The sequence below is a fragment of the Streptococcus sp. oral taxon 061 genome (genome assembly GCF_964211575.1).
In the GTDB taxonomy this organism is placed as follows: domain Bacteria; phylum Bacillota; class Bacilli; order Lactobacillales; family Streptococcaceae; genus Streptococcus.
Window position 1 is genome coordinate 1 of record NZ_CAXOQQ010000008.1, and the last position, 57,671, is coordinate 57,671.

The 57,671-nt window shown below is 40.2% G+C and carries 55 protein-coding genes, 1 tRNA gene and 1 pseudogene (1 of these 57 running past the window's edge); 16 read left to right on the plus strand and 41 right to left on the minus strand.

Going from position 1 to position 57,671, the window contains the following annotated elements; all coding sequences use genetic code 11:
* The 24 genes from AB8E63_RS06820 to nrdR form a co-directional block, all read right to left on the minus strand.
* Positions 1-4,823, minus strand: a 4,823-nt coding sequence (locus AB8E63_RS06820) for an alpha-L-fucosidase (protein ID WP_368910495.1), incomplete at its 3' end; no start/stop codon positions are given.
* A 311-nt stretch (positions 4,824-5,134) separates the two neighbouring features.
* Positions 5,135-6,019 (minus strand): ROK family protein, encoded by an 885-nt coding sequence (locus tag AB8E63_RS06825; protein ID WP_368910496.1) that lies wholly within the window; start codon positions 6,017-6,019, stop codon positions 5,135-5,137.
* Positions 6,020-6,034: 15 nt separating this feature from the next.
* The gene (locus AB8E63_RS06830) at positions 6,035-6,952 is read right to left on the minus strand and encodes a dihydrodipicolinate synthase family protein (RefSeq protein ID WP_178894574.1); all 918 of its coding nucleotides are present in this window, start codon (positions 6,950-6,952) and stop codon (positions 6,035-6,037) included.
* A gap of 163 nt (positions 6,953-7,115) precedes the next feature.
* A complete protein-coding gene (locus tag AB8E63_RS06835) occupies positions 7,116-7,766 on the minus strand; it encodes a YesL family protein (protein ID WP_004250816.1) in 651 nt (216 codons plus the stop codon).
* Positions 7,767-7,786: 20 nt separating this feature from the next.
* Positions 7,787-8,239: a YhcH/YjgK/YiaL family protein gene (locus AB8E63_RS06840; protein ID WP_368910601.1), complete on the minus strand. Its 453-nt coding sequence runs from the start codon at positions 8,237-8,239 to the stop codon at positions 7,787-7,789.
* Between the two features lie 200 nt (positions 8,240-8,439).
* A complete protein-coding gene (locus AB8E63_RS06845; protein WP_006153157.1) occupies positions 8,440-9,279 on the minus strand; it encodes a carbohydrate ABC transporter permease in 840 nt (279 codons plus the stop codon).
* 16 nt (positions 9,280-9,295) lie between these two features.
* Positions 9,296-10,162: a carbohydrate ABC transporter permease gene (locus AB8E63_RS06850; RefSeq protein WP_368910603.1), complete on the minus strand. Its 867-nt coding sequence runs from the start codon at positions 10,160-10,162 to the stop codon at positions 9,296-9,298.
* A gap of 234 nt (positions 10,163-10,396) precedes the next feature.
* A complete protein-coding gene (locus AB8E63_RS06855; protein ID WP_368910497.1) occupies positions 10,397-11,716 on the minus strand; it encodes an ABC transporter substrate-binding protein in 1,320 nt (439 codons plus the stop codon).
* Positions 11,717-11,832: 116 nt separating this feature from the next.
* A complete protein-coding gene (locus tag AB8E63_RS06860) occupies positions 11,833-12,531 on the minus strand; it encodes an N-acetylmannosamine-6-phosphate 2-epimerase (protein WP_368910498.1) in 699 nt (232 codons plus the stop codon).
* Positions 12,532-12,823: 292 nt separating this feature from the next.
* On the minus strand, positions 12,824-16,528 hold the full coding sequence (locus AB8E63_RS06865; protein WP_368910500.1) for an SIALI-17 repeat-containing surface protein: 3,705 nt from the start codon (positions 16,526-16,528) through the stop codon (positions 12,824-12,826).
* A gap of 352 nt (positions 16,529-16,880) precedes the next feature.
* A complete protein-coding gene (locus tag AB8E63_RS06870) occupies positions 16,881-17,864 on the minus strand; it encodes an acetylxylan esterase (protein WP_368910502.1) in 984 nt (327 codons plus the stop codon).
* A 311-nt stretch (positions 17,865-18,175) separates the two neighbouring features.
* Positions 18,176-20,191: an ATP-dependent DNA helicase RecG gene (gene recG / locus AB8E63_RS06875; RefSeq protein WP_368910504.1), complete on the minus strand. Its 2,016-nt coding sequence runs from the start codon at positions 20,189-20,191 to the stop codon at positions 18,176-18,178.
* Positions 20,192-20,215: 24 nt separating this feature from the next.
* Positions 20,216-21,319, minus strand: a complete 1,104-nt coding sequence (gene alr, locus AB8E63_RS06880) for an alanine racemase (protein ID WP_368910506.1) — start codon at positions 21,317-21,319, stop codon at positions 20,216-20,218.
* Positions 21,309-21,671 (minus strand): holo-ACP synthase, encoded by a 363-nt coding sequence (gene acpS / locus AB8E63_RS06885; protein ID WP_247913247.1) that lies wholly within the window; start codon positions 21,669-21,671, stop codon positions 21,309-21,311. The genes alr and acpS overlap by 11 nt, the downstream gene beginning before the upstream one ends.
* 46 nt (positions 21,672-21,717) lie before the next feature.
* Entirely contained in the window at positions 21,718-22,749 is a 1,032-nt protein-coding gene (locus tag AB8E63_RS06890; RefSeq protein ID WP_368910508.1) for a 3-deoxy-7-phosphoheptulonate synthase, read from the minus strand.
* 1 nt (position 22,750) lies between these two features.
* A complete protein-coding gene (locus AB8E63_RS06895; protein WP_368910605.1) occupies positions 22,751-23,782 on the minus strand; it encodes a 3-deoxy-7-phosphoheptulonate synthase in 1,032 nt (343 codons plus the stop codon).
* Between the two features lie 80 nt (positions 23,783-23,862).
* On the minus strand, positions 23,863-26,376 hold the full coding sequence (gene secA / locus AB8E63_RS06900; RefSeq protein ID WP_368910510.1) for a preprotein translocase subunit SecA: 2,514 nt from the start codon (positions 26,374-26,376) through the stop codon (positions 23,863-23,865).
* 179 nt (positions 26,377-26,555) lie between these two features.
* Positions 26,556-27,149, minus strand: coding sequence for a LemA family protein (locus tag AB8E63_RS06905; RefSeq protein ID WP_368910512.1), 594 nt, complete (start codon positions 27,147-27,149; stop codon positions 26,556-26,558).
* Between the two features lie 38 nt (positions 27,150-27,187).
* Positions 27,188-28,027 carry a YgcG family protein gene (locus AB8E63_RS06910; protein WP_368910514.1) on the minus strand — a complete coding sequence of 280 codons (840 nt, stop codon included), beginning with the start codon at positions 28,025-28,027 and terminating at the stop codon, positions 27,188-27,190.
* A gap of 192 nt (positions 28,028-28,219) precedes the next feature.
* On the minus strand, positions 28,220-29,530 hold the full coding sequence (gene der, locus AB8E63_RS06915; RefSeq protein ID WP_004250788.1) for a ribosome biogenesis GTPase Der: 1,311 nt from the start codon (positions 29,528-29,530) through the stop codon (positions 28,220-28,222).
* 13 nt (positions 29,531-29,543) lie between these two features.
* Entirely contained in the window at positions 29,544-30,257 is a 714-nt protein-coding gene (locus AB8E63_RS06920) for a nitroreductase family protein (RefSeq protein WP_368910516.1), read from the minus strand.
* Entirely contained in the window at positions 30,254-31,150 is an 897-nt protein-coding gene (gene dnaI, locus AB8E63_RS06925) for a primosomal protein DnaI (RefSeq protein WP_006153038.1), read from the minus strand. The genes AB8E63_RS06920 and dnaI overlap by 4 nt, the downstream gene beginning before the upstream one ends.
* Positions 31,151-32,320: a DNA helicase gene (locus tag AB8E63_RS06930; RefSeq protein ID WP_368910518.1), complete on the minus strand. Its 1,170-nt coding sequence runs from the start codon at positions 32,318-32,320 to the stop codon at positions 31,151-31,153.
* Positions 32,321-32,794, minus strand: coding sequence for a transcriptional regulator NrdR (gene nrdR / locus AB8E63_RS06935; RefSeq protein ID WP_004250782.1), 474 nt, complete (start codon positions 32,792-32,794; stop codon positions 32,321-32,323).
* A 142-nt stretch (positions 32,795-32,936) separates the two neighbouring features.
* Here nrdR and AB8E63_RS06940 point away from each other — a divergent pair, with 142 nt between their 5' ends.
* Genes AB8E63_RS06940 through AB8E63_RS06950 form a run of 3 tightly spaced genes read left to right on the plus strand, consistent with a single transcriptional unit; the run spans position 32,937 to position 34,748 of the window.
* On the plus strand, positions 32,937-33,302 hold the full coding sequence (locus tag AB8E63_RS06940) for a GntR family transcriptional regulator (RefSeq protein ID WP_368910520.1): 366 nt from the start codon (positions 32,937-32,939) through the stop codon (positions 33,300-33,302).
* Between the two features lie 3 nt (positions 33,303-33,305).
* Complete coding sequence (locus AB8E63_RS06945; protein ID WP_368910522.1) at positions 33,306-34,001, plus strand: ABC transporter ATP-binding protein; 696 nt, start codon at positions 33,306-33,308, stop codon at positions 33,999-34,001.
* A gap of 15 nt (positions 34,002-34,016) precedes the next feature.
* Positions 34,017-34,748: a hypothetical protein gene (locus tag AB8E63_RS06950; RefSeq protein WP_368910524.1), complete on the plus strand. Its 732-nt coding sequence runs from the start codon at positions 34,017-34,019 to the stop codon at positions 34,746-34,748.
* Between the two features lie 69 nt (positions 34,749-34,817).
* Here the strand turns inward: AB8E63_RS06950 and AB8E63_RS06955 are convergent, their stop codons facing one another.
* Positions 34,818-35,513 (minus strand): LrgB family protein, encoded by a 696-nt coding sequence (locus AB8E63_RS06955; RefSeq protein WP_225750002.1) that lies wholly within the window; start codon positions 35,511-35,513, stop codon positions 34,818-34,820.
* Positions 35,510-35,884 (minus strand): CidA/LrgA family protein, encoded by a 375-nt coding sequence (locus AB8E63_RS06960; protein ID WP_004250774.1) that lies wholly within the window; start codon positions 35,882-35,884, stop codon positions 35,510-35,512. Before AB8E63_RS06960 ends, AB8E63_RS06955 begins: the two co-directional genes overlap by 4 nt.
* A 180-nt stretch (positions 35,885-36,064) precedes the next feature.
* On the opposite strand from AB8E63_RS06960, the gene AB8E63_RS06965 reads away from it, so the two are divergent.
* The 7 genes from AB8E63_RS06965 (at position 36,065) to queF (ending at position 39,609) form a co-directional block, all read left to right on the plus strand.
* Entirely contained in the window at positions 36,065-36,445 is a 381-nt protein-coding gene (locus tag AB8E63_RS06965) for a MarR family winged helix-turn-helix transcriptional regulator (protein ID WP_006149405.1), read from the plus strand.
* Positions 36,446-36,540: 95 nt separating this feature from the next.
* Entirely contained in the window at positions 36,541-36,762 is a 222-nt protein-coding gene (locus AB8E63_RS06970; RefSeq protein ID WP_004250771.1) for a DUF4649 family protein, read from the plus strand.
* A 14-nt stretch (positions 36,763-36,776) separates the two neighbouring features.
* Complete coding sequence (gene trxA / locus AB8E63_RS06975; RefSeq protein ID WP_001029581.1) at positions 36,777-37,091, plus strand: thioredoxin; 315 nt, start codon at positions 36,777-36,779, stop codon at positions 37,089-37,091.
* A gap of 202 nt (positions 37,092-37,293) precedes the next feature.
* Positions 37,294-37,947: a 7-cyano-7-deazaguanine synthase QueC gene (queC, locus tag AB8E63_RS06980; RefSeq protein ID WP_368910528.1), complete on the plus strand. Its 654-nt coding sequence runs from the start codon at positions 37,294-37,296 to the stop codon at positions 37,945-37,947.
* On the plus strand, positions 37,947-38,390 hold the full coding sequence (gene queD / locus AB8E63_RS06985) for a 6-carboxytetrahydropterin synthase QueD (protein ID WP_368910529.1): 444 nt from the start codon (positions 37,947-37,949) through the stop codon (positions 38,388-38,390). The genes queC and queD overlap by 1 nt, the downstream gene beginning before the upstream one ends.
* Entirely contained in the window at positions 38,383-39,099 is a 717-nt protein-coding gene (gene queE, locus AB8E63_RS06990; RefSeq protein ID WP_368910531.1) for a 7-carboxy-7-deazaguanine synthase QueE, read from the plus strand. The genes queD and queE overlap by 8 nt, the downstream gene beginning before the upstream one ends.
* 18 nt (positions 39,100-39,117) lie before the next feature.
* Positions 39,118-39,609, plus strand: a complete 492-nt coding sequence (gene queF / locus AB8E63_RS06995) for a preQ(1) synthase (RefSeq protein ID WP_247913212.1) — start codon at positions 39,118-39,120, stop codon at positions 39,607-39,609.
* Positions 39,610-39,825: 216 nt separating this feature from the next.
* Here the strand turns inward: queF and AB8E63_RS07000 are convergent, their stop codons facing one another.
* A complete protein-coding gene (locus AB8E63_RS07000; RefSeq protein WP_036758368.1) occupies positions 39,826-40,494 on the minus strand; it encodes an MIP/aquaporin family protein in 669 nt (222 codons plus the stop codon).
* Positions 40,495-40,827: 333 nt separating this feature from the next.
* Between AB8E63_RS07000 and AB8E63_RS07005 the strand changes: the two genes are divergently transcribed.
* Positions 40,828-41,592, plus strand: coding sequence for a (S)-acetoin forming diacetyl reductase (locus tag AB8E63_RS07005; RefSeq protein WP_004250763.1), 765 nt, complete (start codon positions 40,828-40,830; stop codon positions 41,590-41,592).
* Between the two features lie 314 nt (positions 41,593-41,906).
* Here AB8E63_RS07005 and AB8E63_RS07010 read toward each other — a convergent pair whose 3' ends face one another.
* The 9 genes and pseudogenes from AB8E63_RS07010 to AB8E63_RS07050 form a co-directional block, all read right to left on the minus strand.
* Complete coding sequence (locus AB8E63_RS07010) at positions 41,907-42,650, minus strand: 16S rRNA (uracil(1498)-N(3))-methyltransferase (RefSeq protein WP_368910533.1); 744 nt, start codon at positions 42,648-42,650, stop codon at positions 41,907-41,909.
* 1 nt (position 42,651) lies between these two features.
* Positions 42,652-43,602, minus strand: coding sequence for a 50S ribosomal protein L11 methyltransferase (gene prmA / locus AB8E63_RS07015; RefSeq protein WP_368910534.1), 951 nt, complete (start codon positions 43,600-43,602; stop codon positions 42,652-42,654).
* Complete coding sequence (locus tag AB8E63_RS07020) at positions 43,581-43,982, minus strand: hypothetical protein (protein WP_368910535.1); 402 nt, start codon at positions 43,980-43,982, stop codon at positions 43,581-43,583. Before AB8E63_RS07020 ends, prmA begins: the two co-directional genes overlap by 22 nt.
* A pseudogene (locus tag AB8E63_RS07025) lies at positions 43,979-44,401 on the minus strand (NUDIX hydrolase). Before AB8E63_RS07025 ends, AB8E63_RS07020 begins: the two are co-directional and overlap by 4 nt.
* Positions 44,402-44,552: 151 nt before the next feature.
* Positions 44,553-45,218 carry a restriction endonuclease gene (locus AB8E63_RS07030; protein WP_368910536.1) on the minus strand — a complete coding sequence of 222 codons (666 nt, stop codon included), beginning with the start codon at positions 45,216-45,218 and terminating at the stop codon, positions 44,553-44,555.
* Positions 45,208-45,591 carry a hypothetical protein gene (locus AB8E63_RS07035; RefSeq protein WP_368910538.1) on the minus strand — a complete coding sequence of 128 codons (384 nt, stop codon included), beginning with the start codon at positions 45,589-45,591 and terminating at the stop codon, positions 45,208-45,210. Before AB8E63_RS07035 ends, AB8E63_RS07030 begins: the two co-directional genes overlap by 11 nt.
* Positions 45,545-46,579 (minus strand): hypothetical protein, encoded by a 1,035-nt coding sequence (locus AB8E63_RS07040; protein WP_368910540.1) that lies wholly within the window; start codon positions 46,577-46,579, stop codon positions 45,545-45,547. Before AB8E63_RS07040 ends, AB8E63_RS07035 begins: the two co-directional genes overlap by 47 nt.
* Before the next feature lie 224 nt (positions 46,580-46,803).
* Positions 46,804-47,871 carry a site-2 protease family protein gene (locus tag AB8E63_RS07045; RefSeq protein WP_368910542.1) on the minus strand — a complete coding sequence of 356 codons (1,068 nt, stop codon included), beginning with the start codon at positions 47,869-47,871 and terminating at the stop codon, positions 46,804-46,806.
* A gap of 18 nt (positions 47,872-47,889) precedes the next feature.
* Positions 47,890-48,360 carry a DUF3013 family protein gene (locus AB8E63_RS07050; protein WP_320693621.1) on the minus strand — a complete coding sequence of 157 codons (471 nt, stop codon included), beginning with the start codon at positions 48,358-48,360 and terminating at the stop codon, positions 47,890-47,892.
* Positions 48,361-48,475: 115 nt separating this feature from the next.
* On the opposite strand from AB8E63_RS07050, the gene AB8E63_RS07055 reads away from it, so the two are divergent.
* From AB8E63_RS07055 to AB8E63_RS07070, 4 genes are all read left to right on the plus strand, one after another.
* A complete protein-coding gene (locus AB8E63_RS07055) occupies positions 48,476-49,747 on the plus strand; it encodes a replication-associated recombination protein A (protein WP_368910607.1) in 1,272 nt (423 codons plus the stop codon).
* A gap of 262 nt (positions 49,748-50,009) precedes the next feature.
* Positions 50,010-50,082 (plus strand) — tRNA-Lys (locus tag AB8E63_RS07060).
* Between the two features lie 96 nt (positions 50,083-50,178).
* Complete coding sequence (locus AB8E63_RS07065) at positions 50,179-50,595, plus strand: helix-turn-helix domain-containing protein (protein ID WP_235084148.1); 417 nt, start codon at positions 50,179-50,181, stop codon at positions 50,593-50,595.
* Positions 50,596-50,813: 218 nt separating this feature from the next.
* Positions 50,814-51,329: an HdeD family acid-resistance protein gene (locus AB8E63_RS07070; RefSeq protein WP_006150850.1), complete on the plus strand. Its 516-nt coding sequence runs from the start codon at positions 50,814-50,816 to the stop codon at positions 51,327-51,329.
* 715 nt (positions 51,330-52,044) lie between these two features.
* Here AB8E63_RS07070 and AB8E63_RS07075 read toward each other — a convergent pair.
* The 4 genes from AB8E63_RS07075 to AB8E63_RS07090 form a co-directional block, all read right to left on the minus strand.
* Positions 52,045-53,133 (minus strand): AI-2E family transporter, encoded by a 1,089-nt coding sequence (locus AB8E63_RS07075; protein WP_368910544.1) that lies wholly within the window; start codon positions 53,131-53,133, stop codon positions 52,045-52,047.
* A 9-nt stretch (positions 53,134-53,142) separates the two neighbouring features.
* Entirely contained in the window at positions 53,143-54,432 is a 1,290-nt protein-coding gene (locus AB8E63_RS07080) for a hypothetical protein (protein WP_075229763.1), read from the minus strand.
* Positions 54,433-55,077: 645 nt separating this feature from the next.
* Positions 55,078-55,737, minus strand: coding sequence for a hypothetical protein (locus AB8E63_RS07085; RefSeq protein ID WP_004250746.1), 660 nt, complete (start codon positions 55,735-55,737; stop codon positions 55,078-55,080).
* Between the two features lie 76 nt (positions 55,738-55,813).
* Positions 55,814-56,512, minus strand: coding sequence for a hypothetical protein (locus AB8E63_RS07090; protein WP_368910545.1), 699 nt, complete (start codon positions 56,510-56,512; stop codon positions 55,814-55,816).
* Positions 56,513-56,734: 222 nt separating this feature from the next.
* Here AB8E63_RS07090 and AB8E63_RS07095 point away from each other — a divergent pair, with 222 nt between their 5' ends.
* On the plus strand, positions 56,735-57,268 hold the full coding sequence (locus tag AB8E63_RS07095) for a hypothetical protein (RefSeq protein WP_074324530.1): 534 nt from the start codon (positions 56,735-56,737) through the stop codon (positions 57,266-57,268).
* A 183-nt stretch (positions 57,269-57,451) separates the two neighbouring features.
* Here AB8E63_RS07095 and AB8E63_RS07100 read toward each other — a convergent pair whose 3' ends face one another.
* Positions 57,452-57,671 carry the 3' end of an ABC transporter substrate-binding protein gene (locus AB8E63_RS07100; protein WP_368910547.1) on the minus strand. The gene runs 344 nt beyond the window's last position, so the window shows 220 of its 564 coding nt (coding positions 345-564); its start codon lies off the right edge, out of view; it ends in the stop codon at positions 57,452-57,454.

The following is a 57,671-nucleotide window of genomic DNA, read 5'->3' on the forward strand; positions in this document are numbered from 1 at the left end:
GGTTCTTCTGGCTGTTCTGGTGTTGGCGTATCATCTGTGCCATAATTTTCTTCCTTATCAAGGATCGTTTGCAAAGCTGCTACTGTCTTCAGAACTTCTTGTGCATTGGCTTCACTTGCTGAAAGTTGCTCAGATAATTTATCCAAGTTTGACTTGAAGGCTTGACGTGCCTCTGGAGTATTCTTCAAGCTTGTCTGGTCAAACTTAACCAACTCATCCTTCCAGTTCTTCATGGCTTGGATTAACTCTGCTTTGGTATAAAGAGCACTACCTTCACCATGAGTGATGAACTGGTCAACTTGGATACCAATATTTCTCGTAGTATCATTACGTTTTGGATCCAATTGCAAGGTTACAGCATGCCAACCTTCTTCGAGTCCAGTCAAACGAACAAGAGTCTGACCACCTTGACGAGTAGTAGCTGTACCACTGAAGTACTTCTTACCGTTGTACTCAGAAGCATTACCTAGGCCATCTTGATACTCGACTTTTCTACCGTCTAGCGTTACTCTGTAGATACCATGTCCTGGATCTACATATCCTTTGATTTCAAGACCTGTTCCGTAGAAGTAGGCTGTTACGCTGGCATTTTTCTTCTGCTCTTCTGTCAAACGTCCAAATGACGCCCATGATTCTGTATTTTGGTATTTATCAGCTGAGTTCGTTTCATGGTTCCAACCTGGACTATAGTCAAGCTGAGTTGCCTGATCGTCATAGCTTGTCTGGTCTTTTAGGAGCAATTCTGCCTTCATCACTCGAATAGTAGCTTCTGAAGCAAAACCAAGAAGGGCATTGTCAGAAACGCTGGTCATTTTCACCTTGAAGTCAAAGATTGAATCAGCTTGCTCTGTAAAGTCGATAGTTGGAATCGTGATTGTTTTCTCAGTTTCACCGTCTTGGAAGGTCAAGTCAGCAGTTGTGTCCTTGTACACTTTACCATGAACCCCTGTTCCTGGTTCTGTTACGACATGGACTGTTGCTGTTCCTTTGCTACCACCAACACGCTTAATGGTTACAGTAACCGGTTGACCTTTTTGGACTTCATAAGTTGTTTCTTTCATCTCAAACATACCTTTACCGGCATTGTTGAGCGTGTAGATACCTTCAGTTGCAATAGGTTTACCAGTCTTGTTAACGAGTTTGATGGTATGTTCACCTGGAGCTAAGTCATCTGTTTCATAAACCATCTGGCTACGTTTACGAGCTGCATTATTGGTTTGCACGTCTGCAACCTTTTGACCATCCACGTAAACGGACATTTCACCGTGGTTTGGATCCACTGTAGATACGACATAAGCCTTAGTTCCGTTGAAGCGGTATGTTACACTAGCATCTTTTTGGTTAGTCCACATAGATGTTCCGCGGACGCCTTCAGATTCATCATACCAAGTTGTATTCTCTTTATCAGCAGTTGTATTTGAATGGTAATCTAGTCCTAGAGGGTAACCATCTGTCTTCTCGATACTGCTTGGTGTCTTATAAACAGAGAAGTTTGTCAAGATTGGAGTCGCTTGTGCACCAGTAATGGTTACACGAATCTTTTGTGCCTCTACTGGTTGACCTTGGATAAGACGACGATAACCAACAGTCGACCCTTCACCGTATGGAACCCAACGACCATTGAGTTCAACTTCAACCTTGAAGCCAGAGATACGTTGACCCTTAGCGATATCTTCTTTGAGTTCGACTACGTCAAAACGTCTCTTTTGTCCAAGATCGACAGTAAATTCACCTGTCTTAGCATCATTTGCTAGTGCCCAGCTCGTATCATCCTTACCATCTGTCAAATGACTTGCTTGATACAAGTGATTCTTACGAGTAGAGCTTGCAGTTACAGTTGCACCCTTAGCGAAGTCAGTCGCATACATTTGATCCAAGGTTGCTCGGAATTCTTGCAAGCGAGCCACGTCTGCATCTGCGAATTTACCTTCTTTATTAGGTGGAATATTGAGGAGAAGTGGCGTTCCACGACCAACAGACTTGAAGTAGATATCCATCAAATCTTTGATTGATTTTGGCTGTTGATTGTCATGGTAGAACCAACCTGAACGGATAGAAACGTCTGCTTCACCAACTGAGTACATATCTCCTTCTGGATCTCCATGGTTGAGATATTCATTCTTCACATCATCAGTGATTTTAGCTTTCTTGACCTTATGCCAAACTGGATCTCCTGCGATACCACGTTCATTACCGATCCAACGGACACTTGTCGGTTGAGCAGAGAAGATAGCGATATCTCCTTCAGCTTCCTTGATGTACTTGAACCACTCATCAAAGGTATACGTTACTTTTTGAGCTCCGCTACCACGCGCACCGTCCATCCAAACTTCGATGAATTTACCTTTGTTTCCGTATTTAGGATTACCAAGGATTTCCTTGAGTTGGTTGAGGTAGTATTCGTTGTACTCTTTCTCAGTTGCAACATGATATTTAGGATGGTTGGCATCCCATGGTGATAAGTAAACACCCATATTCATGTCATACTTAGTCGCTGATTTAGAGATCTCTTCGAGAAGGTCTCCCTTACCATCTTTCCATGGACTTGCAGCCACCGTATGGTCTGTATATTTAGATGGATAAATTACAAATCCGTCATGGTGTTTTACAACCATGATTGTTCGTTTGAATCCAGCATCCTTCAAAGTCTTAATCCACTGATCTGTATCAAGGTTTGTTGGATTGAAGTACTGAGGATTTTCTCTACCGTTCCCCCACTCAGAGTTGGTATAAGTATTCATACCATAGTGGATGAAGGCAGCCAATTCTTCCTTGTGGTAGTCCAATTGAGCCTTGCTTGGAAGTGGACCGTAAGCAGCAATTTCTGTTTCTTCATCTTTTGGATCAACCACTGGAGTTACAGGAGTTACAGGAGTTGCTGGTTTTGGATCTTCAATCTTTTCGTATTCAAAAATAACTTCATTCACCCCTTTATGCTTGATAGTTGCTTCTTGACTTGCATTTACTGCACGATAACCTGCAATTTCTTTGGCTTGGAAATTATGAACAAAGGAAACATCGTATTCTTTACCTTCGTTATTATCCACATCTGCAGTTGTCAACTCTTTATCAGAGTCTTTTAAGCGATAATGAATGTCAAAGGAACCTTTGTTAACTTTATAGACTACTTTAATGACACGAGTTCCCGCAGGAGCCTTGCTCACAACACTATAATCATCTTCCCAAGCGTCTTTCAATTGTTTATTGACTGGAGAATCTCCAATTGAAACAATCTCATATTTTTCTTTATTCTTCTTGAAAAAGTCAGTCTTTTCAATCTCTGTTTTATAGTTATAGTTGAATTGAGCACCAACTTCTGCCTTATCTACAAAGGTATCGTTTTCTTTGACTGGGTTATCATTTTGGTCCACATGCTCGATAACTACACGGCCATAGTCAACGCCTTCAAGGAGAGTTGCTACACCACTTTCATCGAATGAATATTTGTTTTCACCGATAACTGCTGTCTTATTTCTTAACATTTCTCCCTCTGGAGTGAAATAATAACGGCTACCGTTATCGCCTTGATACCAGCCTTTAACACCGTATTTATCAATGATGCCTTTAGCCCATGCTAATTGTTCTGGAGACAAGACTAGACCTCCACCGAAGCGGTCTTTTTCAGCAATGTTCGCATTATCAACAGTACCACGTTGGTGGATCCCAATGACCTTACCATCACCGTTGATAATTCCACCACCAGAAAGACCTGATACAGAAGTCAAACGATAGGTAACACCTACTGTTCCCTTATCATCATACTTTTCAGTATCTCTAACGACACCGTCTGCCTTATACAATTGACCTGGCACAATTGGTTCCTTCAATTCTGGAGAAGTTGAATCTGTAGGATAGCCAATTGTGCTCACAGGTTCTCCAGCTTTGTATTCCCGATGCTCTGCTAACGGAGTAAAGGTTGCTGCCTTATTTGGACTTGCAATCTGTACTGGAACTGGAGCCACAACCAAGGCTAGGTCATTTTTGTACCCTTCACCAAACTTTTCTTTATTCCAGAAATGAATATCCTTTTCTTGGAACAAAACAGTTTTTCCTGAAGTTGGCAATGATCTTTCTTTTGGAGTATTAGAACCAACATTGTAGTAGAACTTAGCAGAATCACCACCACGGATAGATCCCGCATTGGTATCTGCATTCTTGACTAAGAAGTTGTGTGCTACTGTCAAGATAATATTTGGCGCAACAAAGATACCAGAGCCTGAATTGAGATAATCCTGTTTCCCACCATTTGCAAGTGGAGAGCTAAAAATACTATAAACCATAGTCGCAGATGTAGCTGGTTGACCTTCATAGTCAATATGCTTGAGATCCTGACCACCATTGATAATGGCTCTATTTTCTTTTTCACCTTCAGTTGTACTTGCTTCTTCAGCTTTTAAAATACTTTTAGTTTCAACTTTTGGGCTATCTTTTTCTGATACAATGGCTGAAGTATCCAGTTTTTTCACTGGTGTATCAGGATAAGCACGGTCAGGAATTTCTGCTGGAAGTAAATCTCCAGCCTCTTCAGTAGTTTTAGTTTCTTCTGTTACTTTTTCTGAAGCAGGAGCTGCTTGTTTAGCAACTTCTTCTTTAACAGGACTCACTACTTCTTTAGTTTTCTTAACTGCTTCCGCTTTTTCTTTATCGACATCGATTACTTCTTTTGCTTGACCTTCTACTTCCAGTTTTGGCTCTAACACAACTTCGTTAGCGGCAACATTTCCAGATGCAAAAAAAGCCAGTCCAACTGCCACAGAGGCTACACCAACCGTTAGTTTACGAATACTGAATATACGACTTCTTTCAAAAAAATACTGTTTCATCAAATTCTCCTAATGAACAAAAGCAGTCAGCTACTGCAAGAGCCCAGTTTCTGCTGGTGACAATTTTATTTCTCCGTACCTACTATAAAACTCTTCTTCCTCCCACTCTTATCTTCTGTTAAATTCATATTTAGAAATCGCTTACATTTTTCTGAATAAAAAAATGACTTGATTTTACAAATGCTTTTTCGAGATTTCTCAGTATAATAAATATACTATATTATTCCAAGAAATGCAAGGGCTTCCAAAGTTTTATTAAAGTTTTACCTATCTTTTTTCCTGCCAAAAAAACCTAAATTGGCAAAGCCAATTTAGGACTGTTTGGTTCTAAAATGATAATATGCACCGAGCATACCAGCAGTATTCTGATGGTGAGCAAATTCAAGTCGAGTCTTGTCTGCCAAGCTTGGAACAAGCGAATCTTTCAAAGCCTTACGGATTTTTGGTTTCAAAATTGCTTCTTGCCCCATGATACCACCACCAAGGATGACAACTTCTGGATTGGCAACATAACAAATATTTGCGAGACCCTTGCCAAGGTAATCCACCATACGGTCAATCCCCTCCATACAGAGTTTATTGCCTTCGGTAGCTTCTTTGAAAATTCTGCGACCGTTCCACTGTTCCACTTCATCTCCATGTGCATCTGCTACATACTTAACAAGAGCTGTCGTAGACGCTAAATCCTGGAAGGCTCCATCCTGCATGTGCAGATAACCAACTTCACAGGCAGAATTACTAAAGCCATGAAAAACTCGGCCATCAATGATTAAGCAACCACCGATACCTGTTCCAATTGTCAAACAAAGGGTAATACTTGCACCCTTTCCTGATCCAGAGACAGCTTCAGCAAGCCCTGCACAGTTAACATCATTTTCAATTTCACAAGGAATGTTAAAGCTTTCTTCAATTTCCTTTTTAAATTGGGTTCCAGCATAATTTGGAATCTGTGGACCAGCGTAGAAAATCTCACCCTTATCAGGATCAACCATTCCCGCTGAGGAAATGGCTACACCTGACACTGGTCCTTTTTCTAGATAGCTAGCTACGATATCTTTTGTTTTCTGTAAGATGTGTGGACCACCCTTGTGCGCCTCAGTCGCTACTTCGTTAGACTCTACAAGTTGTCCATCTTGGTCAATTAAACCGTATTTGATATTAGTTCCACCAATATCAATTGCAACGTAATTAGTCATAAAGCCTCCTGTTGATTAGAGGAAACGCTCCTTAGTTTCACGAATCAATTGAGCAGCTGCTTCTACAACTGGACGATCTTCTTCGGTCACTGGTGTAAGTGGAGAACGAACTGATCCGATATTAAGTCCTTCATTGATTTTCAAGACTTCTTTAATCACACAGTACATATTACCATGAGCTGCAGTCAATTTACCGATGATTGCGTTGATAGCGTATTGCAATTCACGTGCTGTTTCTAGGTCTTTATCCGCAATCAATTGGTTGAGTTTCAAGAAGAGTTCTGGCATAGCACCATAAGTGCCACCGATACCAGCTTTTGCTCCCATGAGACGTCCACCTAAGAACTGCTCATCTGGACCATTAAAGACGATATGATCTTCGCCGCCAAGGCTAACGAATGTTTGGATATCTTGAACTGGCATTGAAGAGTTTTTAACACCGATAACACGTGGGTTCTTCAACATTTCTGTGTAAAGACTTGGAGTCAAAGCAACACCAGCCAATTGAGGAATGTTGTAGATGACATAGTCTGTATTTGGTGCAGCAGCACTGATGTCATTCCAGTATTTTGCAACTGAGTATTCAGGTAAGCGGAAGTAAATTGGTGGGATTGTTGCAATAGCATCCACTCCCAAGCTTTCTGCATGACGAGCAAGTTCGATACTATCTTTAGTATTGTTGCAAGCCACGTGAGCAATGATAGTCAACTTGCCTTTAGCAACTGCCATGACTTCTTCCAAGATCAATTTGCGGTCTTCTACGCTTTGGTAGATACATTCACCTGAAGAACCATTGACATAAAGCCCTTGAACACCTTTATCAATAAAGTATTGTACCAAGGCACGAGTACGTTCTGGGCTAACTTCACCCGCATCATCATAACATGCGTAGAAGGCAGGAATGACACCTTCATATTTTTTTAAATCTGACATAGATTTCTCCTAAGATTTCTTTTTTCTGCTTTGAGCAGATGATTTTTTACTATTTTAGTATACACCTTGTGAAAAGCGCTTTCAATACATCCAAGTCACTTAGATTTTAATTTCTATTCATCTTCCATAGCTTTTCATGTTTGAAAGTAGTTTCATATCGTTTTCAATCTGCTTGATATTTAGCAAACAATTTTTCCATTAATCCAGCTTGGCAAAAGGCAAGAAGACCAAAGCCAAAGAGTAGAAATGCTGAACCACCAAGCACTAGAGTAAAGCCTGATAGATAGAGAAGCATAATGATTAACAAAATAATCGCAAGCATCAAGAAGAACCACACGAAGTTAAAACTTACCAAAAGTAAGCCCTTTTGGAGCACTTCTTTCCAAGTTAATTCATAGCGTGCAGCAATTGGATAGCTAGCCAACATAACTAGTGTTAAAAATATCAGAATTCCCAAACAAATAGCTTTAATGAGTTGAAAGGCAACTCCAGTTTGACTCCAAAATAGTGATAAGTCAACCACACTGATCAAAAAGATTCCTAATTCCAGCAAACCTAACTGAAAACCTAATTTCAAATTTTGCTTAAAGGCTCTAATATAAATTTTGAAAACAGGAATACGACGGCTGCGCTTCACTTCAAAGATTGTCTGATAGAGACTGATTTTAGCTACCCCAATAGTCACAATAGGCAAACAAGACACAACAAAGAGTAGGTTAACCGTCACGATATCTAACACTTTCTCGCAAAAACGCATAAGAAAGTTATCCGTATCGAATGCCGCTTTTATCAATCCAGATCCTTTATGTGCCATTGTTTGCTCCTCCTAACTGACTAATCGATTAAAATTTTAAATAAATATTTGCGAACTTTATCTTCCATACCTGCATAACCGTTAGGCTGATGAGGCTCCCCTGGGAAGAAGACTGCAAAATTGTGATAACCCAACAAAAGTGGGTATTGTTCGTGACAGTGAACAAAGCCGATGTCACTAGCTTCATCAAATGCTACTGCCTCGTCCTTAACACGAGAACCGTAACTTGAGTATTCATGCCCTTCAACCAACAAATGCAAGTCTGCATAGTTTTTATGGTATTCAAAGCGATCATTTTCTTCTTTATTAAGAACATTTTCTTGTACAACTAGGAAAACTTTATCCCCATCAATCTCGTATTTACCTAATTCAAAACTATCCTTACGATGCTCATAGAGATAATTGATAGCCTTGTCCAGATTTGGGTGAATTCCTTTGTAAAAGCTAATGTTTTTTAAATCATCAAAAATCATAGTAATTTCCTTTACCTGATTAATACCTTCAGACATAAGATGTCTAGCCAGTAAGTTTATAAGTGTCTAACAAAACTTCGTGAAGCAAGCAACTCCTCTCCATTTTGTAGACACTTATATATCCTGTATTCTCTTAGTCTATCAACTATACTTCTGTATACTGATAAACAGATTGTACGATATTCAATATTCGCAGAGTATTATCCTTTGACAGCTCCCATAGTAATACCTTGAGTGAAGGATTTTTGGAAGACAAGGAAGACTGTTACGATTGGCACAGCTGCAAGAGCAGCCCCTGCCATAATTAAACCATAGTTGGTTGCCATCTCGGCCTGCATAGTCGCAACCCCGAGTGAGATGGTCAAGTTTTGACGTGAAGTCAACATTACCAATTGCATGAAGTAGTCATTCCATGTATTGATGAAGGTAAAGATTGCAAGAGCTGCAAATCCTGGTTTCACAATAGGGAAGGCTACGCTCCAGAAGGTACGAATCTCACCACATCCATCGATTTTAGCAGATTCGAGCAATTCTGTAGGAATGTTTTCACTAAATTGTTTCATGAGGAAGACCCCAAATGGCCATCCGATCAAAGGCAAGATAACTGCCCAAAGAGTGTCATGGATTCCCATGAAGTTGACGATACGTACCAATGGCACAAGGACAACTTGTTTTGGAAGAGCCATGGCAGCGATAAAGATAGCGAAGAGAATGCGTTGTCCATAGAAACGTTTCTTAGCCAATACATATCCTGCTAGGGATGAAGTTGCACAAACCAAGAACATAGTTACCAATGAAATGAAGACTGAGTTCCACATCCATTGTAAGGCTGGGTTTTGCACCATCAATTGTTGGAAGTTCTCCATTGTTGGAGCTTTAGGGAACCATTGTGGTGGAATCATAATGGTATCTGGTTGTGATTTGAATGCACCTGTCAAAATCCAGTAGAATGGAAAGATAAACAGTACAGTCAATAAAAGCAAGAAGATGGTTGAAATAACAGTGAAGGCTGTTAAAGGTTTCTTTTGTGTAGATTGCATAGCTGTCTCCTTTCTATTAATATTCTACGTCGTTTCCAAGTACTTTAAATTGAACAAAGCTGACGATAGCGATCATAACTGCCAAGAATACACCAATAGTATTGGCATAGCCATACTCAGTCAATTGGAAGGCTTTCTCGTATAGGTAGTACATAAGTGTACTTGTTGAGTAGTTCGGACCACCGGAAGTCAAAAGCTGAATCAAAGCGAAACACTGGAATGAGTTGATTGTTGTAATGATTGCGATATAAAGAGTTGTTGGAAGGAGGCTTGGCCATTTAATCTTCCAGAAAACTTGTAACTCAGTAGCTCCGTCGACACGCGCCGCTTCAACAAGAGAGTTGTCAATATTACCCATTGCAGCGATGTAGAGGATGATTGGTTGACCAACTGATGTTGTCAAAAGAATAATCATAATCGCCATCAAAGCCCAGTTTTTGTCACCCAACCAAGAAATGTTTTGGCTAATGATATGGCTTGACTTAAGTACGAAATTCAAAATACCTGATAGAGGATCATAAATCCATTTCCATACAACCGTTACGGCAACACTACCAGTTACAACAGGAAGGAAGAATACGAAACGATAGAAGGATCTAGCAACTGCATTTTGTTGGTAAGTTTGTGATGCCACAAATAGTGAGAAGAGTACAACGACTGGTACAGATCCGATAACTAAGATTACGGTATTAATCAAAGATTTTGTAAAGACAGGGTCTTTAAACATGCGGATGTAGTTGTCAAGTCCCACAAACTCAAAGCTAGTCATCGAGTAGTTAAAGAAACTAGTGATGAATCCCATGATCATTGGAGCTAGGACAAAGACGGTAAAGAAGATTAATACTGGTGCTAAGAATGCGTAGGAAATAACTGTTTCCCGCATACGAATTTTATTGACTTTCACAGTCGGCACCTCACTTTCAAATAGTTTTTGTTTTTTTAATTGTTGTCTGACACTGATGTAAAATCAAAATGAAATTTTTTTCACGAAAAGCCTATGTAAGAACTTCATTTTAATTTTGACCTGTCAGTTTCTTACATTTTTTAAACAAAACTCCCCCTTTTCGTACACAAATGTGCACAGGGAAAAGGGGGGATTTTACTTTTTATTTAGGGCTTATTGTTTAGCTGCTTTTTTGATTGTTTCATTCGCTTTTTCAGTGAATGTCTTCAAAGCTGCAGCAGGTTCTTGGTCACCATTAGATACTGCTTGCAACATTGGGAACCATAGAGTTCTCATTTCAGCAAATCCGTCGATTGTGTTGTAGTATGGAGAGTAGTATTGAGTCCAACCACTGATTGTTTCCATACGTTTGTCGTCGTAAAGTTTACCAAATGAAGTACGAACTGGGAATGCTCCTGTACGAACTACGTCTTTAGGACCCCACTCTTTATCATCAGCGATGAATTGGATGAATTTCTTAGCTGCAGCAACTTTCTTTTCATCCTTGTTGTTAAATACTGCAAATCCGTTTACAAGGTACTCAAGAGCTGGTTTGCCTGAATCAGATGGGAATGGAACTTCTACCACTTCAACTTTACTTGCTTCCAACAATTTAGCTTGGATACCGTTTTGAGCTGGTGCCCAAAGGATTGTGTATGATGTTTGACCGTTTGCAAAGTTTTGGATATCTGCTCCACCGTCAAATTGTGAACCGTTGTTCAACAAACCATCTTTAATCCAGCTAGTTGCTTTTTCAAGACCTTTGACGAACTTAGGATCATCAGTTGTGTATTTAGTAACTTCTTTGTCTGTTACAGAAGCACCGTAAAGGTTAGAGATGAAGGCACGTGTTCCTTGGTCTCCCCCTTGACCAGAACTGAACAATGAACCTGGAGTGTATCCTTTATCTTTAAGTGCTTTCAAGACTTTTTCAAAATCATCTGTTGTCCAACCTTCTTTAACAAGGTTAGCTACACCAGCATCTTCCAACATTTTCTTGTTCATAGCCATGTAGAATGGTGCAGAACTGATTGGATACATGTAAGCTTTATCACCAGCTTTACTTGCTTGAATGATGTTTTCGTTGTTAACATCTTTAACAAATTCATCTGTAAAGAGGTCATTCAACTCAGCCAATTTACCATTTTTACCGTAATTGATGATACGACCTGGTGCATCGAAAAGTACATCTGGAGCAGTTCCAGCTTCAATAGCTGTCGTGATTTTTTCTGGACCAGATTTGAAGTCGATTGTTTCTAGTTTAACTTTGATATCTGGGTTTGCTTTTTCGAAAGCTTCGATGATAGATTTTTCATAAGTTCCTACACCATCACCAGATTTTTCTTGAGTGAAGACTGGGAAAGCCCACCAAGTGATTTCAGTTTTCCCTGCATCACTTGCAGCGTCTTTTTTAGCGTCTGATTTGCCACAAGCAGCAAGAGATAGAACAGCAGCACCCGCAAGTACTGTACAAGCTAGTTTTCTAAATTTCATTAGTATTCTCCTAAATGATGATATGCGTATCCAAAACGGATAATGAGTATTGACAACTTTGTATACGTTTACATTTTATTTTACGAATCAACCACTCTCCTCGTGTTTTAATTGTCTTATTTGAGACCTGCAACAAATCGTTCCGTGATCTCTTTTGGTCTAGTAATAGCTCCACCAACTACGATGCCTCGCACTCCGTAACCTAGGATTTGCTTAGCCTGTTCTGGTGTGTGAATCTTACCTTCTGCGATGACGTCTACTCCTGCATCACACAGTTTCTTAATCAATTCAAAGTCTGGGCCATCCACTTTCGGGCTATAAGATGTGTAACCTGACAAGGTTGTTCCAACAAAGTCAATTCCCGCTTCAACCGCTGTTAGTCCTTCTTCAAAGGTACTTGTGTCAGCCATCAAGAGTTGATTTGGATATTTTTCTTTGATTTGACGGATGAATTCTTGAATCTCTAGGCCATCATGGCGTTCTCTCTTGGTACAATCTAGAGCGATTACCTCAATATCTAGAGCTGCTAGTTCATCTACTTCTTTCATGGTAGCAGTGATGAATGGTTCCTGTGGTGGATAATCACGTTTGATAATTCCGATAATCGGAAGATTTGTAACCTCTTTGATTTCCTTAATATCCCGAACACTATTTGCTCGGATACCGACTGCTCCACCTTGCTCAGCCGCTTTGACTAGCAAGGGAATTACACCTCCCGCTTCTGTATAAAGCGGTTCGTGAGGAAGTGCCTGACAAGAAACGATGATTCCATCTTTAATCTGCTCAATCAAAGCTTCTTTACTGATCTGTAGCATCCACTTTCCTCCTTTTCTTTTTTTCTTATGAGTCTATTATATATCATTTTTGAAGCGCTTTCAACAACTTGTACTAGAATAGATTGAAGTTTCAAAACAATTTTATGAAACAGAATCTCCTGAAAGTAGTTTCAGGGAGAAATACCCAAGTTTGAATCGCATTCCATCCACTTATTCCTACTAGAATCTTCGCTTTCTGCAAATAAAAAGCCTGTAACGAATGAACGTTACAGACCCTTCTAATATAAGTCTAAACCTTTTTTATAGAGACTTTTTAGATTCAATGTTGCCATTAATCTTCTTTTTTCTTAGCTATTCCAAACAAGCCGAGGAGCATTCCAACCATTCCTACAGATACTAGAGGAGTTGAAACCTCACTTCCTGTTGCAGGGAGGGTTGGTTGTTGTGGTTGAGCTGCTGGAGCTTGATATGTCTTGTCTTGTTGTGCTACTAAAGTGACAAGCGGTTTTTCTTCAACCTTATATTCCGGAAGTTCGTTTTTGGCTGCCTCGACTGCATTTACTCCGCCTGTGAATTCTGGAAGTTCATGCTTAAGGGCTTGAACTGCATTTGCTCCACCTGTGAATTCTGGAAGCTCATTCTTGAGCGCTTCAACTGCGTTTACTCCGCCTGTGAATTCTGGAAGCTCATGAACTGCAGCTTCGACTGCATTGACACCACCTTCGAATTCTGGAAACTCATTCTTGAGCGCTTCAACTGCGTTTACTCCGCCTGTGAATTCTGGAAGCTCATGAACTGCAGCTTCGACTCCATTGACACCACCTTCGAATTCTGGGACTTCCACCGTTGGCGCTGCTTCGTCACCGACTGTTGCACTAGGTTCAGTGTACTCAGGGAGCTCTGTTACAACCGCTTCGTCGTCATTGACACCTCCTTCGAATTCTGGGACTTTTACTGTTGGTGCTGCTTCATCACCTGCTGTTCCAATAGCTTCAGTGTACTCAGGAAGTTCTGTTACAGCTGCTTCGTCACCGTTGACACCTCCTTCGAATTCTGGGATTTCTACTGTTGGTGCGGCTTCATCACCTGCAGTTCCAATAGCTTCAGTGTACTCAGGAAGTTCTGTTACAGCTGCTTCGTCGCTATTGACACCACCTGTAAATTCTGGGACTTCGTGGATTGCCGGTTCCCCTTTTGAGGTCTCCACTGGATTATATTCTGGAACTTCATGTACTGCCACTTCGTCACCATTGACGCCTCCAGTGAACTCTGGAACTTCATGAATGGCAGGTTCTTTACCATTAATTCCACCAGGGATTCCTGCATCTTCAAGGCTAACTGGCAAATTATGCATGCTCTCAATCGCACCATCAACTATCTCTGTAACTTCTTGGCCAATATCTTCTTTTTTGACAACAAATAGCAGTGTTTTTGTATCGTACTGAGTTAAGAAGGTTGCTAGGTTTCCATTCGCTAATTTAAGAACAGGAGCTTGGTTTACCAAGACTTCTGAATCAAATTCTAGTGCAACAATATTGTTACCCATATCTACTGCACTTTTTACTTTTGCTTTAGTTGGTGCAACCATATCTTTACTCAAGAAATCCCAGTTGAATTTCTTATAAGACAAAGTATATTCATTTTGATTGGCATCTGCATGTTCATAAAGTAAGCCAAATTCACCATTCCCAAGATCTTGCAATGAGTTATAGGCAAATTTACCACTTTGAATTGGATTATGTTTAAGCCAAGTTAATTCTCCGTTAGCTTCCACACGTGCCAAGTGTACCAAACCATTGTAGCGTCCTGGTCCACCTGCGTTACTGAGGATGATATATTCCTTACCGTCTTGTACTGTATGAATGGCTGACATTTGAACATAGACATCTTTGACATCTGAATAGCGCTTCACGTCTTTTTCCCAAGTCGCTCCGCCATCTTTACTTGTTGCAACCTGCAGATCTCCTGTCAATCCACGCATGAAGAGTTTGAGGTCTCCGTTGTTCAACTGAACAACAGTTGATTCAGTATTTTGAGCACCTGGATTATTCATAGTTGAAGAGTGAATTGTTTGGTTACCTACTGGACGGTTATCATTGACTGCTTCACCTGCTTGCCAAGTTTCACCATGGTCATCAGAGTAAATGACGCGTGAAGACTGAGAACCACTCAAGTAAGATACGTTATTTGTAGTATAGACTGGGATAACTAGGCGACCTTTGTGTGGTCCTGAATGCAAGGCAATACCTGTACCAGGCCCTGTTCCTAAGAAGTGCATCCAGTCCTTACGAATACCGTATGTAATATCTTTTGGTGCAGACCAAGTTTTTCCATCGTCATCACTGTAAGACATCCAGAGATAGTTGGTATTTGAAACTCTAAAAATATTCTTGTCACTGTATTCGAAATAGACATTACCAATCAGTTCTTCACCCTTGTATAGATTACCCTTATCGCTATAAGCTGGTTGTTTAGGATCAACTACAACACGGTATTCTGTTTTTCTATTTTCAGGGTCAAAAACTTCACCATTTTCACGGATAGTATAACGTCCCGCATCACCTTGTTTGTACAAGACTTGATAAACCTTGTCTCCAATTTGCTCATAGGCTTGTGGAGCTTTCCCAGGAAGAGAGAACACTGCTTTCCCTTCAAGGAACATATCATAAATTGAGAAAATTCTCTTGGTTTTCGGATCTTGGACTAAAGCCATGTCAATATTAACTGGAGATGGCCATTCTGGATTTTTAGCTTTTTCATTGTCACGAGGATTAGAGATGGTAATTCTATCTCCCCATGTCTTCCCATTGTCATCACTACGACGAACAACCATACCAATATCACCCCAGTCAGAGTGATGCAAGCGTCTTTCATCCGTTCCAGCAATCAAGGTTCCTTTATCAGTTTTAAGAAGGGCTGGAATACGGTAACTTGCAATACCATCTTTATTTGGTTTGCGGTTTACACCGCCTTCAAATACATCTAGCTTTTCAGTAACTTTTGCACCTTCAGGAAGTTTTTTCTCCAAGTCGCCTCTTTCAAAAAATTGACTACGTTTTTTCACTTCTTCTGGAGAAAGAGTACGATCATAAATCGTTAAATTACGGACCTTAAGATTAGTGCCCCAATGGTTTTTGCCTTTACGTTTCAATGTACCAATTTGCATACGATTGACATCTGGCATGTCTTGGATGAAACGACCAGACTGAGGACTTGTTCGAGACAAGACACCATTTACATAGACGCGAACTTGACCATTTGGTTGGTCTGCATTTGGTCTTTCAACTGTAAAGGTTACAGAGTTCCACTGACCCGGCTTAATCTTCAAAGGAGCAGTTTTATAATCACCATAGAAATGTTTCCCATTGGCATCACGACCTTCAACGATAGCTGTGTTGTTAAGGATTGCCATGGTGAAGTATTCATCTACTTTGGTATCGCTTGAAACTGAGAAAAGACTGTATAAATTTGGTGCAGATGCATCTGGTTTGAACTCCATATGAATAGTCGCATTCTGAAGTTTTTTAACCTTGTCCAGCTCGTCTTTCATGTCAACTATTTGACCATTTGAAGGATTGGTTTCAACATCCTCTTTTTCAACGACAACATTGGCATTTTCTAATTCTCTTGCGTAGAAGTCACGCGGGACGCTACCGACTTCCTCATTCTCAGTTTCAGCTGCTGGAGTTTCAGTTTCTGTTGGTTTTTCAGTTTCTGTTGGTTTTTCAGTTTCTGTTGGTTTTTCAGAACCTGGGTTTGCTTTCAACTCTTCACGATTTACTTCAGTTCCTTTATCTGTCGCTGCTGCCAACTTATCCGCAAGTTCCTTATCTATGTTAGCTAGATTTCCTGATTCTACTTCTTTTGGCAATTCTGGCAAAGCTTGTCCAGCTGTTTCACCACTGGTTGCTGGAGCTTCTTGAGCTAAAACTGGTGAAGCACCAAAAACAACTGCTCCAATGACTACTGATGCAGCTCCTACTGTAAATTTTCGAATTCCATAGCGTTCTTTCCGTTCAAAATCTCTCTGTGTCATATATTTCCTTCCATTTTTCACAAAAATAAAGCGCTTTCTTTTTTGCTTAAAAATTTTAGCCCTTAGGGCTTTGAGCAAGAAAGAAACTGTATTGTTGATGGGTTTCTCCCATTCTTTTCATCTGAATTTCTGTTGCGTTTTTCTACTTTATATCCTAAAGCAAGCAACAATTTTACTCCTTTCGACTTGATGTTATACCTATTATATAATAAATATTCTAAATAATAGCCTTAGTAATCTATAATAGAATTTACTTTCAGATATATTTCTATGATTCAAACTTTTTGAAACTACTTTCTTTAATCTTCCAAAAATAAAGTCCTGATTTTGACAGGACTCTTTTTACATATTTCTAACGACCAAGATAGGTAAAGGGAATCTCACTACCACACAACCAGTTGTAAACCTGGTCATTGACATGGACATTCATAGCCTCGTGGGCATATTCTGGCATGAGACGATAGCTCTTTTCACAAGTCAAACGATTGTAAATGGCAAACTGGGTGATTGGATAGCAGACATCGTCATCAAGCCCCGTAATCATTCTCACCTCACCTTTGATGCGATGAGCAAGGTTTTTCACATCGATATAACCAAGCGTCTCCATAATTTGTTCTTCTGTTTCATGGAATGGATCATGAAACTTAAAATAACGGAAGAGTTCATCATAAGCTTCACTGGTATTCCCAATTTCTAATACTCGTCTAAAGTCTGACAAGAATGGATAGATAGCCACTGTTCGCTTGATACGTGGATTGAGCCCTGCAGCCACTAAAGCCAGCGCTCCTCCTTGCGAAGCTCCATAACTAGCCAACTGCTCTTCATCTACTTGCGGGAAGCTAGCGACAATTTCAACCAATTGATAAATATCTAGATAGACATCTTTATAGAAGAGCTGCTCTTTTCCTTCTACTGCACCACGGATGATTTGGCCCTTTACTGTATTTCCGAGAGGCGAACGTAAACCATCTTGTGAGTAACCAGATTGCCCACGAACATCCATCGATACAACCCCATAACCAGCGACGGTAAAGGCTAGCATATCTGTCCAATCCCAGCAACGTCCCATATAACCATGGAAGTGGAAAATGACAGGCGCTTTCTCTTCTGATTTTGGTAAGACTACACGCGCATAAACAAGGCCATCACGTGTACCTTTAAAGGTTAACTCATAGCACTTCACATTTGGAATATGAAAGTCACGTTCCTCTAGTTGGTAGTCTGGCAAGACCGCAACCTTGTCAATCTCACCATCCCAAAAAGCATCAAAATCCTGAGGAACTTCATCTCTTCCTTTATATGTTTTCATTTCTTCTACTAATGCTGGATTTCTCATAGAATTCTCCTTTATTTTGTAACCGTTATCATAACTGTAGCACATATGGAGAAGCAATGCAAGAAAGAAAGGGAAACGGAAAGTGGATTTACTGTCCGACCCCTGCAAGAATCCCTCTGAAAGTAGTTTTAAAAAAAATAAAAAAGAGCGATTTCGCTCTTTTCTTAGTATTTAGGAGAAGGTTGAGTTTCCTTTTGAAATGTCTTTGGGTAGTTTACTTTAATGGTCATGAAAGAGTCCTCGTTTCTTTTTGATGACTCAAGTATAGATAACAATCCTAAAAGCAAACTTAACATTATCTTAGAAAAAGCTTAATCCAGATATTCTTTCTTTTCCAGATGCAAGGCAATCATGTGCCACTCTGGGTTCTCTTGCCAGTTAGGGAGAGAACTGATATAGCTGGCTACCTTTCTAGCTTCCTCAAGGATTGGGAAGTCTTCGATGATATCAGCTACATGAAACTCTGGTAGACCTGACTGTTTGGTCCCAAAAATCTCACCCGAACCGCGCATTTTCAAATCTTCTTCTGCAAGGACAAAACCATTGGTCGTTTCCGTCATGATGCGCATGCGGTCTTTGCCAGAGTCAGTTTTTGGATTGGCCACTAGAACTGCATAGGACTGCTTATCTCCACGACCGACACGACCTCTGAGCTGATGAAGCTGGCTGAGTCCGAAACGGTCAGCATCCATGATAATCATGACAGTCGCATTGGGAACATTGACCCCGACCTCGATAACCGTCGTAGAAACCAAGATATCTGTCTTTCTATCTTTGAAATCCTGCATAATCTGGTCTTTTTCATCACTCTTCATCTTTCCGTGTAAGAGAGCAACTTTTGCTTTTCCTGCAAAATGAGCCGACAATTCTTCCAATAATGCAATGGCATTTTTAAGGTCCAAGGCTTCAGATTCTTCAATCAAGGGCGAAATGACATAGGCTTGAGAACCTTTCTGAATTTCTCCCTCCAACCAAGTCAAAACCTGGGGCAGTTGCTCATGTTTAATCCAGCGTGTCACGATTGGTTTGCGCCCTGCTGGCATCTGATCAATAATAGAAACATCCATATCCCCAAAGGCAGTGATAGCTAAGGTCCGAGGTATGGGAGTTGCCGTCATCATGAGGACATCTGGATTTTCACCTTTTTCCCGTAAAATTCGCCTTTGCCCAACACCAAAGCGGTGTTGCTCATCGATGATAATCAAGCCGAGTCGGGCATAGTCCACGCCGTCTTGTATAAGAGCATGGGTACCGATAATCACATCGGCTTCCCCCTTGGCAATGGTTTCCAAGACCTTGCGTTTTTCTGCAGCTTTCAGTGACCCTGTCAGGAGAGCTAATCTCAAATCAGGAAAGAGACTCTCTAGACTTTCAAAATGCTGCTCTGCAAGAATCTCTGTTGGAACCATAAGGGCAGCCTGATACCCTGCCGTTACAGCTGCATACATAGCAAGACCTGCAACCACTGTCTTCCCACTTCCTACATCCCCTTGTAAGAGTCGATTCATGTGATGGTCCGACTTCATATCTGTTAGAATTTCTTGCAGGCTTTTTTCTTGGGCTTGGGTCAAGGCAAAAGGCAATTTCTCTTTCACTGCAGTTAGTTTTTCCTGAGACCAATTTAGGACCAGACCACTTCCATGAACCTTATTTTCAGACTTGAGGGTCTGTAATTGCATTTGGAAATAAAAGAGTTCCTCAAATTTGATTCGACGGAGAGCCTGTTTGTATTCTGCCAAATCTTTAGGGAAGTGCATGCCACGAACAGCCTGACTACGGGGCATGAGTTTGTATTTGTCTAGCAGGGACTGGGGGATGTTTTCTTCTATCAAGAGGTCCAGCCCCTGATCAAAGGCGGTCTTGATGACCTTAACAAGTCCTGCTTGACTGACGCCTTGCGCTAGGCGATAGACAGGCTGGAGGTCATCCTCGACTTGGGCTAAAACCTTCATTCCTGTGAGGCCTGCCTTGGCACGATCCCACTTGCCAAAGACAGCCAAGGTTGCTCCTAGTTCAATCTTGTCAGCTAGGTAGGGTTGATTGAAGAAATTAACTGCAAAAACAACCTCCCCCTGCTTGAGGCTAAAACGTAGGCGATTCCGCTTAAAACCATAATATTGAACACTGGCTGGTGTCACCACCTGACCAGATAAAACAGCCTTTTCACCGTCTTCTAGCTCTAGCACCTGCTTGGTCTTAAAATCTTCATAACGGAAAGGGAAGTAGAGCAAGAGATCTTGCAAGTTTTCAATTCCTAGTTTGGCATATTTCTCTGCTGATTTAGGTCCCACTCCTGGTAAGACATGCAAGGGTTGATGTAAATTCATGCTCTTCTCCTTTCCTTCTATTTCTTAATAATATTCTCTTGGAATTCGATCACTGAGGAGACAAACCACCTCATAATTGATAGTTCCTCGGTAAACTGCTACGTCTGTTGCAGTAATTTCTTTATCACCGTCTGAACCAATCAAGATAACTTTTGTTCCCAATGAATAAAGCTTAGGCAAACGAACCGTGATTTGGTCCATGGATACACGCCCTACGATGGGGCACAATTGTCCATCAACCAGAACTAAGAAATTCTGCATATCTCGTGTCCAACCATCCGCATAACCGATTGGCAAAGTAGCAATGACTTGCTCACTGTCTGCCTGATAAGTCGCTCCGTAGCCCATACAAGCCCCAGCTGGAACTGTTTTGACATGAACGATGGCTGTTTCCAAAGACAGGGCTGGTTTTAGTTCATAAGGCAATTCTAAAACTTGTCCACTTGGATTGAGACCATACATAGAATCCCCCATGCGAACAGCATTAAAAATCGTTTCCGCATGCCATAAAGTCGTTGCGGAGTTACTCGCATGGACTAGTTCAGGGACTTCTTGCAAGCCTGCGATTATTCCCTTGAAACATTCCAACTGTTGTTTAAAGTAGGTATCTGACTCTTCATCTGCAGTAGCAAAGTGGGTAAAGATTCCCTCAACATTGGCTCCATGTTCCTTGAGCAAAGTTTGAGCCTGTGCTGCCTCGCTTGCATCTCTAAAACCAATTCGTCCCATTCCTGAGTCAATTTTAAGGTGAACGGTTAAACCAGCTAAGTCTGACTCAGTAGCAAGGAGATTCTCAATCCATTCCAATCCTGCCACCGTCAAGCTAATATCAAAGTCCTTAGCCAATGAAAGAGATTCAACCTCAGATACTCCCAAAATGAGTATTTTCTTAGTGATACCTGCCTGACGAAGCTCGATGGCCTCATCAATATTTGACACACAAAAGCCATCTACATCATCCTGGATAGCCGTTGCAACAGCTATCGCTCCATGTCCATAGGCATTGGCTTTCACAACTGCCCATTTGAGGGTATCTTTAGGAATGTGTTCTCCCATCTGTTGGATATTGTAGCGGATTGCTTCTAGATTAATAAGGGCCTTGGTTGGTCTATGTGGACTAGTTTTCATGATTTTCCTCCAAAATAACACTAGCTGTCACAAACTGTTCTGTATGGCTAATCGATAACCAAACATTGCCTGAAAATGGAGATTTGCTGAAGTAGGGAGCCCCCTTCTCATTGTTCAAGACTTCCAAATCCTGAAAGCCTAGCTTCCCAATTCCCGTTCCCATAGCCTTTGAGAAAGCCTCTTTAGCTGACCAACGACCAGCCAAATACTCGACCTGTCTGCGACCTTTGAGACTGGCAAAGCGCTCCATTTCCTTGTCTGTCAAGACACGCTGCGCAAAACCTTCTCTTTTTTCAACTGCATTTTGTATAGAAGCTAATTCTTCAATATCGATTCCGTGTCCAACTATCATTTTCATCAAAAGGAGTTGAGGTTCCCCCCAACTCCATCCTTTTCACTTATTTTGTTAAGGTAGAATAGATTTCTTCTACTAGAGCTACTGTGTTTTCCCAGCCCAAACATGGGTCTGTAATGGAACGTCCAAAGATTTCTGGCTGGTTTTGACGACCATCTGCTAAGTAGGATTCAATCATGAAGCCTCGAGCTACCTTTTTAATCTTCTCATTCCAGTCACGGTTAAGAAGAGTTTGGCGAACAATTCGAACTTGCTCCATATACTGTTTCCCTGAATTATCATGGTTGGTATCAATCATGATAAAGGGATTTTCGAGCCCCATTGACTCGTAACGTCCAATAGCATCTAGAAGAGTTTCGTAGTAGAAGTTAGGTTCATTTTTCCCGTATTCATTCAAAGCACCGCGAAGGATGACGTGAGCCAAGGGATTTCCTGAGGTTTCAACCTCTTGGCCATGAAAGAGAAAGGTTTGTTTGTTTTGTGCTGCATAAACGGCATTAAACATCACAGATAGATTCCCAGAGGTTGGGTTTTTCATCCCTACTGGTGCATCAATCCCTGAAGCTACAAAACGGTGTTCCTGATCTTCTACTGAACGCGCACCCACGGCATGGTAACTCACCAAGTCATCAACTAAGACGAGATTAGCCGGATACAGCATTTCATCTGCTGTAGTCAATCCTGTTTCTGTAATCACTCGATAATGAAGCTGACGAACAGCCTGCAAACCATTAATCAAACTTGGGGCTTTAGAAGTATCTGGCTGATGAACCAAACCCTTGTAGCCATCTCCATTGGTACGTGGCTTTGCAGTATATACACGCATAACCATGAAAATCTTATCCGCCACTTTTTTCTGCAAGTCTGCTAAACGACGGGCATACTCAAGCACTGCTTCCTCATTATCAGACGAACAAGGCCCAATGACCAAAAGGATACGATCATCCTTACCTGAAAGGATATCTGCTAATTCTTGATCACGATTTTCCTTATGTTGCAAGGCTTCTGCAGATAGCCGTGTTTCCGCCTTAATCGCTTCAATATCGATTTCTTGACCTTTCTCGATAAATGCCATATTATTCTCCTAGTCTTTGGTAGATTTCGCGAACAAGAGCTTCCGTATTTTCCCATCCTAGACATGGATCCGTGATAGATTTGCCAAATACCTCTGGTTCATTTTGACGACCATCTTCTAGATATGACTCAATCATGAAACCACGAACATATTTTTTAATCTTTTCATTCCAATCACGGTTAATTAAAGTCTGGCGAACGATACGAATCTGCTCCATATACTGTTTACCTGAGTTATCATGGTTGGTATCAATAATGATGAATGGATTCTCAAGTCCCATCTTTTCATACTGAGCAATAGTATCCATCAAATTATCGTAGTAGTAGTTAGGAATGTTCTTCCCGTACTCGTTAAGAGCTCCACGGAGAATAGCATGCGATAGAGGATTTCCAGTAGTTTCGACTTCTTTCCCTAGGAAAAGGAAACTTTGTTTGTTTTGAGCTGCATAAATACCATTAAACATCACATTTAGATTTCCTGAAGTTGGATTTTTAAATCCTGTCGAGAAATCAGCTCCACTGGCTACAAAACGGTGCTGTTGATCCTCTACCGAACGCGCACCAACTGCCATATAAGAAATCAAGTCATCTACCAAAGGAAGATTTTCTGGGTACAGCATTTCATCTGCTGTTGTCATACCTGTTTCTGTTATCACACGATAATGGAGTTGACGAACTGCCTTAATACCATTAATAAGACTTGGAGCTTCCTTAGCATTTGGCTGATGGATTAATCCCTTATAGCCGTCGCCATTAGTACGGGGCTTAGCTGTATAGACACGCATCACCATAAAGACACGATCTTTGACTTCTTCTTGTAAAGCTGATAAGCGTTTAGCGTACTCAATCACGGCATCTTCATTATCTGATGAACATGGTCCAATTACCAACAAAACACGTTGATCTTCTCCACGAATAATAGCCTCTAACTCTTGATCTCGTTGCATTTTTTTAGCCAGTGCTTGACCTTCTAGTTTAGATACACTACGAACTTCTTCTATGTTTATTTTAGGACTTCTAGCTGTAAATACCATCATTCATCTCCTTATAAAGCAAACGGACGCCAAGCGAAAATTCACTTTTCACTAGGCATCCGCCTGAAAATTAGTCAATATTAACGTCGTTTACCATGACAGTTTTTAAATTTCTTACCAGAACCACATGGGCACAAGTCATTGCGCTTCACTTGACTTAGGTCCAAATCAGCTGGAAGATTTGTCTGTTGAGCAGCAATATTTCGAGTTGCTGTCGTACTGATATGATGTTCGGTTTGTGGTCGTTCTTGTTCATGAATTTGTGCTTTCATCATCAAGCGAGTCACATCAAACTCAATCGAACCAATCATATCATTAAACATACGGAAACCTTCCGCTTGATACTCTACGACAGGGTTGTTTTGGGCATAACCACGAAGACCAACAGCATTTCTCAACTGATCAAGGGCATCAATATGGTCTGTCCATTTGTTGTCAACTACACGTAGAATCAATACTTTTTGGAATTCTTTAACGGCTTCTTCATCACGAAGTTTAGCAACTTGGCTATCGTAGACTTTCAACGCACGTTGGTATAGTTCATCCTTGATAGCTTGGTCTGACAAACCTTCTAGGTCTGAAAGTGAAATTGAATCTTCTGGAAGCAAGTTGTACTTGGCAAAGTTCAAGATTGCTTCAAGTTTTTCATCTTGTTTAGAACGAGCATGTCCATCGACAATTCGTCCAATCGTACGGCGAATCATGGCGTGAATTTCAGGAGCCAAGTCACGTTCTGCAGTGATAACATCATAACGTTGTGCGTAGATGATCTCACGTTGTTCACGCATAACGTCATCATATTGGAGGACTTGTTTACGAGTATCGTAGTTATTTCCTTCAACACGTTTTTGCGCTGCTTCGACCTGACGTGTCAACATACGAGATTCGATGGCTTCGTCAGACATATTGAGACGTTCAAAGACACCTTTCAAACGTTCTGAACCAAAACGTTTCATCAAATCATCTTCGAGTGACAAGTAGAACTGTGACTCACCTGGGTCACCTTGACGACCTGAACGTCCACGAAGCTGGTTATCGATACGACGGCTCTCATGACGTTCTGTACCGATGACACAAAGACCGCCAAGTTCACGAACCCCTTCACCAAGCTTAATATCGGTACCACGACCGGCCATGTTGGTTGCGATAGTGATCGCACCACGTTGACCAGCATTCATGATGATTTGCGCTTCTCTGTAGTGGTTTTTAGCATTCAATACTTCGTGAGGCACGCCTGCTTCAACCAATTTCTTAGAAAGAAAATCACTGGTTTCAACGGCAACAGTACCTACCAAGACTGGCTGACCTTTTTGGTAACGCGCCTTAACATCTTCTACTACAGCCTTGAATTTTGCATCGAGGCTAGCGTAGAGAAGGTCTGAATGGTCGATACGTTGGATCGGACGGTTGGTGGGAATTGGAATAACACGAATGTTATAGATTTCGCGGAATTCCTCTTCTTCTGTTTTACCAGTACCAGTCATACCTGCCAATTTTTTATACATACGGAAAAGGTTTTGGTAGGTAATCGATGCTGATGTCTTGGTTTCATCTTGGATTGGCACACCTTCTTTAGCTTCAATCGCTTGGTGCAAACCATCAGAGTAACGACGACCTTCCATTGTACGACCTGTAAATTGGTCGACAATCAAGATTTCTTGTTCTTCGCTGACCACATAGTCAATATCAAGAATCATGATGTAGTTGGCACGAAGGGCGTTGTCGATAAAGTGAGTCAAAGCCACATTTTCGATATCATAAAGATTTTCTAGTTTGAAGAAACTTTCAGCCTTGTCAATACCTGAATCAGACAAACCGATTGTCTTAGACTGAATATCAATGATATAGTCATCTTTATCCAAAGACTTCACAAAGTGGTCAGCCATATGGTAAAGTTGGCTTGTTTCAACTGCATTAGCTCCTGAAACGATCAATGGTGTACGAGCTTCGTCAATCAAGATAGAGTCAACCTCATCGACCAAGGCATAGTTAAGTGGGCGTTGAACCATGTTCTCCGCACGAACAACCATGTTATCACGAAGATAGTCGAAACCAATTTCTGAGTTCGTTGAGTAAGTAATATCACAGAGATAAGCTTCTTTTTTCTCCATTGGAGATTTTGCAGCCAAGTTGATCCCTACTGACAAACCAAGCCATGAGTACAACTCACCCATTTCAGTGGCGTCACGTTCTGTAAGGTATTCGTTGACGGTAACTACGTGGACACCTTTTCCTGCAAGGGCATTAAGATATACCGGCATAGTCGCTGTTAAGGTTTTACCTTCACCAGTACGCATTTCTGGAACGTCACCATGGTGAAGAACGATACCACCCATAACCTGAACCTTGTATGGGAAAAGTCCAAGAACACGCTTAGCTCCCTCACGTACAACCGCAAAGGCTTCGTACAAGAGTTGATCAAGGGTTTCACCATTTTGATAACGTTGCTTAAATTCTTCTGTCTTAGCTTGCAACTGCTCGTCTGTCAAAGCAGCCATTTCATCTTCGTATTTGAGGACTTTATCAGCCATCTTTTCTAAGCGACGAAGTTCCCCTTTATCATTTTCGATGATTGTTTTTAATAAATTTGCCATTTTTTTCCTTACTTTAAATTCTGAATATTTTAGAATGTTCTTTTTATTGTAGCATATTCGCTAAATTTTTTCAAGAAAGAATCCGTGTTTATACAAGCTAAAAAAGGCTCATTTAGAGCCTTTTTTTGTAAATGTTCAAACTATTGCTAATCATTGATTTTCTTTTAGAAATTTCAAGCCTATTCTTTGGTTGTAGAATTACCAAAGTCAACCTTTGGAGCTGTCTTAGCTTCTTCGCTTTCTTTAAAGGTTTCTGCCTCTTTAAAGTTCAGCATATTAGCGAAAAGAACTGTTGGGAAACTTCTTAATTTTTGATTGTATTCTGTTGCCACTTTGTTGTAATCCTTGCGGGCTACAAAGATTCGATTTTCACTTCCAGCCAATTCCGTCATCAGTTGTTCCACATTTTGATTGCTCTTGAGTTCTGGATAATTTTCTGTTAGCGATATCAAACGTGAAATAGCTGAACTCAACTCTCCTTGAGCCTCTTGATTTTCTTTTGAAGTTACGGAGCCATTCCCAATTTTAGCACGAGCTTCCGCAATCTTGGTAAAAACCTCTGTCTCATGGTTCATCTGGCCTTTTACAGACTCTACCAAATTTCCAATCAAGTCAGAACGACGTTGAAGAGCTGTCGCTACATCAGCTTGCGCTTGTTCGACCTTGGTTTGTTCAGAGACAAGACCATTATAAGTGCCTACTACAGAGCAACCGCCAAGCAAGATAATAGCCAGCAAAATGCCCAACACATAAATAATTCCTTTATTTTTCATATCTAAACCTACTTATTTTCTTAATTTTCACACGAACATTACCAATCATCGGATGATCCACCGCCATCGAAGCCACCACCGTCCCAGCTACTAGAGGAGTCAGATCCTGAGTCGGACCAAGATGAACCTGAGTCAGATGAGTCACTAAACCACCATCCTCCGTCAGAGGAATCTCCTCCTCGGCCACCGCCACCTCCTCTAATAATGGCTATAAATACGATAATGAAATAAATGATTATCCCGACTCCGAACACATTGTCCATAGGGTCACTGTTCTTACGATGACTAGACGAGCTACTATTGCGACTCGATTTTTTACCACTGATGCTATCAGAATAATGTTTGATATCAGAGGAGTCATCAGATGGAAATGTTCCACTTCCTCTATAAAACTGATTGTCCAAGCCTTTGGCAATCGCTAGAATTCCTTTACCATAGTCACCAGTTTTAAAATCTGTACGGCTGGCTGCCAAGATCTGCTTGGTTTGATAGTCCGTTATTCTAATGGCGGTGTTATTACTGGTTTCAATTCTTGATTTACGGTCTTGAACGGCTACTACAATGAGACTTCCAAAATTATCTCCTGAATAGCCAATCTTCCAAGCCCTGGCAGTTTCATTAGCCACTGTTTCAATGCTTTCTCCTTCCAGACTATCTACGATATAGACACCTATTTGAAGCTTTTCTGCCTTTTGACTATTAGTTTCATTCAAATCACGAATCTGAGTAACTACTTCCTCTGTCAAATAATGATTTGGGTCATAGATACCATAGTCTGGTTTTTCAGGTGCAGTGAATGCTGATAGGAAGAAAAATGCCATTAGCAATCCAAGTAGACGCACCAAGAAAGGATTCTTTAACAATCTATCTTTTTTCATAATAACCTCCTTATGCAAGGAAAATTGTTTAGAGCATTATAGCATTTTGAATCTTACAAAGAAAGTACGTTTCCATTACAAAACCGTGACAAGGACTAGGAAAATGATGTTAATTTGATGACAGATTTAGATCTACGCTCTTGGTATCATCTACAAAAAAGAAGGTCTGTTAACCTTCTTCTTTTTATCATTTTATTTCCGTTTTCTTGCGATCAGATGGATTGGCGTTCCTTCAAAGACGAAGGCCTTGCGGATTTGATTTTCTAAGAAACGCAAGTAAGAGAAGTGCATAAGCTCTTCTTCGTTGACAAAAATCACAAAGGTCGGTGGTTTGGTTGCCACTTGAGTCGCATAGAAGATCTTGAGACGTTTCCCTTTGTCTGTCGGTGTTGGGTTGATGGCGATAGCATCCATAATGACATCATTCAAGACTGCTGATGGGATACGGGTATTTTGACTTTCGCTGATTTGTTTAATCATCTCAGGCAATTTGTGGAGACGTTGCTTGGTCAAGGCCGAAACAAAGATAATCGGTGCGTAAGGCAAGTATTGGAACTGCTCACGGATATCTTCTTCCCAGTTTTTCATAGTGTGGTTGTCTTTTTCAAGGGTATCCCACTTATTGACCACGATAATCATCCCTTTACCAGCTTCGTGGGCAAATCCTGCGATACGCTTGTCGTACTCACGGATACCTTCTTCAGCATTGAGGACCATCAAGACTACATCTGAACGGTCAATAGCACGCATGGCACGCATGACTGAGTATTTCTCTGTGTTTTCATAGACTTTACCAGACTTACGCATACCAGCCGTATCAATCATGGTAAACTCTTGGCCATCCGCATCTGTAAAATGTGTATCAATGGCATCACGAGTTGTACCAGCAACAGGACTGGCAATCACGCGGTCTTCTCCCAAAATGGCATTGATCAAGCTAGATTTTCCGACATTCGGGCGACCAATCAAGCTGAATTTAATGACATCTGGATTTTCATCTTCGACTTCATGTGGAAGATTTTCGACGATGGCATCTAGTACATCCCCTGTACCAATCCCGTGCACAGATGAAATTGGCAATGGTTCTCCCAATCCAAGAGCATAGAAATCATAGATATCATTTCGCATCTCTGGATTATCAACCTTGTTGACCGCGAGGATAACAGGTTTATGAGTTTTATAGAGTTTACGGGCTACGTATTCATCTGCATCCGTAATTCCTTCTTTACCGGAAACCACAAAAACGATGACATCAGCTTCTTCCATAGCAATCTCTGCCTGGTGCTTGATTTGTTCCATAAATGGAGCATCAACATCATCAATCCCTCCAGTATCAATCATACTGAAAGAACGGTTAAGCCATTCACCAGTAGCATAGATACGGTCCCGTGTCACTCCTTCGACATCTTCTACGATTGAGATGCGTTCCCCTGCAATACGATTAAACAGGGTTGATTTCCCAACATTGGGACGTCCTACGATGGCGACAGTTGGTAAGGCCATGTTTTCTCACTTTCTATAATAAGTTCTTTTGTTCAAGATTTTCTCTAGTTGAGCTTGGTTCAGGCTGACCGAATTGCTCTGCAAGACGTTGACTCCAAGTGGTAGTCGCACGAGCTCCGGCATATTCAGTCTGCACACGGTCATAGGCTTCAATAGCCTCAGTTGTTTGTTCTTGATATTCTTCCTCAAAAACAACATTCTCTAGTGGCAATCTTGGTTTTACATCATGTTTTTGGTTCGGCACACCAAGTGCAATCCCAAAAACTGAGTAGGTATAGTCAGGAAGCTTGAACAATTCTGCTAATTCAACAGATTTGTAACGCACCAAACCGATGATTACTCCACCATAGCCAAGGCTTTCTGCCACAAGCAAGGTATTCTGTCCAGCCAAGGCTGCGTCTACAGAAGTAATGAGGAGTCCTTCCACCCCTTGAGGTTGGAAAGTATCGGTATGGAGACGAGCCCCTTTTTCTGCACGGTTTAAATCTCCTACAAAGAGGAGGAAGGCGGCAGACTGACGAATCGCTTCCTGAGGAACCAGCTCAAAAAGAGCATCTTTCTTTTCTTGACTTCTGACTAGAATCACAGAATAAGATTGGAAATTTTTCCAAGAAGAAGCCATTTGGGCAGCTGATAAAATCTCATTCAAGTCCTCTTGAGGGATCGCTTCTTCTTTAAATCTGCGAACCGAGGTATGAGATTTCATTAAGGTGATTGTTTCACTCATCGGCGATTCTCTCCTTCTAGTCGTGTTTCTTCTGCTAAATAACGGATACGCTCCATAACGCGTCTAGCTTCCCATGTTTCATCGTTTCCGTTCTTGCCTTTAGCAAAATGTTTTTCCAAATCTTCAAAATTGAAATTTGAGGTAAAGAAGGTTGGCAAATCTTCCTGCATACGATATTGGAGAATGACTTGCAAGACTTCATCACGCACCCAAGGCGTTGATTGCTCTGCACCAATATCATCCAAAATCAAGACTTCAGCTTGCTTGATTTCATCCACCAAATTCTTAACATTCCCATCACCGATAGCATTTTTGACATCAATGACAAAGCTAGGATAGTGAAGAAGAGTTGATGAAACCCCACGTTTTTCTGACAAATCATGGGCTAGGGCAGCCACCATAAAGCTCTTTCCAACTCCAAAGTCTCCATAGAGATAGAGACCTTTACGGACTTCTGGATATTGCTCAACAAAGGTAAAGAGCTTTTCAAAAACTGGCAAACGTCCCAAATCATCCAAATCAACTTGAGCCAAACTAGCTTTTTTAAGACTGGCTGGAAGATTAATCAGTTTGAGACGGTTCTTGATAGCTGCTTCTTTCTCAGCCGCAATCAGTTCCGGAGTTTCCTCATAGGATACATCTGCGTAACCATGATTCATAACTAGAATTGGCTTATAGCCACGCGCGATATAGTCGGTATCTCCACGAAGGAACTTATCTCGCTCGGTGATGTATTGGTTAAACTTAGAGATACTACGATTCAATTCCTCTTGACTGAGAGATTCCTTCTGGATAAAAGCCGCAACATCCGGATCTTTTACAATCTGCTGGACCAGGTCCTGGTATTGAAAACGGCTGGGATGATCTTTAAGCACATCTCCTACACTTTCCATCTAGTCTCCTCCTTTTCCTAATCGGTCTAACATTTCTTTTTTCTTACGTTCTAACTCCAAGCGAGTTTCTTTGCTGGTTTCATTTTTATATTCTGGATTACTCCATTTTGGGACATTGCTTTTGGCTTGGCTTGGCTTGGCTGATTTTTGTTCTTGCCCCTTTTGATTCTTCTCTCTGATTCGAAGCACAGCTTCTTCAGCAGAACGAATCTTGTTATAAGAGTAATCATTAGCCACTTTCATGGCATATTTTTCATTGAGATTGGCCGAATCAACCTTATTGAAGGTCAAGAGTATAACGACATTGATGACTTCATCAAGCAGTCCCAAATCCGCCATCTGTTTTAGCAAATCGCGTTCGGCTTGGATAATTCCAGCATTTCGGGTTTGTTTGATACCCGCTAAAAATTGCAGGGCCGTTTTACTTTTAGCTTCTCGGATAATGGTCGCTTCTTGGGGACTAAAGTCCGATGCAACAGACTCTTGTGCTAATTTTTCACGCATACGCTTGACAGAAATAACTTGTGAAACTGCTGTCACCTTAGCCAATTGATAGGTTTCAAACCAGGTCCATTTTTTCTCATCAGCAATTTTAAATAACTCTAAAACATCTGACTGTTCATCTTGGAAACGGAGATTATCTCTCGCCATGAGCTGACGAAAATGCTCCAAATCAAAATCATTTTTAAAATCAGCTTTTACTGACATCTCGTCATGACTAGCCAATTCTTCTATCTCTGGAAAGGCCTGACTCAAAGGAACGGTCAAAGGCTCTCCATCTGCCTGCTCTTGGCGCAAATCAGAAACTACTGGCTCACCGATTTTTTTCTCCAATAAGGTACGATAAACCGTATGACGCAAGAAATCTGAGCTAGAAAGCGTTGGATGAATAGCAAGTTCATAGCCGTCACCCTTTTGATAGAGGGTAACCAAATTGAAGGCTGATAAGATTTTAAAGGCTTTTAAAAGCCTGTCCATCCCAAAATTGAGATGATTGAGGATAGCTGCAAAAAGATGTTCCTTTTGCCCATTATCCCAAAAGGCTAGGGTGTAAAGGTAAAGACTCAGCGCATCCTGACCGATAATCGGGAGGTAGCACTGCACCAAAGTTGTGGGATCTTGCGACACCCGATTATTCTTTAGAAAAGAAAAACGATCATTAGGCTTCATTTATTTTTCCTTTTTCTTCTTTGAAGATTGCGTAATTTGTTTGAGAAGATTCTCGAGCTCACTCACGTCTTTAAAACTACGATAGACACTAGCGAAACGAACATAAGTAATTTCGTCTAGTTCAGCCAGTTCTTCCATGACGAGAGAACCAATATCTTCACTTTGAATTTCATTATCATTGCGACTGAGGAGTTTTTGTTCAATACGATTGACTACCATGCCAATCTCATCACTAGACACCGGACGTTTTTGAGCCGAACGAATAATCCCGTTAAAGATTTTATCTCTGGAGAACTGCTCCCGTGTGCCATCCTTCTTGACCACAACCAGCGTTCTCTCTTCTACACGTTCATAGGTTGTAAAACGATGTTGGCATTCTTCACACTCACGTCTTCTTCTAATCGTATTTCCTTCTTCAGCCTGACGGCTATCGATAACACTTGATTTAGTAGCGCCACATTTTGGACAACGCATGCCTTCCCCTCCTTGTCGTTTTCTTTTCATTATACCATTTTTTAAGCAATTCCCAAAATAATTCTCCTTTTAGCTTGACAAGTTTTTTGTTTAGTTGTATTATTTAAGTGACACAAAAAGAAGTTGTAGAAAGGAGACCGTGATGTCCTGGACATTTGATAACAACAAACCCATTTATTTGCAGATAATGGATAAGATCAAACTGCAAATCGTTTCCCATAAACTAGAACCCAACCAACAACTGCCAACTGTCAGAGAACTGGCTAACGAGGCTGGCGTCAATCCTAATACCATCCAACGTGCCCTATCAGATCTAGAAAGAGAAGGCTTTGTATACACCAAGCGGACTGCAGGTCGTTTTGTCACCGAGGACTTGGACCTAATCCTCCAATCCCGGAAGCAACTATCAGAAGAACAAATGCAGCAATTTGTAACAGGCATGGTAGAATTTGGCTATGAAAAAGAAGAACTACCAACTGTTTTGAGAGATTATATTGAAGGAGTTTAGACTATGACCTTGTTAACGTTTGAAAATGTTTCAAAATTCTATGGAGCAAGCCCTGCTCTTGCAAATGTTTCCCTTGAAATCCCAGCAGGAAAGATTGTTGGACTCCTTGGTCCAAATGGTTCCGGAAAAACAACCCTGATTAAACTAATCAACGGTTTACTCCAACCAGAGCAAGGGCGTATCCTCATCAATGGCATGGAACCAAGCCCAGCAACTAAGGCTATCGTTTCTTATCTACCTGATACGACCTATCTCAACGAACAGATGAAGGTCAAAGAAGCTCTTACCTTTTTCAAGACCTTCTATAAAGATTTCAATCTGGAGCGTGCTCAAGGTCTTCTTCGTGACCTTGGTATCGATGAGAATAGCCGTTTCAAGAAACTCTCAAAAGGGAACAAAGAAAAAGTTCAGTTGATTCTGGTCATGAGTCGTGATGCTCGTCTATACGTCCTTGATGAACCAATCGGTGGTGTCGATCCTGCGGCTCGTGACTATATCTTGAACACCATCATCAACAACTACTCTCCAACTTCGACTGTCTTGATTTCAACTCACTTGATTTCAGATATCGAACCAATCTTGGATGAGATTGTCTTCCTCAAGGATGGAAAAGTTGTCCGTCAAGGGAATGTGGATGATATTCGTTACGAGTCGGGTGAATCAATTGACCAGCTCTTCCGTCACGAATTCAAAGCCTAGTTAAAGGAGATTATTATGTTTTGGAATTTAGTTCGTTATGAATTTAAAAATGTCAACAAATGGTTTTTAGCCCTCTATGCAGCTGTACTATCCTTATCTGTCATCATCGGTATTCAGGGCAGTAGCCTCTCAAGCACCTATTATCAAGATAAGGGCGTTGTCATGTTAGTGTTTCTATCTCTGGTTTTTGGGGGTCTGGTTATTACTTTGAGTATCTCAACCTTGATTTTGATTATTCAACGATTTAAGGGAAGTGTTTATGATCGTCGTGGCTATCTAACACTCACCCTGCCAGTATCTGAACACCAGATCCTCTCCGCTAAACTTCTTGGTGCCTTTGTTTGGTCTTTGGCAAGTACAGTGGTCTTCCTTTTTAGCCTTTATATTATCATTTCCATGATTCAACCAGACGCCTTCCTATCTAGTTTTGCCGAGTATATGCTAAAAAATTATACAGATAATTTCTGGTTAGCCTTGATTTCCTATATTTTTAACACTCTTGCAGGTATTCTTTGTATCTACTTGTCTATCTCTATCGGCCAACTCTTTAATGAATACCGTACAGCTCTTGCAGTCGTCGCCTACATAGCCATCCAAGTTGTTCTTGGATTTATCACCCTAAATCTTCGCATCGATTTCGACTATAATTGGGTATTATCCTTTGAAATTTTCAAAGACTTAATCCTTAGCGTCGGCTTCTATCTCGGAACCTACTATATTTTAAAGAACAAAGTAAACTTACAATAATGAATGAAGCCCCTAGCAAATAAAGCTAGGGGCTTCTTTTTACACAAAGAAATATAACATTCTTATTTTTTAACTCAATATCAAACCTGCTACGATCGGACTTACAAATACATAGAGAATACCGGTAACACCGATGGCTAGTCCTCCCATAGCACCTGCAACTGGTCCATAGCTAAAAGCTGTTCCAGTCCCAACTGCGTGACCAGTTCCTCCAAGAGCAAGACCAACAGCTACTGGGTCGTCAATCTTGAGCCATTTTAAAAGTGTTGGTCCAATAACGCTAGTCAAAATGCCAGTTGCTACCACAACTACCAAGGTGATCGTCGCTATCCCTTGTAGCTTATCCGTAATTCCAACTGCCATGGCCGTCGTTACAGACTTTGGAAAAAGCGAAATCGCCAAGAAGAAATCCATACCGAAAAATTTTGCAACTAAAGCTGTAAAAACTGTATTTACAACAACAGCAAGGAAACTACTGAGTAGAATACTTCTAACATGGTGTTTCATGAGGTGAAAACTCTTATAAAGAGGAATTCCTAGAGCCACTGTTGAGGGAACAATCAAGTTATTGAGGTAGACCCCACCTTGATAATAGGCAACATAAGAAATACCAGTCAGTTTTAGAAAAACAATGATAAATAAAGTTGCTAGCAGCAAGGGAGTGGTCAGAGGATGAGGGTACCGTCTAAAGATAATCATGCCTCCAAGATAAGCCAAAATGGACAAGGCTATCCCAAAAAGTGGATTGGATACAAATTCGCTCATTTGGCACCTCTTTCTTCGTAATCTCCTTCATAACGCTTTTTGATAAACTGAACTACAAGCGCAATCAAGATAATATTGATAACTGCTGCAAAAAAGACAATCAAGACAATGGGCAATAAATAAGGAGCAATCACATCAAATTTCTCCATAATCCCAACTGCAGGAGGCAAAAATAGAATAGTCATATTAGCTAGGAGAAAATTCCCAACCATGTTGACATGACGTACCCGCAACCACTTGAACTGCAAGGCTAAAAATAAAATAATTAAACCGATAATACTTCCAGGAATAGGCAAATGGAAAAAGCTAGAGATTCCCTCACCAATCAGTGAAATGACAAAGAGAATCATTAACTGAACATATAATTTCATCGTTTACTCCACAAATAGACTTTCTGCATACCAGTTTACTCTTTTTTCAGAAAATTTCAAGGAAATACACAAGAAACATCCTTCTTGCTATCTATTCCAAAAAGTTGTATACTAATTGCGTGCGCAAGCATCTCAGATAGGTAAATCTGTTTATAACTACCATATAGAAAGGAGATTGATATGACTTACTTAGAAAAATGGTTTGACTTCAACCGCCGACAAGTAGAGCTAGAAGCTCTTTTAGAGCAAACGATTGCTGAGCAGAGTGACCAAAGCCTAACGCTCAAAGAATTCTATCTCTTGCACTTTTTAAATCAGGCTCAAGAAAAATCTTTGAGACAGATTGACCTGCCTGACAAACTCCATCTGAGTCCAAGTGCTGTATCACGAATGGTGGCACGCCTAGAAGCCAAAAATTGTGCTTTACTTAGTCGGAGATGTTGTGACCAGGATAAGCGAGCTAGTTTTATCTGCCTCACTAAGGAGGGTCAGACAACTCTTGCCTATCTACAAAAAGCTGTAGAAGAAAGCCTTGAAACAAAAGCAAGTTGGCTTTCCTAAAATTTTTACAAAAAACTTGCGTGCGCAATCAATTTTCTTGACATTCCTTTTTCCAAGGAGTAAAATGAAGATATGATTTAGCAAAGGAGAATCCTATGATTGAAATCACTTATCTTGATGCCAGCAAGCAAGAGAGAACCATGACCTTCGAGTCATACGAAGAATTTGAACGTTCTCAACATGCCTGCCTGATTGGTGTCGCAGACTACTACCCTGTCCAAAAAGTAACCTACAAGGGACATGATTTGGACTACCATGGGACTTATGGAGATGTTTTCTTCTATCTCATGAAACAAGATTTAAGCCAATATAATTAAAAAGGAGAAATACTATGGCAAAAGCAATTACAGATGCAACATTCGAACAAGAAACTAAAGACGGATTGGTCTTGGTAGACTTCTGGGCTACTTGGTGTGGTCCATGTCGTATGCAAGGTCCAATCTTGGACAAATTGTCTGAAGAACTTTCAGAAGATGTCTTGAAGATCGTTAAAATGGACGTTGATGAAAATCCAAACACAGCTCGTGCATTTGGTATCATGTCTATCCCTACTCTTCTCTTCAAGAAAGATGGACAAGTTGTTAAACAAGTGGCTGGTGTTCACACCGCAGAACAAATCAAAGCCATCGTTGCTGAATTAAGCTAATCAAAGGAGAGACCAAGTGCATTCATTTGGTCTCTTTTTTCTTGCCCTTTGCCATTTTTCAAAAAATATGCTAGACTGTAACTAGAATATTACGATGTTTGGGACATGCCATCGCTAAAAAAAACCTCTACTTGGTATTTTTTAGCTCCCTCTGGGGAGCTTTTTGCGTGCTCTGAACATTTCCCATTTTGGAAGGAGTACTATGAAACGTCAATCAGCCTTGGTCGTCTTTAGTGGCGGTCAAGATTCAACAACCTGCCTTTTCTGGGCCAAGCAACACTATGAAAAGGTCGAAGCCGTTACCTTTGCCTACGGTCAACGTCACCATTTAGAAATTCAAGTGGCCAAAGAAATCGCTGAGGAACAAGGAATTCGTCATCATATCCTAGATATGTCTCTGCTAGGACAAATTACTGAAAATGCCTTGACTTCAGATTTAGAAATTGAGCAAAAAGAAGGAGAGGTTCCTAATACCTTCGTTGACGGTCGCAATCATCTCTTTCTGTCCTTTGCGGCAGTCCTTGCCAAGCAGCGTGGAATTACGGATATCGTGACAGGAGTGTGCGAAACAGACTTCTCAGGTTATCCTGACTGTCGGGATGTCTTTGTCAAATCACTCAATGTCACGCTCAACCTTGCTATGGATTACGACTTTGTGATCCAAACGCCTCTCATGTGGCTAGACAAGGCTGAAACTTGGGAATTAGATGACCAACTTGGTGCCTTTGACTACGTTCGTGAGAAGACCTTGACCTGCTACAATGGGATCATTGGTACTGGTTGTGGAGCTTGTCCTGCCTGCCATCTACGCCAACATGGTTTAGAGGTTTATCTCTCTCAGAAAGGAGAGGCCTGATGTTTTTTGCCCCCAAAGAAATCAAACAAGAAACTGGGGAATCTCTTGTCTACAATCCTCACAGAACCTTAGTTTCAAAAGAATTTACCTTCGATGCTGCCCACCACCTCTTTCACTATGAAGGAAAATGCAAATCCCTACACGGTCACACCTATCATCTGCAAATCGCTGTCAGTGGATTTTTAGATGATAGAGGTATGACCTACGATTTCGGAGACATCAAAGCTATCTACAAGGACTACTTAGAGCCCCACTTGGATCATCGCTATCTCAATGAAACCCTGCCCTACATGAATACGACTGCTGAAAATATGGTTTACTGGATTTTCCAAACCATGAGTCAGAAGTTGCCAGACGAGCGCGGTCTCCGTTTGGAATATGTTCGCCTCTATGAAACTCCGACTGCCTTTGCAGAGTTTAGACGGGAGTGGTTAGATGACTAAGGAACGTGTCCTCAAACTACCAGTTCTAGAAATTTTTGGGCCTACCTTTCAAGGTGAAGGTCGTGCTATTGGCCAGAAAACCATGTTTGTCCGCACTGCTGGTTGCGACTACCACTGCGACTGGTGCGACTCTGCCTTTACTTGGGACGGTTCTGAAAAACCAACTCGTATGACAGCTGATGAAGTAATCGCTGAGTTAGACAAACTAGGAAGCTACGACTATGTCACCCTATCTGGAGGAAATCCTGCTATCCTAGCAGCCAACATGGCTGAGCTAGTAACCAAGCTCAAGGAACGTGGTATCACTCTGGCTGTTGAGACCCAAGGCTCCCGCTGGCAAAATTGGTTAAAAGATATCGACCAAGTCACTCTGAGTCCTAAGCCTCCTTCCTCCAAGATGGAAGTCAACTTTGAGACCTTGGACTTTATCGTTTCCCAACTAGACCCAGACAAAGTCACCTTTAAAATCCCTGTCTTTGATGATGCAGATTTAGCCTTTGCCAAAGGTATTCAAGAACGCTACCAACCAGATGTCCTCTTCTTATCGGCGGGAAATCCTGAGCCCAAGGCTACAGGCAATATTGTCCAAGACCAACTGGACCGCCTCAAAGAACTCTGGGAACGTGTCGCTGCCGACGATAGCTGGGGCAATGTCCGCGTCCTTCCTCAACTCCATACCCTCCTCTACGACAACCAACGTGGTGTTTAAGATTAGAAAGAAAAAATCATGTCACAACAAGAAGAAATGAAAAACCTCAGCCTCCTCGGCAACAAAGAAACCAACTACATTTTCGAATATCAACCCCAAGTCCTCGAATCCTTTGACAATCGTCATGTGGAAAATGACTATTTCATCAAGTTCAACTGCCCTGAATTTACCTCACTTTGTCCCATCACTGCTCAGCCAGACTTTGCAACTATTTATATTTCCTACATTCCTGACAAGCTCTGTGTCGAGTCAAAGTCCCTCAAACTCTACCTCTTTAGCTACCGAAACCATGGAGATTTTCATGAAAACTGTATCAACACTATCGGGAAAGATTTGGTCAACTTGCTAGACCCTCGCTATTTAGAAGTCTGGGGAAAATTTACACCTCGCGGTGGCATTTCAATCGACCCCTACTACAACTACGGTAGACCTGGAACCAAGTATGAAGGATTGGCAGAACAACGCCTCTTCCAACATGACCTCTATCCAGAGAAAATTGACAACCGTTAAACTCATACTCAATGAAAATCAAAAAGCATACTAGGAAGCTAGCCGCAGGTTGCTCAAAGCACTGCTTTGAGGTTGTGGATAAGACTGACGAAGTCAGCTCAAAACACTGTTTTGAGGTTGCAGATAGAGCTGACGTGGTTTGAAGAGATTTTCGAAGAGTATCATACGAAAAAGCCCTGTTCCTCAAGATGAGGAGCAAGGCTTTTTGAATTTCAATTATTCTTCTGTTCCAAGAAAGTTTTTCGCAACAAGAGCTGCAAGAACACCACCAACGATTGGGGCAAGGATGAAAATCCATACTTGTTGAAGGGCTGCGCCACCTACAAAGACAGCTGGTGCCAAGCTACGAGCTGGATTAACTGAAAGTCCAGTAATGTTCAATCCCACAAGGATCATTGCCATCAAGGACAAACCGATTACCAAACCAGCGATTGCGCCATTCCCTTTGCTTGCTGAAGTTACAGTCATGATGACCAAAACAAACAAGAAGGTTGCGATTGTTTCAAACAAGAAACCACCAAAGACAGTTACACCATTTGCCAAGGCATTTTCACCAAGACTTGCAGTTGACATACCTGAATTTGCCAAGAGGAAGAATACAGATCCTGATGCAAGGAAAGCACCGACTACTTGACCAAGGATGTAGTTTACAAGCTCTGAAGATGACAAACGTTTGTTCACAAACATAGCGATAGAAACAGCTGGGTTCAAGTGAGCACCTGAAACAGTTCCGATTGAGAAAGCTGCGACTACGATTGCCAAACCAAAGGCAAGAGCAATTCCAAGGTGTCCAAGACCTTCAACACCATTTCCAAAAACAACAGCTCCTGTTCCGATGAACACAAGCATAAAAGTACCGATTAATTCAGCAACAAATTTTTTCATATTAAGTCTCCTTTTTTCAAACTATGTATTAGTCTATCAGAAGAAGGAAAGGGTTTCAAGAAAAGTGCTTGGAAAATATCGTGCGCTTTCCCCTTTACGCGATAGTTTTATTTTTCTAACTCTAAATCTCACACAGGAAAGTTTTCGATTATTTTGATCTTGAAAAATATTCATTTTTCCAAAAACCAGTCTTTGTTTGACACTAATTTCACAAAGGTATATACTAAAAAGCGATAGGACTTCTTTTAGAAGTCTATCACAACTCACTTATAACCCTTTGCTGTTCTTTTATGAACGTTGAAATGGTATCACGGATACCAAAGGAGGAATCATATGTCTAAAGTAGCTATTGTTACAGGTGCAGGTCAAGGAATCGGTTTTGCAATCGCAAAACGCTTGGTCCAAGATGGTTTTAAGGTTGGGGTATTAGACTACAATGCTGAAACAGCTGAAAAAGCAGTTGCTGAATTGTCAGCAGAGAATGCTTTAGCTGTTGTGGCTGATGTGTCTAAACAAGCAGAGGTTGCTGCAGCTTTCCAAAAAGTTGTAGACCATTTCGGAGACTTGAACGTTGTGGTAAACAACGCTGGAGTCGCTCCGACTACACCTCTAGATACGATTACAGAAGAACAGTTCAATCGTACCTTTGCTATTAACGTCGGTGGGGTAATCTGGGGAGCACAAGCTGCTCAAGCTCAATTCAAAGCACTTGGTCACGGTGGTAAAATCATCAACGCTACTTCTCAAGCAGGTGTTGTTGGAAATCCAAACTTGACTGTTTATGGTGGTACAAAATTCGCTGTTCGTGGTATTACTCAAACATTGGCGCGTGATTTAGCTGACTCAGGCATCACTGTTAATGCGTATGCTCCAGGTATCGTTAAAACACCAATGATGTATGATATCGCTCACGAAGTTGGGAAAAATGCAGGAAAAGACGACGAATGGGGTATGCAAACATTCGCAAAAGATATTACATTGAAACGCCTATCTGAGCCAGAAGATGTCGCTGCAGCTGTTAGCTTCCTTGCTGGACCAGATTCAAACTACATTACAGGTCAAACCATTATCGTCGATGGTGGTATGCAATTCCATTAAGATAAAAAAAAAAAGAGGTTGGAAAATAATCCAACCTCTTTTATCATCTCTATGATTCCAATTTCCAGAGTCATTTTGTGTTAGTTAAACTAATCTTTCATCAAGACTAGGAATACTCTCTGCTCTAAATAGTGTGATTTGCCCTGTTTTAATAGAGCACAAGATTAGGAACAGTTTGGATATCCATTTTTTCTGCGAAATCATCAAAAAATTAAAAATTCCCATTGCCATTATGGATTCGCTTATTTACTCTTTCGCGCGCCATTTCAAGAGCATAAAAAATCACCTTTTCTAGGTGATTTTTTCATAGTCTCTTATTTTTCCAATTCTAGCAAAACACTAATAGCTGATAGGGCATAAAGCGGTGCTGTTTCTGCTCGCAAAATTCGAGGACCAAGTCCTGCTAGAACTGCTCCTTTAGCTTCAAAAGATTCAATTTCTGCAGGTGAGAGACCTCCTTCTGGACCAAAGATAAAGAGCAGTTTGGCTCCCTTTTCAAGCTCAGCAACTGCTTGTATAAGTGCAGCTGATTCTCCTTCTTTAGCTGACTCTTCATAAGCCACCACAATAGAATCAAACTGATCCAGTTGGGCTAGAAAGTCTGCCTTTTTCTCAAAAAGGGTAATACTTGGGACTAGATTCCGCTTGCTTTGTTCTGCTGCTCCAAGGGCGATTTTTTCTAGCTTCTCAACCTTTTTGCCCAATTTCTTGCCGTCCCATTTGGCGACTGACCAGTCTGCAGGAAAGGCCCAGATTTGGCTTGCACCCAGTTCCGTCACTTTTTGAGTGATAAACTCGAGCTTGTCTCCCTTAGGGAAGCCTGATGCGATGGTCGCTTGGACTGGCAGTTCCACATTGTCAGCCAATTCCTCAACCAGCTCCAATCGACGTGCTTCCACATTGACCACGCGCGCCAAGCGCTTAATCCCATCATCAAAAACTAAGGTAACCTGGTCCTCTTCTTTCAAACGCATGACCTGAAACATGTGCTTGCTGGTCTCCTTATCCTCGATAGTGACAGGTGAGCTAGCCAAACCTTTTACAAAATACTGTTGCATGCTAGCCTCCAATCACACCAGAAATATCCTTGGTTTTCTTGAAGACACAGGCATTCCACTCCCCTTGGATCATGTGGGTTTCAAGGAAAAATCCAGCTGCTTCTGCTGACTCACGCACCATGTTCCACTTGTCCTTAATAATGCCACTCATGATCAGGTAGCCTTCATCCTTGACCAAGCGATGAGCATCATCCGTCATTTGAATGAGGATATCTGCCAAGATATTAGCCACGATGACGTCTGCCTCAATCTCCACGCCTTTAAGCAAATCGCCTGGGGCCACATGGATATTTTCCATGCCAGGATTGAGCTCAATATTTTCCTGAGCGACTCGAACCGCTACATCATCTAGGTCATAGGCGAAAATTTCCTTGGCACCTAGGAGAGAGCTAGCAATAGAAAGAACCCCTGAACCAGTCCCTACATCTAGCACTGTTTCGCCACCACGAAGGACCTGCTCTAAGGCAAAAAGACTCATCTTAGTCGTCGGGTGTGTTCCAGTCCCAAAGGCCATACCAGGATCCAGCTTGATAATCTTTTCTCCCGCTGTTGCTTCATAGTCCGTCCATGATGGCACAATGGTCAAGTCATGAGTGATACGAGCAGGTTCATAGTATTTCTTCCAGTTGTCTGCCCAGTCTTCCTCAGCCAAGGCAGTCGTCCCAATCTTGACCTCTCCCAAATCCATAAAGTCGGTCAATTCTGCTAAGCGAGCCTGCAAGTCCGCTTCTACTACTGCTACATCAACCGTTTCAGGGTAGTAGGCCGTGACCACGATTTCTTCTTGTTGCTCGACCTCAGGGAAAATTTCACCGAAACGATTGACGTTGCCCACATAGTCCATACTGTCTTCAATCGCAACACCCTGGGCACCCAGCTCAATCAAGAGATTAGAGACTAACTCCTCTCCCTCACGCTTAACCGTTACTTTTAACTCTTGCCATGTTTCCATTTTGTATTTTCCTTATTCTTCTTAAATTCTTCAATCACATCTGTATAGTGTTCTTTCATTGCGCTATGAATCTGCTGTTTAAAAATACCAAACATAAGATAATAAACAAATAGAACAATTCCTGCAAGCAGTAGCAAAAATAAAAAATGTACTGAAAGAGGCAGTACGAGACCTCTACCACTCAGTAAGGGTAAAACAAGCATTAATCCCCAAATAACAGCCATAGAGATCCCAGCTACTTTCGTACCACTTTCTCTCTGCTTCTTTAGCTTTAAATATTCCATATAAATAAATGCAGCTTCTTCCCTAGAGTATTGTCCAGTTTTTAGTTTGCGTTTAACTTCCTTGTTTAACGTCGTTGTTGCAATTGCAAAAATCATTTTACTTCCTCCAAATAATCCCTCAATCTCCCCTGTAGCTGAGGCACTGCTTGTTTAGCATTGAGAAATTCCTCAATGCTCATCAGTTTGTAATCCTGACCTTCATCTCCAAAGGTGATACTGTCAAACTGATCCTGATTTAACTGACCGACCATAAATACTGACTGTCTGCCTTCATAGAGCATGCTGGGATAGACCTTACTCCAAAGCAGGCAATCTTCGGTCAAGTGAATGCCTAGTTCCTCATAAACTTCACGCGCCGCGCATTCAAATGGGCTTTCGTCCTCCTCACAGCCACCACCCGGCAACTCCCACATGTTGGGCCAAGGGATAGTCGTTTTTTCATCGCGTAGTATGGTTTAAATCCTATCACCACAAAATAAGGCAATCTTGCAGCCAGAAAATTTTAAAAATGTTATATCAAAATTCAAAAACGGTCATCACTATATAACCCCTTTCAGAATAAATATATATATGAATCACTTTCTAAAAATAAAATCTATATATTATTACTTACATAAATTTAAGGAGGCTCACTAAAAAGCAAGCCCCTATTTTACACAATTCCTTTCAACTTAGCAAATCTTCAACTTCATGCTTCTTACAGTAATGATCTATATCATGAATCGCATCATGTTTAATAGAGTCAATTTTATCATATAAAAGCTTAAAAAAATTATCTCCCGAACTTAATTTTTCGAAGTCATTAATATTAAAATCCAATATTAAAATGTTATCCTTTAAAAAAATCTTCTTTACTAAGCCTGTTGCATCTTTCCAACCACTTCCGGTAAATCCTTCATAAGAAAAAATAACTCCAAACTTACATCCCTGATTTCTCAACAAAGAGTGAAACTTTCCTATCCAAGTGACGGATACTTTCTTGTTATAATTCTTACACTCAAATATAATATCTGTATCAATACTTAAGAATTGACAGAATAATTTTTTAGCCCCTATCTTGGTTCTCAGCAATAGATCAATTTCATTTGTATGTGTCCTTAAATTTGGGAACACTTCAAAAAAATCAGTACTCTCTGCTAAAAATACGACCAGTTCCTCCAGCGCTCCACCTTTTATGAATGATTTACTATTACTTCTGTTTTCACCTTTAAATTTATTAAGTTTCTTTATATACTCTTCCAGTTTCTTGTCTCTTAAAGTTAATTCTTTGAAAATATCCTCAGGTTCTAGAGAAAGTAGATAGCTTAATGCTTCTTTAACTTCAACTTCCATAATCTTTTTTAACCTCGTATATAACATACAGATTATCTTTTAGTGGAAATTCCTCGCTACATTCTTTACATGTAATCTCGTTAGGAAGGTTAATATAACTTATACCCTTAAAAACTTCCTTATAATTGTTATCATCTGGACATCTAAATTCAAATAATCTATCAAGAATCCCTTTCTTTTCAAGTCTATTTAATAAAATAAACGCTTGATCAATACTTATATCTAGTTTTCTAGCTACTGCACCAGGATACATATAAATTTTATTTTCATCTCGAAAATAAGGCTCCAATAATCCAATCATCTGTAATTCATTATATGTACTAGATTCATCTACCACTTTCTCTATATTTTTCAATAATATATTTGGTAACATAGTTCATCCCCTCAATGCCTCTTCCATTTGTATAATACTCCATTAGAGTAAAATCATTAGAATTATCACTTAACAAATTAACGAAATTAAATTTCACTTGAATCACTCTACGTTTAATCTCATTAGGCCATCTAAGAGATCGCCAAGGTAGCTCAGAAGTTTCTTCTGTATCTTTTATGAAATCCTCAAGTAATTGTTTAATTTGTTGGCATTCCTCATTCGCTTCAAACAAATCCGAATTGTCTTTAATAATTGCATCTAACTCTCCAAGTATCGGCAAAACCGTTTCATCCGAACTTTGAGAACTATTAAGAGTTGCATCTCCACCATTTGCTAGTTGCATTTTTTGAGAGCTAACTTTTACATTGCCATCATTTTCAGCGATAAAATTAACTGTTTGATCTAAAGGCATAGCGTCAAGATTTACAGCAAACTTAGATTCAATATCCCTTCTAATCTCAGAAATTCTTTCATTATAAAAATCGCTTTCATCGTTTCGTAAAAATCTTGAAATTGTATGCACTCTTGTTTCAATAACATTATATTCTGGATAATAGACTGCCAACATAGGATATCTCACAGAGTATGTTCTAGGGATACCTTCAATTAGTTTTACACCCACACAACGTTTTAAAAATTTTATAATATACAATTTTTCAGTTTTAATAACCGTAGGAACATCCTCAGTTGTAATCTTTTCTTCATTATGAATCAAGGAATCTAACTTCTCTTGTAAGTCATCACTTGGACTAGATACTTCAAAAATTGAGCTGTATTTATAAAGCTTTTCAAATTCAAATTTTTCAATAACCTTTTCAACTTTTTCACGTTCAGTTTCTAGCATTTTAGAAATAATTTCACGAGAATCTGGTGACAACTTATTATCCTCCTCATGTACAATCACTTCTGCATTTTTTAACATACGTTCAATAGTTTTTAAATCACTTTTTGAATATAGTTCAATTGAATCTTTTAGTAAATCTGACATATATCTCCTCACTCACCAACAAAAACTAAATAATTTCTTACATATATTCTCTTTGCATAGTAATACTATACTACACTTCGCTTCAATTGTAGCATAAATTAAGGATAAATTCTAGTATATCAATTGACACAGTTTTAAAAACATAGTATTTACTTCTAAAACATACAGTTTAATATAGAAAAGCAATCTTACAGCCTGTGAAATCAGAAATTTCTATTTCCATATTAGACTCCTTCGGCTAATTCCCTTTCCAGCTCGGCTAACCAGTTTTCATAATATCTTTTCTCATCTCGTAACATCCGGCTGCTATTCATTTTCTGTCTAGCAATCTTCATAGCCTTGTGAGTTTTAACTACATCTTTCTTTACCTTAAATTGATACCAAGCTTGAATGACCTGCATATCTGCTGTTTTTAGAGATAAAAAGGATTTGACCCCTCGAATACTTGCATATTCTTCCGCTTTCTTATTATCTCCTTCTATCAGAGCAATTTGAAGAAGGTATAATTGAGAAATAGTTTTAGACATTGGATTATCTGTTTTCTCTAACACAGACTGAAGCTGTTGCTTTGCAAGCTCTATATTATCATCCAATATGAATACCAATCCCTGAAGAGTCTGAACACTTTCTGCAAAACTCCCTCTCGCATCCTCAGCAACAGGCATGATAAAGTCTTTTAAATCATATTCTTGAGGAGCCAGCAAAGTTTGAGCAGAATGTCTCAATACCAAGTAGGCGTATTTGGTATTTTCAGGGTGTTGTCTCAATTCCCAAATTTTCGCTCCATCGGTGATGCCGACTGGCAAAGCATTGTTTAGGAAGAAAGACAAATTCAAAAAAATCCAAGTACCAGCAAAATACCAACTTCTTGTCAAAAATCCAAACAATATCGCCAATAACATCAAGCTGATATGAACTAGCAAGCCTCCTGAAAGCATCAGGATGATTCTTTGATCGCTTTCATCTTCTTTCAATCCAATATACTGAGCACCAACATTTTTCAAAACCGCTGTTCGACTAAGATGAAATCTGTCTGACTTTTTGGTCAAAAGAAAATGTCCTAATCCAAAAGCCACCAGCCGATAGCCTGTCAAGTAGCCGCAAAAAGCATGACCCAACTCATGAAGAATAAAAATTAAATACATGCTTAAAAGAGCGAAGGAATAACCAAAAGTGAATGCTAAAACTGCTGAATACCCCAACTCTGCAAATGCGATAGTTCCACAAGCAAAAGCTAGCATAATAAAGACAAAAGCTAGCACATTAACCAAATACGTCCCAATTTTCTTCATAAAATCTCCAACCAACTCCTAATATCTCGGATAAGGGTAAAATTCTCCTTCTTCCAAACCGACTTTCCCTTCTTCAAAGACTTCTTGGTTCCATTCCATGACGAATTCTTCTGCTTCTGGGTCTTCCAAAAAGTCCATGAGGGCATCTAGTCCAACCTCTGCAGTATCTTTAAGGAATAGCGCAAAATAAGCTAAAAATTCACGAGAAAAACCTTTCTTCGGTAGGTAAGGGATGACTGTGAGATAGTCTTCTGCATTAACTGTTGACTTGGCAGGGTTGTAAAAAAGTACCGCTTCTTCGAAAAGGATATCATCTGACGAAACCTCTCCGTCTTCATCTAACATCTCCACCCCTGCAGCATTTTGTGCCTCTAATAGAAAACTCACTTCAACCGCATGATTGCGCTTGTCCCAGTTAATCTCATAATCAAAAGGAAAGTTCTTGTCCAACTCTTCTTGTAAAACATCTAAAAATCCATATGTTGCCATTTTGTCCTCTTTCTATACGACTCTTAAATCGCCCCGAATACTCGGAAATATGCTAAAATAGATACTACCATCTTACCACATTCGTATCAGAAAATCCATGTTAGAAAGGACTGCTATGCCAGACAATCTCGCGCTTCGTATGCGCCCCAAAACCATCGACCAGGTCATCGGTCAGGAGCATCTAGTTGGACCTGGCAAGATTATCCGCCGTATGGTGGAAGCCAATCGCCTATCCTCTATGATCCTCTACGGACCTCCAGGCATCGGAAAAACCAGTATCGCTTCAGCCATCGCTGGAACGACCAAGTATGCTTTTCGGACCTTCAATGCGACAGTTGATAGTAAAAAACACCTCCAAGAAATCGCTGAGGAAGCTAAATTCTCAGGTGGCCTTGTACTGCTACTAGACGAGATTCATCGTCTTGACAAGACTAAACAAGACTTCCTCTTGCCTCTCTTGGAAAGTGGACTGGTCATTATGATTGGAGCGACGACTGAAAATCCTTTCTTTTCTGTCACGCCAGCCATTCGTAGCCGTGTTCAGATTTTTGAGTTGGAACCCTTGTCTAACCAAGATGTCAAAGAGGCCATTCAAATCGCCCTGACTGACCCTGAACGAGGCTTTGATTTCCCTGTTGAGTTAGATGATGATGCCCTTGATTTTATCGCAACATCTACCAACGGTGATCTCCGTTCTGCCTTTAACTCGCTGGATTTGGCAGTTCTCTCCACTCCAGCTAATGACAAAGGTATACGTCATATCACGCTTGACATCATGGAAAATAGTCTGCAACGGAGTTACATTACTATGGACAAGGATGGAGACGGACACTATGATGTTCTATCTGCCCTTCAAAAGTCTATTCGCGGATCAGATGTGGACGCTAGTCTCCACTATGCTGCTCGCTTGATAGAGGCCGGTGACCTTCCTAGCCTAGCTCGTCGTTTGACTGTTATTGCTTATGAAGATATCGGCTTAGCCAATCCCGAAGCTCAGATTCATACCGTAACTGCTTTGGATGCTGCCCAAAGGATCGGTTTCCCAGAAGCCCGCATCCTCATCGCCAATGTCGTCATTGATCTGGCACTTTCACCTAAGTCTAACTCAGCCTATGTGGCTATAGATAAGGCCTTGGCTGACCTTAAAACATCGGGGCATCTGCCAATCCCACGTCACCTGCGAGATGGCCACTATAGTGGTAGCAAGGAATTAGGCAATGCCCAAAACTACCTCTATCCACATAACTACCCAGGTCACTGGGTCAAACAAGAGTACTTGCCAGAAAAAATTCGCAACCATAGCTACTTCTCACCAGAAGATAGTGGAAAATACGAACGTGCCCTGGCTCAACGCAAGGAAACCATTGATAAATTACGAAACTTATGAAATCCTTTTCAAAATTTTTAATTTTCCCTTGATTTTTTTTGAAAAAGTGGTATCATATAATCATAGAAACGCTGTGGTGTACGACTTCACATTTAAGTGTTGACCGACTATTTTTTGTATTATTAGGGAAACAAAAGTCTTCTAACAGCATGTAGGCCGTCTCACACGGAAACAGCTTCAGTTAGAGCGAGTTGCCCACCTGCTTAATTGCGCGGGTTCAATACAAACCGTGAAGTTTCGGCACCAATACAGCTTTTTATTTGCCTCCTTAGCTCAGTTGGTAGAGCAGTAGACTCTTAATCTATGGGTCACAGGTTCGAGCCCTGTAGGGGGCATCTAAATCAACAGGAAAAAGCCTTGATTTATAAGGCTTTTTTGCTTGTCTATAACTGATTTGCCCCATCATTTGCCCCACATTTTTTTTATGAGCAATCTTTCCAGACATCTCTGATTATGAAAAACAAAAAAGCTATCCTACCTTTGCAAATTTGGATAAGATAGCGGAATATTTTAATGCAACTCCAACCCAACTCTTTGGAACGAGTAAAGAGATTGAGTTAGAAAAGAGTGTTCTTGAATCTAATGAATACTCTGATAAAGTAAGTGAAATCTTAAAAGCTGTCAAATACATCGAGCATTTCCTACATACTGATGGACAGTACTTAGAGGATTTACTTTACCTAACAAGAGGCAACCAACTATACACAGAAGATGGAAAAGAGTTGTATATTGATCCAACTTCTCAGAAAAGAACACTTCATACCCAATATGAACCTGGTTTTATTGAAGCAAGGGATAAATCTCCACTAGAACTCTTAATTGAAAATAAGGAATTGTTTGATAAATAGAAAAAGCGAGGATAACCTCGCTTCAGATTGAAGTTAAAATCTTTAGAAGACACTTTTATAAGGACTTTGTCTTCAATCTGTGAAAAGGAGTGAAAACTCCTTTTCTTTTTGTAAGTCAGACTGAAACTTCCAAATTGTTTATTTATTTTATTGACATTTTCTATAAAAATAAGTATAATAGTTTTATTAGCAAACTATACTATATAGGGGGTATTGAAATGAAATTTTCTAATCGTTTACTGCTATTCCTTGCAGGAGTTGTTTTTGTCCTTTTAGGACTTTTCCTATTTACAAACCCAGTAGCTAATCTTGTTGCTTACAGCTGGTGGATTTCATTTGGTTTACTGGTTTCTTCTATAGCAGCTATTTTAGGCTATTTCTCTGCACCAAAAGAGCTTCGCTCACCTGTTTATCTTTTCCAAGGATTTGTTAGTCTTCTCTTAGCTCTTTACCTCGTTGCTTATGGCTTTGTGACCCTGCCGGTCGTCATTCCGACCATTGTAGGAATTTGGTTAATTGTAGAAGCCATTATTGCTTTCTTTAAAGGCAATCGTCTAAGATTGATTTTCCCTATTATTGGTAGCAATATCACGTGGGTAGCCTTGCTTGAATTTTTACTAGGTCTAGTGATTCTGTTCAATCCAGTGGCTACAGGTGTCTTTGTCGTTTATGTCATTGCCTTTTCAGTTTTAGTTACTGGCTTCACCTACATTATTGAGGCCTTTCGTAAATAGTCTAGTTGCTATTTCTATCGCATTCAAAAAAGCTGGGAAATCATATTCTCAGCTTTTTTGTCTCTTTAATTATCACTTTTTCGCATTCCATTCTGCGTAGAAATTTGTTTTTCCATTTTATCCTCCGATTTGAACTCGCACTGACATTTATTTATAACAACACTATATATCTAGTATGGCATAATCATTAGGTATTATAGATTTTCAAACCAAATGTGAGTCATTCGTTTTTGCCCCACTTTTGCCACGTTTTTAAAGCCTGACAGTGAAAACACCTAAAAGTATTTCCCTAAAATCAGCTATATTTCAACATTTTTGTTTATTTTCAATATGAAAAGTTCTTACAAATCCATGTAGGGGGCATCTAAATCAACAGGAAAAAGCCTTGATTTCAAGGCTTTTTTGATGTCAAATAACTTTTTGTAGCAAATCATTATAAAGGTTTTCCAACCTTATCAAACTTATCATTTATTCTCAATCAATTGCTAGCAATATTTGATAAGACCAACTGTTTTTTACAGTACAGAGCTAGTCTATAATTAACTAAACTATACTAATTTGTGCCCATATTACATGGCCAATCCGCATAGAGATTAAAATGGGCTATTATGAATTCATAAATTTTCGCAACAGAACAAGAGCAAGTCATTTAGAAATAAAAGAGAAGAGAATCTTTCACTCTCTTCTTAGTATATCTTATTAAATTCAGTCTTTCTCAATCTACCTGATTTTCCTTTGCAACGACAAATTCTTTAACCAATCGATAGATAACAGCAGATATCGGTGTAAAGAATATCATCCCAAGTAAGCCAAAGAGATTGCCTCCAATACTAGCAGCCGCAAGCGTGAAAATAGCTGGCAAACCAATAGACTGACCTACAACTCTAGGATAAATAAGGTTTCCTTCAATCAGCTGTATAACTTGATATAGAAGAAGAGAAAGTAAGGCTTGAGTAGGACTCACTGTGAAGATAAAAATCGCTCCCACAACACAAGCAATCATAGGCCCTACATAAGGAATGAACGATAGCACTCCTGCAAAGATACCTGTCATTACTCCATAGGGTATCCCAAACACGCTGTAACCAACCGCTATCATAACTCCTATGATAACTGCTTCAATCAGCTGACTCATCAAAAATTGGTCATAAGTCTCTAGTGCTACTTGTCCAATGTAAGTCAACTTTATCACCACCTTCTCTGGAAGAAAAACTTTTAGAAGTCGACTCGTCATCGCTGCCAAATGTTCCTTACTGGATAAAAATAAAAAGGTGAAGACTATAATCAAAAAGGCATTCATCAAACTTGAAAAAATATTGCCGATATTACTAGTCAGACCTGATAAAAAACCTATCAAAGCTTGGCTAATAGAACTAGATTGTCCCTGTATGCCTGATACGATAGTTGACAACATGTCTTTGGTTACAAATTCCGAGCTGCCTAGCAATTTCCCAAGTTGAGTAAGGACTGTTGAAAGGACTGTTCCCAGCTGACTAATAGTCTGGGCTAGGGTTGGCAGCACCAAAACCAAAAGAGCAATCACGATTAAGATAAGAGCTAGGAAAACAAGTACCATGGCAATCGGACGACGCAACTCTGCCTTTACCTTCAATTTAACTAAGTACTGTTCAATTTTTTTCATAGGAACATTAAGCACAAAAGCAATAACAGCGCCATAAATCAAGGTTGAAGTCACGTCAAAGAAAGAGATTGCTCCTGATATAAAGCTCGACGCATTCAGAATCACAAGAGCAACCAGCCCTATAAAAAGGATTAACGGGGTGTATTTTTTTACTAAGTTCATAAATTCTCCTTAATAAACATGTTTAGATACGACTATACTATTTGGTTTTTCAAACTCTCGATTAAGGTAGGCTTGGTAAGTTCCTGGAGCGATAAATCCTTTGGGTGAGAGGATATCGGTGCCAGCCTGACCGACTATGGTATCAGCCAAGAGCACACAGTTTGTAGATAAGACAAAGTAGGATTTAAACTTAGATTTGATAAATTTATAAAGTTCCCCATCCGTCTCATGTCTGATTTTATAAGCGTAGGTGTAGTCTTCCTTACCATCTTCCGTTTTAATTTTATCTGCGCTTGGCTCCCAAGGAATCGTTAGTTGTTTTAATTCAGCTAATTTTTCCTGAACCGCTTCTTCCATTTCCGGTGTCAAATCTATTCCGTAACCAAATAGCGTTTTTTGACTCTCCCGTTTACATAAGTCAATGTACTTATCACGGTCGCAAAAATATAAAACACCATCTCCAACCATACCAAATAAGGTCTCAGATGACGGATCATAGTTTCCATAAGAAATCACACGTCCTTGATAACAAAGGTCCACATGACCAATAGCTGAAAATAGAGAAGTCTCCGCTGTATGAACGAAAATTTCAAGATCTGCTGTCTTACCAAACTTCACCATTCCAAGATAGATTTCCTCTTCCTCATCAGCATTTTCCTGCATGAATTTATTGATTTTTGCTAAAGTACTTGCAGGGATGAGAGCGGCTAGGGCAATAGGTAAGCTCATTCTGACACGACGTTTGAGATGGTTTTTCCCAATTTCCTTTTCAAATAAGAAACCGTCACGGATATTGGACACACCATAAAGGCAAAAATAAGCCCCTAAAACAAAGAGTTGAAAGACAGAATTTCCCGTAGAGGACAAAAGACTAGTCCCACCAAGAAAAACTAGTACGAGACCATCTAGTAAGAAACGAAAACGAGGTCGAATTTTGTTTTTGCGGTAGAGAACATAGGTGACAAGGTTGATACTAGCATGAAAAATCTGAGAAATTCCAATCACAAGAGCCAAAATATAAATTGGCACATCAGTAGCAAGATTCGAGCCTAGCAAATATCCCATCACTAACAATTTAACCAGTGCAACTCCCAAGGTGTCCGTTGACTGACTTTTTTTGAAAATACGTAATACTAAATCTAAGACCGTTGCTATCCAAGCTAAAAACAGAACCAGTCGAATAACCGTCACTGGCAACCAAGTTCCCGTGACCATCAAGATAAGACCTAGCAGAACAAACAAGAAACCCTGAACAAGTAATTTCTTACCTGTCAGACCTAAAGAAAGAATTTTTTCCATAAAAGACCTTTCAAAAATAATAATTAAGCCCTTTGATCAAATTGACTGGTAAATAGCTGACGGCACAAACAGCCTGTGCCAGCAAGACATGGCGACTGACTGTAGCAATGTCACCATCTTGTCTTTTGCACTTCTGAAATTTGTTTTATTGAGTCGAAATCAGAGCTTATAAAAACTAGCTAAACTTGAGAGATAAGTACAATTGAGACGAAAAAATGTCTAACCAATACTACTTGTAAAGGTAAGAAAATATTATTTCTATTCTATTAATGATTTATATACTATCTATTATGACACAATACTCACTATAGTTCAACTTTTTACCTATTTAAAACCATAAAGCCTACATAACTCTTTGAAGAGAACAAAAATCTGAATGTAATAAGATAGTACCCATTACCCATATTATAATTAGATTATGAATTGAAGCTTTTTGGAACTAAAATTAGGAATAATTGAGAAAGTAGGGAGGGAAATTTTGCTTTTACCCCATTTTGAAATAATTTCATTTTAGATTTTTCTAAGTTTCTTTCAAAGAGCCTGCAGGGGGCATCTAAACAACAGGAAAAAGCCTTGATTTACAAGGCTTTTTTGTTTTTCTAAAAGATTTTCTCTAGATATTTAGCAGAATCCCAAGATAGTTTCTCAATGTTCCACTTCTTCCTTAAATCGTACTTTTCCTTGGCTGTATAATCTCATAATCTTCACAAAGCGAACTGGATTGTTTTGGTTATACAAAAGAAATACTGAAAAGAATAACAAGCCAGCAAACCACAAACCATAGCCTTCATCACCAATCGGTTGGCCAAATTTTAGAGGAAGAATCAAGAAATACAAAAAGTAATAGATAGACACTATATTTACTACAAAGCGGGCAAATCGATAAGGTAAAGCAGACAGTTGTCTAGGATCAAACTGGTTTTTTACAAACAAATTATGAGATGCTGCAAAGAAAAAGACTTTCTCTGTCGTTGGCTGGGCCTTTCGAACATTTTTATAAAGTGCTCGTTCAAGTATAGCAACCAACAAGGAAAACTGCATCAACCAAAATAGAAGAATACAGGCTAGACTGAACCAGTTATAGACACCAATAAACTTGAGGGAAAAGAAGCCCGAAATTGCAGGTCCACCTACTAGTAAGAGAATTACCAATTCAGGAATAAAAGAATTCGTTTCACCAGCTTTTTCAGTATTGAGCAACTTACTCTTTGGAGCAGCTAAAGCCTCTCCTGTCTTTTGGTCATAATAAACAGCCTGACCATTGCATTCGCCGATAAAGACACGACGGCGTCCGAGAAAAAACATATTGACCTCTTTCTATTTATGAAAACAAATTCTCAAAATCTCCTAACCATTAGGAACAAGTTTCAAAATGAAAAATCTACTCTTCATATTCTGGGTGTTTGCGTACATAGCGTGCCGCCTGAACTCCATCCACTATGAGAGCTGGTAAAAAGAGGTTCATCAAGATGCCCAAGAAAATACCAAAGACATTCTCAATGTAGCCAGTGAGAATAGCTGGGGCTAATATGACAGCTACAAAAGCAACTCCAAAATTAAACAATCGCTCTTGCTTCTTGTTATTGTCTTTACCACCATAAGTCTCCCATCGGTTGAAAGCCCAGATTTTCCCCTGATTTTTAGGAAGATAATACCAGGAATAGAGACCTGTAGAAAAAAGCAGGATACATAGAGCTACGAGATTGTAAATAAGTGCCCAGACTGAATAGATTCCGTCATTACCAACTAGCATAATCAAGCCTGTAAAAGTCATGACAACGTTTAAAATCAAAACAAGTATAGAAACATAAAGATAGATAAAACTCTTAAATCTCACAATAAAACGATTGAAGAAAGAGAGTGGGATTGCCACACCACTAATAAACATGCAAATAATGAACAAGAGTTTATAAATACCAATATGATCGATATAGGTCGTCCCAAAATACGCCATAAAAGAGACTACTAAGCTAATCCAAGATAGAAGCTTGATATAACCTAGACTAACCCCATTTGTAATCAAAGGACCGTGGTAGCGTTCTTCGATCACTACTTTCTTTTTCTTTGAAGATTTTGACATCAATATACCTTCTTATCTGTTCTGAATAACATTTTAATACTAGTATACCACAAACCAACTTACTAGGTCATAGGATAGCTAAGAGCCACATCTTGCTAAAAGGTTGACAGAACTTCGCTCCATAGGATATGATGGGAATACCTAGAATTTTATCTCTCCATGATCTTTACTCCTTCTACTGAAAAAGCGTTGGTGAGTTCAATTCTATATCTGGAGGTTTCTATGAAAATCTATTATTCAAAATTTGTCGGTGTCGGCTATCTAGTCTTTGCGGCGGGTGTATTCTTTCAATTTTTCTTTTTCCTCGCGCATGGATTGATCGACTTTTCCCAGCTTAGTCTTCTCACTGTGGTTCCAACCATCCTCTTTTTCGCTGCTATCTATTCAACGATTGCAGGTATCAAAAGACTTTCTAGTCGTAGGCTCTCCTTTGAATTCACCTTTGAAGGTATTTATGTCTATCCCGGGTTATTCTTCTCAAAAGAAATCTTCATCCCAAAAGAAGAATTGTTGCGAGCATCATATGTTGAAGTGGATGTCAGTGACCCCGACCATGTCAACAGCAAGGCTTGCTATTTAGATTTTGACCTGAGAGAGGTGACCCAGCTAGAAGATATCTCTAAGTCAAACGTCATCATCGATACAAGTGTTCTGATATTGCGACTCGCCCTTAGCCTCTGTCGATTTAGAGAGGAAGAAAAAGCCGAGTTGGCGACCTATCTAAAAGAAAACTACGGAATTGATTTCTTATATTAGCAAGTAATAAAAAAGCCCTAAAAACAGGGCTTTTTTGATATTATCCTTATTATCTTTCACTTTAAAGTGGACTTGTTCATTATCCAACTTAAACGTCATGTATAGTTGAATGATAAAAAATTTATGCTTTGAGAACATAGAAAAGCAAGGACATTTCACCACCCTTACTTCTGATTGATCTTCTTAGTTACGGTAAAACTGGTTATCTTTGTCGCTTACAGATTGACCGATAGACAAGACATCTTGACTACCGTCTGTACCTGTCACTTCGTTTTGGACTCCAGCTGGGGTAAAGATCAGTCGTGCCCCTTGTCCACCACCGACAAGATGAATACCTGTTGAGTAGTAGCCGTCTTTTTCCTCTACTTGACCCATCTCGTATTTAAAGGTTCCATTTGAACTT

Excerpts from the sequence above, each read along its gene's own strand:
- AB8E63_RS06825 (WP_368910496.1), bottom strand. The coding sequence starts at position 6,019 with ATGACTAATTACGTTGCAATTGATATTGGTGGAACTAATATCAAATAC.
- AB8E63_RS06830 (WP_178894574.1), bottom strand. The coding sequence starts at position 6,952 with ATGTCAGATTTAAAAAAATATGAAGGTGTCATTCCTGCCTTCTACGCA.
- AB8E63_RS06835 (WP_004250816.1), bottom strand. The coding sequence starts at position 7,766 with ATGGCACATAAAGGATCTGGATTGATAAAAGCGGCATTCGATACGGAT.
- AB8E63_RS06840 (WP_368910601.1), bottom strand. The coding sequence starts at position 8,239 with ATGATTTTTGATGATTTAAAAAACATTAGCTTTTACAAAGGAATTCAC.
- AB8E63_RS06845 (WP_006153157.1), bottom strand. The coding sequence starts at position 9,279 with ATGCAATCTACACAAAAGAAACCTTTAACAGCCTTCACTGTTATTTCA.
- AB8E63_RS06850 (WP_368910603.1), bottom strand. The coding sequence starts at position 10,162 with ATGCGGGAAACAGTTATTTCCTACGCATTCTTAGCACCAGTATTAATC.
- AB8E63_RS06855 (WP_368910497.1), bottom strand. The coding sequence starts at position 11,716 with ATGAAATTTAGAAAACTAGCTTGTACAGTACTTGCGGGTGCTGCTGTT.
- AB8E63_RS06860 (WP_368910498.1), bottom strand. The coding sequence starts at position 12,531 with ATGCTACAGATCAGTAAAGAAGCTTTGATTGAGCAGATTAAAGATGGA.
- AB8E63_RS06865 (WP_368910500.1), bottom strand. The coding sequence starts at position 16,528 with ATGACACAGAGAGATTTTGAACGGAAAGAACGCTATGGAATTCGAAAA.
- AB8E63_RS06870 (WP_368910502.1), bottom strand. The coding sequence starts at position 17,864 with ATGAGAAATCCAGCATTAGTAGAAGAAATGAAAACATATAAAGGAAGA.
- recG (WP_368910504.1), bottom strand. The coding sequence starts at position 20,191 with ATGAATTTACATCAACCCTTGCATGTCTTACCAGGAGTGGGACCTAAA.
- alr (WP_368910506.1), bottom strand. The coding sequence starts at position 21,319 with ATGAAAACTAGTCCACATAGACCAACCAAGGCCCTTATTAATCTAGAA.
- acpS (WP_247913247.1), bottom strand. The coding sequence starts at position 21,671 with ATGATAGTTGGACACGGAATCGATATTGAAGAATTAGCTTCTATACAA.
- AB8E63_RS06890 (WP_368910508.1), bottom strand. The coding sequence starts at position 22,749 with ATGGCATTTATCGAGAAAGGTCAAGAAATCGATATTGAAGCGATTAAG.
- AB8E63_RS06895 (WP_368910605.1), bottom strand. The coding sequence starts at position 23,782 with ATGGTATTTACAGCTAGAAGTCCTAAAATAAACATAGAAGAAGTTCGT.
- secA (WP_368910510.1), bottom strand. The coding sequence starts at position 26,376 with ATGGCAAATTTATTAAAAACAATCATCGAAAATGATAAAGGGGAACTT.
- AB8E63_RS06905 (WP_368910512.1), bottom strand. The coding sequence starts at position 27,149 with ATGAAAAATAAAGGAATTATTTATGTGTTGGGCATTTTGCTGGCTATT.
- AB8E63_RS06910 (WP_368910514.1), bottom strand. The coding sequence starts at position 28,027 with ATGAAAAAAGATAGATTGTTAAAGAATCCTTTCTTGGTGCGTCTACTT.
- der (WP_004250788.1), bottom strand. The coding sequence starts at position 29,530 with ATGGCCTTACCAACTGTCGCCATCGTAGGACGTCCCAATGTTGGGAAA.
- AB8E63_RS06920 (WP_368910516.1), bottom strand. The coding sequence starts at position 30,257 with ATGAGTGAAACAATCACCTTAATGAAATCTCATACCTCGGTTCGCAGA.
- dnaI (WP_006153038.1), bottom strand. The coding sequence starts at position 31,150 with ATGGAAAGTGTAGGAGATGTGCTTAAAGATCATCCCAGCCGTTTTCAA.
- AB8E63_RS06930 (WP_368910518.1), bottom strand. The coding sequence starts at position 32,320 with ATGAAGCCTAATGATCGTTTTTCTTTTCTAAAGAATAATCGGGTGTCG.
- nrdR (WP_004250782.1), bottom strand. The coding sequence starts at position 32,794 with ATGCGTTGTCCAAAATGTGGCGCTACTAAATCAAGTGTTATCGATAGC.
- AB8E63_RS06940 (WP_368910520.1), top strand. The coding sequence starts at position 32,937 with ATGTCCTGGACATTTGATAACAACAAACCCATTTATTTGCAGATAATG.
- AB8E63_RS06945 (WP_368910522.1), top strand. The coding sequence starts at position 33,306 with ATGACCTTGTTAACGTTTGAAAATGTTTCAAAATTCTATGGAGCAAGC.
- AB8E63_RS06950 (WP_368910524.1), top strand. The coding sequence starts at position 34,017 with ATGTTTTGGAATTTAGTTCGTTATGAATTTAAAAATGTCAACAAATGG.
- AB8E63_RS06955 (WP_225750002.1), bottom strand. The coding sequence starts at position 35,513 with ATGAGCGAATTTGTATCCAATCCACTTTTTGGGATAGCCTTGTCCATT.
- AB8E63_RS06960 (WP_004250774.1), bottom strand. The coding sequence starts at position 35,884 with ATGAAATTATATGTTCAGTTAATGATTCTCTTTGTCATTTCACTGATT.
- AB8E63_RS06965 (WP_006149405.1), top strand. The coding sequence starts at position 36,065 with ATGACTTACTTAGAAAAATGGTTTGACTTCAACCGCCGACAAGTAGAG.
- AB8E63_RS06970 (WP_004250771.1), top strand. The coding sequence starts at position 36,541 with ATGATTGAAATCACTTATCTTGATGCCAGCAAGCAAGAGAGAACCATG.
- trxA (WP_001029581.1), top strand. The coding sequence starts at position 36,777 with ATGGCAAAAGCAATTACAGATGCAACATTCGAACAAGAAACTAAAGAC.
- queC (WP_368910528.1), top strand. The coding sequence starts at position 37,294 with ATGAAACGTCAATCAGCCTTGGTCGTCTTTAGTGGCGGTCAAGATTCA.
- queD (WP_368910529.1), top strand. The coding sequence starts at position 37,947 with ATGTTTTTTGCCCCCAAAGAAATCAAACAAGAAACTGGGGAATCTCTT.
- queE (WP_368910531.1), top strand. The coding sequence starts at position 38,383 with ATGACTAAGGAACGTGTCCTCAAACTACCAGTTCTAGAAATTTTTGGG.
- queF (WP_247913212.1), top strand. The coding sequence starts at position 39,118 with ATGTCACAACAAGAAGAAATGAAAAACCTCAGCCTCCTCGGCAACAAA.
- AB8E63_RS07000 (WP_036758368.1), bottom strand. The coding sequence starts at position 40,494 with ATGAAAAAATTTGTTGCTGAATTAATCGGTACTTTTATGCTTGTGTTC.
- AB8E63_RS07005 (WP_004250763.1), top strand. The coding sequence starts at position 40,828 with ATGTCTAAAGTAGCTATTGTTACAGGTGCAGGTCAAGGAATCGGTTTT.
- AB8E63_RS07010 (WP_368910533.1), bottom strand. The coding sequence starts at position 42,650 with ATGCAACAGTATTTTGTAAAAGGTTTGGCTAGCTCACCTGTCACTATC.
- prmA (WP_368910534.1), bottom strand. The coding sequence starts at position 43,602 with ATGGAAACATGGCAAGAGTTAAAAGTAACGGTTAAGCGTGAGGGAGAG.
- AB8E63_RS07020 (WP_368910535.1), bottom strand. The coding sequence starts at position 43,982 with ATGATTTTTGCAATTGCAACAACGACGTTAAACAAGGAAGTTAAACGC.
- AB8E63_RS07030 (WP_368910536.1), bottom strand. The coding sequence starts at position 45,218 with ATGGAAGTTGAAGTTAAAGAAGCATTAAGCTATCTACTTTCTCTAGAA.
- AB8E63_RS07035 (WP_368910538.1), bottom strand. The coding sequence starts at position 45,591 with ATGTTACCAAATATATTATTGAAAAATATAGAGAAAGTGGTAGATGAA.
- AB8E63_RS07040 (WP_368910540.1), bottom strand. The coding sequence starts at position 46,579 with ATGTCAGATTTACTAAAAGATTCAATTGAACTATATTCAAAAAGTGAT.
- AB8E63_RS07045 (WP_368910542.1), bottom strand. The coding sequence starts at position 47,871 with ATGAAGAAAATTGGGACGTATTTGGTTAATGTGCTAGCTTTTGTCTTT.
- AB8E63_RS07050 (WP_320693621.1), bottom strand. The coding sequence starts at position 48,360 with ATGGCAACATATGGATTTTTAGATGTTTTACAAGAAGAGTTGGACAAG.
- AB8E63_RS07055 (WP_368910607.1), top strand. The coding sequence starts at position 48,476 with ATGCCAGACAATCTCGCGCTTCGTATGCGCCCCAAAACCATCGACCAG.
- AB8E63_RS07070 (WP_006150850.1), top strand. The coding sequence starts at position 50,814 with ATGAAATTTTCTAATCGTTTACTGCTATTCCTTGCAGGAGTTGTTTTT.
- AB8E63_RS07075 (WP_368910544.1), bottom strand. The coding sequence starts at position 53,133 with ATGAACTTAGTAAAAAAATACACCCCGTTAATCCTTTTTATAGGGCTG.
- AB8E63_RS07080 (WP_075229763.1), bottom strand. The coding sequence starts at position 54,432 with ATGGAAAAAATTCTTTCTTTAGGTCTGACAGGTAAGAAATTACTTGTT.
- AB8E63_RS07085 (WP_004250746.1), bottom strand. The coding sequence starts at position 55,737 with ATGTTTTTTCTCGGACGCCGTCGTGTCTTTATCGGCGAATGCAATGGT.
- AB8E63_RS07090 (WP_368910545.1), bottom strand. The coding sequence starts at position 56,512 with ATGTCAAAATCTTCAAAGAAAAAGAAAGTAGTGATCGAAGAACGCTAC.
- AB8E63_RS07095 (WP_074324530.1), top strand. The coding sequence starts at position 56,735 with ATGAAAATCTATTATTCAAAATTTGTCGGTGTCGGCTATCTAGTCTTT.